Source organism: Filomicrobium sp., from assembly GCF_025698805.1.
GTDB lineage: Bacteria > Pseudomonadota > Alphaproteobacteria > Rhizobiales > Hyphomicrobiaceae > Filomicrobium > Filomicrobium insigne.
Genome location: NZ_JAILWT010000001.1, coordinates 172,813 through 229,271, shown reverse-complemented (window position 1 = coordinate 229,271; position 56,459 = coordinate 172,813). Strand labels below are relative to the sequence as shown.

Below are 56,459 nucleotides of genomic sequence, written 5' to 3'. Positions count from 1 at the left end.
CCCAAGGGATTACTTGGAGAACGCGGTTTCGATTACGCCAACCTCTTTTGCAATCCAAACGCTGGCGTTGCGCTCGCGCCAGGTCGTCTAGAGCTGCAAGTCTGCGTCGTCAGCGCGGCAGCTGGATTAGCCCCCCAACGCTTGCTGCAATGGATATTGGCTTGGGCAGGGCTTTCGGCTGTGTGGTTCCTATTCGACGGCGAGGATCCGAAGCTTCAATTAGCAATCGCTGAACTGGCCGCTGCCAAACTCGACCGCTAACGATCAGCGCTTCGTCCAAACGGCGAGTTCGTAGCCGTCAGGGTCAGTGAAATGAAAACGTTGGCCGCCCGGAAAATCGAAAGCCGGTTTGACGATCCGCCCACCTGCCGCTTCGACGCGATCCTGCATGGCAACGAGATCGTCTCCATAAAGAACGACGAGCGGACCGCCTGGGGTTGGCTTTGTTGCTGTGGTGAACCCGCCGGTCATGCGGCCATCGGAAAATTCACAATAGGTCGGACCGTAGTCGGTGAACGTCCATCCAAACGCATCGCCGTAGAATGTTTTCGAGCGCGCAATGTCGGTGACGCCGAATTCAATGTAGTCGATACGGCTATCGTTATCCGATCGTGTCATAGGTGTGCGCTCCTCATGGATCTGCTTAGCTGACCTTGTCGGCTACCCGCTTGATTGTTTGATACAGAAGCTCGAGATCCTGTGGTCGTGACATGCGGTGCTCGCCATCAGGGACTTCGGTCAGCTCTGCCCATCCGCTTTGGATGAATTCGACGAGCTTACGGGAATGAGCAGCAGGCACGTCGGGGTCGAGCAATCCCTGCAGGATGACGACAGGCCGCCCTGGGTCAAAGGGTTCTCCCTTGAACAGATGATTGCGTCCTTCCTCGATGAACTTCTGCGTGATCGGATAAGGATCACCGTATTCGGAAGGCCGATACGTCACGCCTTTCTCCATGATTTCGCGCTGAGCCTCCGCAGGAAGCTTCTTCCACATCAACTCTTCCGTGAGATCCCAGGCTGGTGCGATAAGAACGATTGCGGCGATACGATCCGCTGCTGCGGGGTCACGACGCATCAGGTCGCGCAGAAGCAAGAGCGCTAAGTGGCCACCCGTCGACGAGCCGATAAGAATCTGGCGACAATGCGTGACTTTGGTGAAGATGTCTCGAGACTCTTCGAGCCAGTCGCCAATGGTGGCTTCGGTGAATTCACCGGACGACGAACCATGGCCTGAGTACTCGAACCGTGTCAGGCCGAAGCCGTTGGCGGGTGCCCACTCCGCGAGTGCCGTCGCCTTCGTGCTCACCATGTCGGACTTGAGACCGATCATCCACACCAGCCCAAGCCCGTCGGCGGAAGGAGGCGGGATTGTCAGATAGGCGATTTTCCGCCGTTTGCTTCCATCACCCACATCGAGGAATTGCGGTTCGCCTGAGCTCATCCTATTGAACGTCCTTAAAGTCTGAATGTCTTGCCGTAACACGAGAAGGCGACCCTTTGGCCGCGACCCGCCCGACCATACTTCAAATCATCCCTGAACTCGACACCGGCGGTGCCGAGCTTTCAACCGTTGAGATTGCCCAGGCAATTGTCGAAGCAGGTGGCCGAGCCTTGGTACTGTCTCAGGGCGGACGCCTCGCCGAAGACCTGGCGCGAGTGGGGGGCGAATTGATGCTGTTTCCCGCAGCCACGAAGAATCCGGTACGCATTGCTCGTAACGGCTATGAGATCGCGCGAATCATAAAACGCGAGAACGTCGATCTGATTCACGCGCGTTCCCGGGCTCCGGCGTGGAGTGCTCTGATCGCGGCGCGCCGAACAGGCATTCCATTCGTGACCACCTATCATGGCGCGTATGGTGAAAAGGGGCGTCTCAAGAAGCTCTACAACTCGGTGATGGCGCGCTCGGATCTGATTATAGCCAATTCGCATTATACGGCGGGGTTGGTTGCGAGCCGCTACCGGACGCCTTCTGAAAAGCTCCGTGTGATTCATCGTGGTGTCGAGGCAGCGCGCTTTGACCCCGCCGCTGTCGCCCCGGAACGCGTAACGGATTTGCGCAAGGCGTGGGGTATTGGCCCGGATGTGCCCGTTATTCTCCAGGCGGCCCGCCTCACGAGCTGGAAGGGTCAGGATGTCGTAATCGAAGCTGTCCGGCGGCTCGCTGATGAAGAGCGCCTGGGCGATGCCGTCATCATCTTGGCCGGGGATCATCAGGGCCGCGCGGCTTATCGGGACGCGCTTCAGGCTCAGATTGCGGCGGCGGGCCTGACTGGGCGTGTCCGTATGGTCGGTCACGTCAGCGATATGCCCGCAGCGCTGGCGACATCTCTTCTGGCGATCGTCGCATCCGTTGAACCGGAAGCTTTCGGGCGGACGGCTACGGAAGCGCAAGTCATGGGATGTCCAGTAATCGCCACCTCCATCGGGGCGCCGCCCGAAACGGTTAAGGGAGGCCCTGACGTATCGCCGGGGCAAGCGACTGGGTGGCTTGTCCCCCCGGGAGATGTTTCCGCCCTTGCTCAGGCAATTGCCGAAGCCCTGGGGTTGAGCCCCGACGCACGGCGGGAAATGGGTGAGCGGGCCCGCGCGCATGTCATCGCATCTTTTTCACTTAAAGCCATGAAACGATTGACGCTGGCTGTTTATGACGAACTGCTGAACAAGGGGATGGTTGATACTTGGTCCGAAACAAGTCGTTCATGAGTTCCCCATCCATGATTTTCAGCGCTTGACTTGGAGACACTTGTTATCGATTCTTCGATCGCTTGTGCTATTGCCGGGTGACGATCGCCTTCATTGGGTTTAAGTGAGCGCCCCAGGCCGTTAATTGGCACAGGAATTTTTTTGAGGCATCCAAGGGAGACCAGCCATCCGCCGCCCACACCGAGCAGCGCCCCAGCGCGAAGATACAGGCCCGAAAATCAACGACGCCATTAGGGTCAGAGAAGTCCGTTTGATTGATGAGAACGGAGAAAATGTCGGGGTGGTAAACCGCCTCGAGGCGCAAGATCGCGCCAATAACGCCGGCCTGGATCTCGTTGAGATTTCTCCGGATGCTCAGCCGCCGGTCTGCAAGATCATGGACTACGGCAAGTTCAAGTTCGAGCAGCAGAAAAAAGCCGCCGAAGCACGCAAAAAGCAGAAGACCGTCGAGATCAAGGAGATCAAGATGCGTCCTGCGATTGATGAGCACGACTACGACGTCAAGATGCGGGCCATCAAACGTTTCTTCGACGACGGCGATAAGGTGAAGGTTACCCTGCGCTTCCGTGGTCGCGAAATGGCGCACCAGCAACTTGGTATGGCTGTACTTCAGCGGGTCAAGGGTGAGCTGGAAGAGATTGCAAAGGTCGAGAGCGAACCACGCCTCGAAGGCCGCCAAATGGTTATGGTTTTGGCGCCGCGCTAACGTCGGGTTTCCGGATCGCGCGCTTTTTGCGCGATAGGAAGAACCCGAACGTTCACGAATTGAACACCGAAACGAGGCCGGCCTTTTGGGCCGGCCTTGCCGCTTCTAGAGTGCTTCCGGAAAGCGGTTTCCCATAGGGAGCACGATCTCAACAAGGACTTAGCGCAACGCGATTGTGTAGTCGCGCAGCACGTTTGCCTGCAGTTCCAATTCGCCCATCCGGCTCTTGAGAACGTCGCCGATACTTATCACGCCGACAAGTTTATCCCCGTCCTGAACAACCGGAACATGTCGGATACGGCGCTGGGTCATAGTCTTGGCAACGCTGGACACGTCATCGTTTGGCGAGCAGGTAATGACGGACTTGGTCATAAGATCGGCGACGGTAAGCTTGTCGATCCTTCCGGCGTTTTCGGCGAGCCCACGCACCACATCCCGCTCGGAAATAATGCCATCTATGGTCCGCCCGCTGCGGCTCACGATCATACAGCCGACGTGCGCATCAAAAAGACGCCTGGCCAAGGATGTAATCGGCTCGGTCGGAGCGATCATTAGGATGCGATATTTTTTGTCCTGCAACAGGTCAGCGACAATCATTTGAGTGCCTTTCGTTGAGGTATTTCCCCCCCACATCGGCTTTCTCAGTCTCACCCCTTTTCCTCTAGAACCAGCCCAGCCTGTTAAGCCGGACCATCCCTCGAGCAGCGATTAAATATTATGGTGACGTCGGTTGCCGCCGTCCAGAGCGCGTTGGCGCTTTTCCGATTTAATCGGAAGATCTTGTTGGAAACGCCCCCGGTGGCTAGATTTATAAACATCTGTGTGTGCGGCGTACGACCGAGCCAGGCAGGCCTGAGCTTAACGTCGTTCATGCCTCCCGCCCCCGAAGCAGTTCGGCACGTGAGGTTCATAGGTAGAGGCCTGCTCTAGAGTTAATGTGTTTCCCGCTCCGGTCGGCTGAGCCGCGATTTGCGCGACAACTGCCGTTTGTCAGGAGGAAACCATGGCTATCTCATTGACTCTTCAGCAATATCTAGACGACAAGCATATCAAGTACGATGTGCTGACCCATGATCGCAAAATGACTTCATCGCAGATTGCAGAAGCGAGCCACGTCCCGGGAGATCGTCTAGCCAAAGCGGTCATTTTAAGCCGAGAAGGTGGTTTTGTGGCTGCTGTCATTCCCGCCTCATGCAAGGTCCGCCTCGATGCTGTGGGAGAACTGATCGACGGGCCCATCTGCCTTTCGACTGAGGATGAAATCGAAGTTCTCTTCCCGGACTGCGATCTTGGAGCTATTCCCGCGGTCGCGCCTGCCTATGGGCTGGATGCCATCGTCGATGAGCGCTTGGGTCAGGTTGACGATGTTTACTTCGAGGGCGGTGACCACTGCAGCTTGATACATCTGTCGGGAGAGCAATTCCGCCAATTGCTGAACCAAGCCCCGCAGGCCAGCATCGCCGAACATGCCTGATACGTGGGCGAGGACATCGATGCATTAACCGTTTTCTGGGCGATGGGTTTATCGGTTCCGTATCCTTCAACGGGATGCGCCGACCCCATTGCCATAACGGTCAACGGCCTGTATAACGCGCGCTTCTGAGCCGCCCGGCGGGGCATGCCGTGGCGGTTCAAAATGCTTTGCAAAAATTAACTCATGGGCTTGTCGTCCAGGCAAAGCGCCCCTCCCAAGACAATCTTGGCCCGTTGGGTCGAGAGCGTGGCCACGCTTTTTGTGTGTGTGCTGTCTACAACGAGGGCCAGCGTCTCCAAAAGGCGCGGGACAGTCCGTGAGTGAACCAGGAGAAGCAAAATGCCCAAGTTGAAGACGAAGTCGAGCGCCAAGAAGCGCTTCAAGTTCACAGGGACTGGCAAGGTCAAAGTTGCCGCCGCCGGTAAGCGCCACGGCATGATCAAGCGTCATGCGAAGTTCATCCGCAATGCGCGTGGAACCATGGTGCTGTGCGAAGCTGACGAAAAAATCGTCAAGAAGTACATGCCGTACAATCGCTGAGCTAGATCTCAGAGATTGCATCCCGAATACTTGAACACTTCTTAGTGGAGCACGACCATGGCACGCGTTAAGCGCGGCGTTACCGCCCACGCCAAACACAAAAAAGTTCTCAATGCAGCCAAAGGCTATCGCGGCCGGCGCAAGAACACGATCCGTATTGCGAAGCAGGCTGTCGAACGCGCCCTGCAGTATCAATATCGCGATCGCAAGAGGAAGAAGCGTACCTTCCGGGCGCTCTGGATCCAGCGTATTAACGCGGCAGTCCGTGAGGCAAGCGCCAACGAGCTGACATACGGTCGATTTATCGACGGCCTGAACAAGGCTGGAATCGAGATCGACCGCAAGGTGTTGGCCGATCTCGCCGTAAAGGACGCGGCAGCCTTCAAGGCGCTGGTAGACCAGGCTTCGGCTGCGGTTGCCAACGCACGAGCTGCCTAAGGCGAGCGACCTGCGATAGTCCGTTAGACTCCGTACCGAGGGTCAAGCCGCATTTTTAGGCTTGGCCGGAGGAGTGGTCGCCGCGACGGAACGCTTCTAAGGAGAGGGCGTCGGTCCGTGGTAAGGCCGCCTCGCCCACCTGATGTTGGCGAATGCGTGGACTAAGGGACATCAGTCATGGCTGAAACCATTGATCTCGAAGAGCTGCAATCGGAGCTCTTGAGCGAAATTGCCGCCGCGAAAGATCTCGGGGCGCTCGAGCAGGTGCGCGTCTCCGCGCTTGGCAAGAGCGGGCGCGTATCCGCCGTGATGAAGCGGTTGGGCTCGCTACCTGCCGAAGAACGCAAGACGTTCGGCGCGGCCGTTAATGCCGTCAAAACGCGCGTGAGCGAGGCTCTGGATAGCCACAAGACGATCCTTGAAAGCGCTGCGTTGGAAGCACGGCTCGCGTCGGAGCAGGCGGACATCACACTTCCTGTCCGCCCCGGTCCGGTCTCGGAAGGGCGCATCCACCCTGTCAGCCATGTTATGGATGAGCTGGCGGAGATCTTCGCCGATATGGGCTTCGCGATCGCCGAAGGTCCTGATATCGAGAGTGATGACTACAACTTCACAAAGCTGAATATTCCGCAGGAGCACCCGGCTCGGCAGGAACACGACACGTTCTATTTCCATCCCGACTCTAACGGCGAGCGTCTGGTGCTGCGCACCCATACGAGCCCGGTCCAGATCCGCACGATGCTGTCGCAAAAACCACCGATCCGGATCATTGCTCCGGGCCGCGTTTATCGTTGCGACAGCGACCAGACACACACACCGATGTTCCACCAGATCGAAGCGCTGGTGATCGACGAGTCGACCCACATGGGGCATCTCAAATGGGTGCTCGAAGAAATGTGCAAAGCCTTCTTCGAGGTCGATGAGGTAAAGATGCGTTTGCGCGCGTCTCACTTCCCGTTCACGGAGCCGTCCGCCGAGATCGATATCGGTGCGGAAGCGATCGGCAAGCCGGGTCAATGGCTTGAAATCGGTGGCTGCGGCATGGTCCATCCCAACGTGCTGGTGAACTGCGGTCTGGATCCGCAACGCTACCAAGGGTTCGCCTTCGGCATGGGCATCGATCGCATGGCGATGCTGAAATACGGCATCCCCGACCTGCGTGCATTCTTCTCAGCGGATCTGCGCTGGCTGCGCCATTATGGATTTTCCATGCTGGACGTACCGACGCTCGCCGGTGGCCTGTCGTCGTGAGACAGGCTCTGGACCACCGATCCGCCACGACACAACAATGTCGTTAGGTTTGGATGATGCCGGCGCTGATAAATATGTCCGCGTCCGTCATCATGGCGATAGCTTTGTCTATCGCCATGATCGTCATGGCGATCCTGACGTGGTTTTTTCACGACACCAAGCATCGCGATCTCGACGATTGGATCCAGTACGGATTCAGCGGCGACACGTTGCGTCACGTGCTCATCTACTACCGGTCGATGGGCATCTCGATGCTCGTCTTCTACATTCTGTTCGTCGTCAGCTGCCTGTTTCTGCAGTCCGATGGAATCGGCCTTTTTGTCGACAGCGACAACAATCCGATTTCGGCAGGTCCGATTGGCGCGGCGCTGTTTGGCCTCGACCTTGTCTTGCGGGGCGGTTTCTTCGACATCATGGAGCACTTCGAGATATCGGTAACACCGATACTCATGGATCGCTCCAACCAATGGTTCGTAATTTATTGCTTCGTTTTCCGAATTTACTACGGCTTGACGCTCATTCGCATCGCGCTGTCCTTCGTATGGATCTGGGCACGGATGCGCCGCGTACGCAGGACACTGTACGGAGAGGTGCGACAGCCGCGGGAAAGATCGAAACGTCATGGCTTTCGGTTGAGGCTGCGCGAGCGCTTGGGCGGCCGGAAAGAAAGCGAAGACAACTGAAAAGTGCTATGACACCAAGTGGTGACTGGGAAAGGCAACCGGCATGAAGTTCACGCTCTCCTGGCTCAAAGATCATCTTGAGACAGACGCATCGCTGGATCAGATTTCCACGACACTCTCGGCAATCGGCCTGGAGGTTGATGGCATTGAGAATCTGGGCGAACAGCTCGGTGCCTTCCGCATTGCCAAGGTGCTTGAAGCAAAGCCGCACCCCGATGCGGATCGCCTGCAAGTGCTGCAAGTTGAAACCGAACCTGGCAAGCCACCTCTTGAGGTCGTTTGCGGCGCGCCCAACGCGCGCGCTGGCATGCTCGGCGTGTTTGCGCCCATCGGAACTTACGTGCCGGGCTCGGGCATTACGTTGGAGAAACGGCCCGTCCGCGGTGTCGTGTCCAATGGCATGATGTGCTCCGCAGCCGAGATGGAGCTATCCGACGATAGCGAAGGCATCATCGAGGTGAGCGAGGAATTCGCGGGTCAAGTCGGAACAGCTTATGTCGCGGCGCTGGGCCTGGACGATCCGGTTATCGAGGTTGGTTTAACGCCGAACCGGCCTGACTGCACCGGCGTTCGCGGGATTGCGCGCGATCTGGCTGCCGCTGGATTAGGCGAGCTCAAGCCTGAGCCCAAGCCTGAGCCCAAGCTGGGGGGCGTCGAGGGTGATTATGATTGCCCCGTCGCAATCGATCTCGAGTTCTCTGAGGCCGACGCAGATGCCTGCCCGGTATTCGCCGGTCGCTACGTGCGCGGCGTCAGCAATGGCCCGTCGCCTCAGTGGCTGCAAAACCGGCTGAAGTCGGTCGGCTTGCGTCCGATCAATGCCTTGGTCGATGTCACCAACTACATCTCATACGATCGCGGTCGGCCATTGCACGTCTACGATGCCGATAAACTGACAGGCGGTGTTCGCGCCCGTCTCGGCCGCGAGGGCGAGAGCTTCCTCGGTCTGGACGGGAAGACCTATGTGGTTGATGACACCATGTGCGTGATTGCCGACGACAAGGGGCCGTTAGGTTTGGGTGGCATTATGGGTGGCGAAGATACCGGCTGCACCGAAGCGACGCAAAACGTGCTGATTGAAAGCGCGTGGTTCGATCCCTTGCGGACAGCCGCGACGGGCCGCAAGACCGGTCTCGTAACAGATGCGCGCTATCGCTTCGAGCGGGGTGTCGACCCCGCGTCCGTCCTGCCCGGCCTCGACCTGGCAACCGACATGATCCTCAAATTGGCAGGCGGTACTCCGTCACGTGCCAACGTGGCAGGAAAGCCGCCGGAACCCGACGTTAAGATTCAGTTCGAGACAGCGCGCGTTGCTAAGTTGACAGGGTTGGAGCTCTCCGATGCTGCGATCAAAGCGATCTTGGATGCGCTAGGCTGCGAGGTCTCGGGCAAGGGCGGCAAGCTGACCGTAAAAGTCCCGTCCTGGCGTCCTGACATCTTCGGTCCCGCAGATCTCGTCGAAGAGGTTGTCCGCATCGCCGGTATCGATACCGTGCCGTCGACACCGCTTCCGCGCATGCACGGCGTTGCTCGCCCGGTATTGACCAGCAACCAGTCTCGCGTCCGCCGCACACGGCGCACGCTCGCTGGCCGTGGGCTCACAGAGGCCATAACCTGGTCCTTCATCACGAAGGAAGAGGCCGAAGCCTTCGGCGGCGGTGATGAAACGCTGACATTGGCCAATCCGATTTCGGTCGAGATGTCGGTCATGCGCCCAAGCTTGCTTCCCGGGTTGCTTGCTGCTGCGCAGCGCAACCGCAATCGCGGCAATCCCGATCTGGCGCTCTTTGAGTTGGGCCAGGCCTATGCCGGACCTAAGCCTGATGAACAGATGCTTATTGCGGCAGGCGTGCGCTCGGGAACGGCACGACTGATCGGCGGAGGACGGCACTGGGACGGCGCGGCAAAGCCAGCTGGTGTGTTCGACGCTAAGGAAGATGTCGCCTCTGTCCTTGCAAACCTCGGGTTGGACGTCACAAAGGTGCAGGTCACGCGGGACGCGCCCGCGTGGTATCACCCTGGCCGTTCAGGTGTATTCCGGTTGGGACCAAAGGTCGTGCTTGCCCACTTCGGTGAGCTTCATCCGGGCCTGCTCAAGGGGCTCGATGTTGAAGCGCCTCTGGCGGCCTTCGAGTTATTCCTCGATCGCCTGCCACCGGAAAAGAAGCGCTCGGGCCTGACGCGTCCGCCCCTGGCGACGGCTGATCTGATGCCCGTACGGCGCGATTTCGCGTTCGTACTTAACGCAGACGTTGCTGCGGGAGATGTGGTACGCGCTGCGCAAGGTGCCGATAAGAAGCTGATAACGAGCGTCAACGTATTCGATGTCTTCGAAGGTGGAAATCTAGCGGCAGAAGGTAAGAAGTCTCTCGCAATCGAGGTGACACTTCAGCCGATGGATGCAACGCTTACGGATAAGGAAATCGAAGTGGTCGCCGAAAAGGTTATCGCGGCGGTCGGAAAGGCAACGGGCGGAGAGATCCGCGGCTAGAGGGGAAGGTATCGATGAACGAGACGGCAATCGCCACCTCCGGTGATCCAACCGAACCTATGATCGTGCCGGGCCCCTCCGACAAGCACCGCATCGTCGTTGTTGGCGGTGGTGCGGGCGGCCTCGAACTCGTCACGGGGTTAGGCCGCAAACTCGGCAAGCGTGGCCGGGCTGACATTACGTTGCTAGATCGTGCGCGAACCCACGTATGGAAACCACTGCTGCACGAGATCGCCGCTGGCAGCATGGACATTTCACGCCACGAACTCGATTACCTCGCGCACGCGCACTGGCACGGCTTCCGCTACCGCTACGGTGAGCTGACCGGCCTCGATCGCGAGAAGAAGCTGGTTTACTGCAGCGCCACGTATGATGAAGACGGCCGCCAGATCACGCCAGCCCGTGGCTTCGGCTACGATACGCTTGTGATCGCCATCGGCTCCGTGTCGAATGACTTCGGAACCGAAGGTGTGGCGGAGCACGCCATCATGCTCGACACCAAGGAGCAGGCGGTGCGCTTTAACCGGCGTCTCGTCAACGCGTGTTTCCGCGCCAACGCGCAGCCGGGCCCCGTTGAGCCGGGCCAGCTCCACGTCGCGATCATCGGCGCTGGCGCTACCGGGACGGAACTTGCTGCCGAGCTTCATCACACTGCGCGTGGTGTCGTCGCCTTTGGCATGGATCGCATTGACCCGGAAAAGGACATCAAGATCACTTTGATCGAGGCGGCACCGCGCATTCTGCCGGCGTTGCCGGAACGCTTATCGTCGGCGACGACGAAGATCCTCGAAAAGCTCGGGGTGGAAGTCCGCGCGAACGCGAGGGTGACCTCCGTTAGCGAAAAAGGCGTGTTGCTGCAGACAGGCGAGTTCATTCCGTCGGCGCTTGTCGTCTGGGCAGCAGGCGTGAAAGGCCCGAACGTGTTGGCAGATCTCGATGGCCTTGAAGTCAGCCGCTCAAACCAACTCGTGGTCAAGCCAACCCTTCAGACGACGCGGGATGACGACATTTTCGTCATTGGCGATGCCGCGTATCTCGTGCCGGAAGGAAAGACAACGCCGATCCCACCGCGCGCGCAGGCGGCGCACCAGGAAGCCTCGCACGTCTTGCGTCAGATCCAGAGGCAAATGAAGGGCGAACCTCTGCGTCCCTTCAAATATCAGGACTTCGGTTCACTAGTCTCTCTAGGTGAATATTCGACCGTCGGCAGCCTGATGGGATTTGTTTCTGGCCGCAGCATGTGGATCGAGGGGTTCTTCGCCAAGGTGATGTATCGCTCGCTATACAAGATGCATCAGTGGGCACTGCACGGCCCCTGGAAGGTCATGCTCGATACGCTGTCGCGCACCATCACACGGCGTACCGAACCCGAGGTGAAACTTCACTGACAACGACAAATGGCCGTTGTCAGTGAATGCGAGCTGCTGATCCCGTGCTTCTTAGGGATCAGTGGTGGTGCGAATGATTGTGGCCGGAGGCGCCAGCCTCAATCTTGACCTCGACCTGAACATCGCCCTGTTTCTCGAACGTGAGGGTCATCGGAAACGATTGGCCCTCTTCGAGTTTTGATTTCAACCCCATGAGCATGACGTGCATGCCGAGCGGTTTGAGTTCGGCTTCGCCATCGGCGGGAACGGGAATGCCGTCCTTAAGCGGCAGCATCTTCGCGACGCCGCCTTCGTCAACGCTTTCATGCAGTTCCGTGCGTTCCGCGATGTCGGCTTTTGCCGATACCAACCGGTCTGCAGCCTTACCCGTGTTCTCGATCTTGAAATACGCTGCGCTGTTTTTGGTTTCACCGATCGACGGTCGCGCCCAAGGATGGTCGATCTTCAACGCGCCGGCCTCGTAGTCATGGGCAACCGCGATACCGGCCAGGGCGGAAGCCGCCAGCGTAGCGATCGCAAGCAATCGGAGTTTTTTCATCGAAGGCTCCTGTTGAAAGTCTCGTGCCCCGTTGCATTGGACCGCAACAACACTGGAGGCACTCGGGCATTCAAGATCCCGCGTGCCTCCAGGTAGAAACGGCGTTCACATCAAGCGGCAAAAGCCAGTTGTGCCTTCTCCATCGCCTGCGCCGGGCGTTCGGTAATATAGAAGTCCCCAAGAACGAGAACGTCCATTTCCGTTCGGAGGTAACAAGAGATGGCTTCTTTCGGCGTGTTCACAATCGGCTCTTGACGATTGAAACTGGTATTTAGAACGACCGGAACGCCCGTCAACTTCGCATACTGTTCAATGAGCGCGTAGTAGCGGGGGTTAGCCGTCCGTTCTACGGTCTGGAGCCGTCCCGTGCCATCGACGTGTGCCGCAGCTGGAATAACATCGACCTTGTTCGGGCGGAGTCGCGGTGCCATCGTCATGAACGGGTCAGCCTGATCGAACTCGAAGTATTCGCTGACCTTCTCGACGAGCACTGCCGGAGCAAATGGCCGGAACGCCTCGCGGTGTTTGATGCGCGCGTTGATCAGATCCTTGATCTTCAGGCTGCGCGCGTCTGACAAGATCGAGCGATTGCCGAGTGCGCGCGGGCCGATTTCTGCGCGCCCCTGGAACCAGCCGACGATCCGGCTGGCGGCGAGATCTTGCGCGACCGTGCGGAGCAAGTCCGACTCGCTGAGGCGCTTATAAGGTAGTCCCGCAGCATTAAGGGCTTCAATGATCTGATCGTCAGTGAACTGGATGCCGAAGAACGGATGGTTCATCGTATACTCCCGGCGATGGCCGAGGGTTTGATGGTGATAGTAGAGCGTGGAACCCAGGCAAACGCCCGAATCCGAAGCGATGGGTGGCACCCAAACGTTTTCATAATCAGTGTCGCGCAGAATCCGAGCATTCGCGACGCAGTTCAAAGCGACACCGCCCGACAACACCAGATTGCGCGACGGATGCCGCCGCGAGAGCTCCCGCACGATGTGGATGATGGCTTCTTCCACGACCGCCTGCAGAGCAAACGCGAGATCGCGGTGATGGTCCGTTAATGGATCTTCGCGACGGCGCGCTGGTCCAAACAAGCCGACGAACTTTTCCGCAAACGGCCGCATGAAGCCATGCGTATCATAGCCGATGTAGTCGCGGTTGATCGCGATCCGCCCACCGTCGAGCAAGCGCACGACATCCCGGAACTTATCGAGATATGTAGGACCGCCACAAGCCGCCAGGGCCATGACTGTGCCTTCTTCGAATACCTTGAAACCGAGATGCTCCGTGACGCACGAATAGAGCATGCCGAGGGAATCGAAGAAATCGTCCTGCCATAGCTTTTCGATACGGTTACCTTTGCCGGCATAGGCGCTGGTCGCGGATTCGTCACCGTAGCCATCCATAATGAGAATGGTGGCTTCTTCGAAAGGCGAAACGAAAAATACGGCAGCGTGAGCGTTATGGTGATTGATCTGCACGAGCCGTGGCAAATTCTGGAAACCGTAGCGCCGTCCGAGCGCTGTTTTGAGCCGGAGCGGCATGTTCGCAGCGCCGAGCGCTGTTGTCTTACGCGCTTCAGGCCAAAGCAGATTGAGGCTATGAGGGAGCTTACGCGTAAGAATGCGTCCGATCGTGCGCCGATAGGAATTCATATTCCACGGAACGGTAATGACGTCGATGTCGGAGAGCTTGAGCCCGTAACCGTCAAACGCTGCAGCCAGGGCCTGTTGCGGGAAGCGCTTGGTGTGTTTCTCTCGATTGAAGCGCTCTTCCTCGTAAACAACGAGAGGCATCCCGTCGCGCAGGATCGCCACGCCGGTATCATGCGTTTCTGTAGTTATTCCGAGTATATGCACACGTAATCATCCCAACTATTATTCAACGCCCCAATCAGCACGTTCCGCGATATGGTTCAGCGAGACGAGCCCTCACATTTCGCCTGCGGATGCGCCGCAAGGCGCCAGCTAGAAGTAACTTGCTGGGAATTCGACTGGCGTACCGGGGGAATGCAAGCCAGCCGCTGCTTAATTGCCTAAACGAAACCTTTTTTCAACCATGCCAATAGGTTTCAGAATTTAGATCTAGCTAAAGATGAGATGAAATATTGCGGGAATAAGGCGTAGACAGTAGGTCTGGAACGACTTTTTCGTTGAAGTCTCAGAACCTGCGCTAAAATGTAGCTCACCAGTTTTCTTGGTCGATATTTGAATAACGGCAGCGGCGAGGGGTTAACGATGATACTTTCGTTTACCCCTCGAAAATGCGGTGCTCAGCCCCCCAATTGTCTCAAAAGATCGATCGTTGGGTAGCTATCGGCGGGCAGGTTGAACTTCAACTGCATTTCTTTCACCGCTGCGCGCGTCTTGGCTCCGAGAATGCCGTCGATTTTACCGACATCATAACCGCGGTCTGTCAGGCTGCTTTGCAGGGCTTTCATTTCCTGACCTGAGAGAGAAGGTATATTGCGATCCTGCCCTTTCATTGGATCCGCGCCGCCAATGCGCGTCGCCAAATAGGCCGCGGTCGTGGCGTAGTTGAGCGATTGGTTCCACTCTAGGTAGATATCGAAATTATTATACGCGAGGAAAGCTGGTCCGGTCCGCCCCATCGGGAGCAGGAGCGAAGCAGGCAGATTGTCGTTGGGCAGCGCTTTTCCGTTTGCCAGCTTCACGCCCCAGCCAGCCCACTTTGATCTAGGATGCTTAATAACAAGATCAGCCTCTTGCCACGGCAGATCACGAGCAACGACGACCTCCTGCAGCCAGGGCTCATTAGGTCGCCAGCCGAGATGCTTCATGTACGCTGCCGTCGATCCGATGATGTCCGCATCACTCTTGAACAAGTTGGCATGTCCGTCGCCATCGAAATCGACGGCGTGATTGAGGTAGTGCGTCGGAAGAAACTGCGTCTGACCGAGTTCGCCCGCCCAAGACCCGATCATCTCACCGGGATCCAGATCACCACGGTCGATGATCTTCAGGGCGGAGAGCAACTCCGCGCGGAAAAGTTCGTGCCGTCGGCAGTCATAAGCCAGCGTCGCGAGCGCCTGTAGGACTGGATAATCACCCATGCCCACGCCAAAATCGCTCTCCAGCGCCCAGAATGCGGTGATTACTTCCGCTGGTACGCCGTAGGTAGCTTCCGCGCGTTCGAATGTTTTTCGGTTCGCGGCGATCTTTTTCCGACCGGCTTGTAATCTGTGGTTTGTTGCGAGCTTCTTGGAGAAATCATTGAAAGATTGAGAGAAGAACCCTTGCCGGCGGTCGCGCTTGATAATGCGTTCATCAAGGGACACACCATCCAGAGCCCGCGAAATCGTGCGTTGGGAAACGCCGTTCTGTGCGGCTTCTTGTCGAAATTCTTTCATCCAAGACGAGAAGCTGCCCCGGTTTGTGCAACTTGCCTCCAGCGACCCGACCGGCAGGGCCGCGGCACACAGCAACCCCAAAGCAACTCCGGCCAACGAACGCTGATATCGCATATGAACTCTCCCCGTCTATATGATTGCAAAATGTGGGCGGCGGCACCTCGCCTGATCGCTCAAGATCAGTCAAGTCCACCGAGTGCCTACACGTGCGAGCACGTGGGCCTTCGTGTAGGCAGGTAACCTCGTTTTTGGGTATTAATCGGGCAGGTCGGTAAGCTGCCCCGAGGCGGGGAACGATCAAAAGCATCCGCCTTCATGGGCGGATGCAAAGATCACTCGGACAAGAAACCGGCAGTCACTCAGCGGTTGCGTTTGTCAGAGGCGCCGCCGGTCCACATCGACATCGCGGAAGCCATATTCCGCTGCCACATTTCGGCAGCCTGCATCCACATCTGAAACGGAGCCATCGCCATACCTTCGAACCCACCGGTTCCTGGCATGTTGCCGAAGCCCAAGCCCGACGTGCCGGCGTTCATAGCGCCAGCCTGCATCCGTTGAAGTTGCTCCATGAAATCTGTAGGGGTCGGCATGGCAGCTGTCGGAGAATTAAGCTGCTCCGACCAAGCCTCCATCACCTGATCCATCATCTGGAGCTGCATTTGAGATGCGTTTTGCATCTGCATGCGAGTTGTTTCGATAACGTTGTCCGGCCAGCCCATCGCCCGTGTCGCTTGGGCCATTTGATCGAACACCTTTGTCGAATAACGCTCGTTGGCCGCCGCCATATCATCGCGCCATTGCGCAAGGGCATCGAATGCAGCCTTTGCCGCTTCCCGGGCCTCCTCAGTCAGAGCATGGTTCTTGGATTTAGATGAGCTTGCCATGTGGGGCTCCTTGGCTCGGCCAGAAAACTCTGGGGGATGAGTTCTCTCCGCCGGAAATCAGTCTAAGAAACGAACCAAACCGTAGCGTGCCAGAGGTAGAAACGCGAGCCCCAACTGTCGGGGTCACCCGCAAACTTGCACGTTCTGAAAGATTTCAGGCCTTCAGATCTGCCTCCGGCCACCAATATTAACCATTCGGTAGACCGCATCTCGCGTTCGACAAGGGCAAGAGGCACGGAAAAAAATGGATATGTGGCCTTGGATGCGGCTTCCAATCTGCTTGGCACCGCCACGAAGCCGGTGCTAATGAGCCGCCATGACAGATACATCGTTGATCCGAAACTTCTCGATCATCGCTCACATTGACCACGGCAAGTCCACGTTGTCCGATCGGCTGATTCAGTTGACCGGCGGCCTGACCACGCGCGAGATGAAAGAGCAAATTCTCGACTCGATGGACATCGAGCGTGAACGCGGCATCACAATCAAGGCTCAAACAGTGCGCCTTGATTACAAGCATACCGACGGCAAAACCTATCAGTTGAACCTGATGGACACGCCAGGCCACGTGGACTTCGCTTACGAGGTCTCGCGTTCATTGGCGGCCTGCGAAGGCGCTATTCTGGTCGTCGATGCATCTCAAGGTGTTGAGGCACAAACGCTTGCCAACGTTTATACCGCGCTCGACAACGACCTTGAGATTCTGCCTGTCCTCAACAAGGTCGACCTGCCTGCAGCCGACGTCGATCGGGTTAAGGAGCAGATCGAGGATGTGATTGGACTGGACGCCTCTGATGCGATCCCCATCTCCGCCAAGACCGGTGTGAATGTCGAGGCCGTGCTAGCGGCGGTTGTCGAACGCTTGCCGGCTCCTGAAGGCGATGCGACGAAGCCTCTGAAGGCGATGCTGGTTGACAGCTGGTACGATGCTTATCTCGGCGTCATCGTGTTGGTCCGCGTCATTGAAGGCACGATGAAGAAGGGACAGAAGATCCGTCTAATGTCGACGGGCGCCGTGCATCCGATCGAGCGTGTCGGCGTCTTCCGACCGAAGCAGGAAATGTTAGACCAGCTCGGTCCGGGCGAGATCGGCTTCTTCACCGCAGCGATCAAGGAGGTCGCGGATACCCGAGTTGGTGACACGATCACCGACGACAAACGCCCGTGCGCCGAGCCATTGCCTGGCTTCAAGCCGGCGCAGCCGGTGGTGTTTTGTGGTCTGTTTCCAGTTGACGCTGCTGATTTTGAAGATCTGCGCGACGCCATGGGGCGCCTGCGCCTTAACGATGCCAGCTTCTCATTCGAGGCGGAAAGTTCCGCGGCATTGGGGTTTGGGTTCCGTTGCGGTTTTCTCGGCTTGCTCCACCTGGAGATCATTACCGAGCGATTGGAACGAGAGTTTAACCTCGATCTCATCACCACAGCTCCGTCCGTTGTCTATCAGATCCATATGACCGACGGGACCATGATCGAGATGCATAATCCAGCGGACATGCCGGACCCCGTCCGCATCGACCGGTTGGAGGAGCCCTGGATCAGCGCCACCATCATGGTGCCGGACGAGTACCTCGGTTCGGTTTTGAAACTTTGCCAGGACCGGCGAGGCCGCCAGAAGAACCTGACATATGCCGGCTCGCGGGCCATGCTGGTATACGAACTGCCACTGAACGAGGTCGTTTTCGATTTCTATGATCGCTTAAAGTCTGTCAGCAAGGGGTATGCGTCGTTTGACTATCAAATGATCGGCTATGAAGAGGGCGACCTCGTCAAAATGTCGATCCTGGTCAACGCCGAGCCGGTCGACGCGCTTTCGATTATCGTCCATCGCTCACGGGCCGAGAGCCGCGGCCGCGTCATGTGCGAAAAGCTTAAGGATCTCATTCCGCCACATATGTTCCAGATCCCCGTGCAGGCGGCGATTGGCGGCAGGATTATCGCGAGAGAAACGATCCGCGCTTTGCGCAAAGACGTTATTGCCAAATGTTATGGCGGCGACATCACGCGCAAGCGCAAGCTCCTTGAGAAGCAAAAGGCCGGTAAGAAGAAAATGCGCCAGTTCGGCAAAGTCGAGATTCCGCAGGAAGCTTTCATTGCCGCTCTAAAGATGGACGAAAACTGACGCCGTGAGCATCCGTGTCTAGAAACGGCTAAATGCTCAAAATATCTGAATATAAAACAACCTCGGTATCGTCAGGCAGATACCGAGGTTCATAAGGCAGATGTTCGCGCTAAGATCTCAGTGGTGAACCATTGTCGCTGTATCGAGCCCGTAAAGGGACGCGCGCAGATCGAATTCAATGAGTTTCGCCTGCTTCAGCGAACCGGCGAGCATGTGCACATGGACTTCATTAGCCCCGAGAAGAGCGCCCCTCTGGCGAATTTCCGCGAGGTTGAGAGATGGTGCGTGGTGGGTGGCAAGACCAACGCCAAGCACCGTGCGCTGCCCGCTAATCTCGTCGCGCTTTACGAGCAAGTAGTTTGTCTTCGGAAGTTCTGGGCATTCGATCAGGGAATAGATCGAATGAACATACCGGCTGCCTGAGGCGCCGCGCCAGAAATAGAAATTTTCGCAATGGGCGACAGGTTGGGGAGCAACCTTCGCGGGGCGCGAGCGACGTCCAGCGCGTTTTGCGCGGACTTCAGCCAGCTCGATAATGCGCGCACTCATTACAATACATCCTCGGACCACGCGGTCACAACGACACCAAGGGTAGCGCAACAATAACAAGTTTAGTTTGATTATCGCGCTGAAATAAGGCTAGTGCCTACTCTTTTCAACAATCGGTAAACATCACGTTATCTGCGCAAACCAAATAGCTTGTTCTTAGCGTAACTTGCACGAAAAAACTCCATGGACGGACTTGTCGATGCCATCCGGCGAGAATTTTGCTTGTGCCGATTTCCCGCAACAAGTGTACGAGTGTCAAACCAGCGACCGGGTAAACCGGTTCCACGTAAGATGAAAAAGAATTGTTAAAGAATTCGGGTGTTTGAGCTGTTGTGTTACTGCACTCAATCACAACGGGAAAAGCCGCACCGCTGACATTCCCAGCAACCTTCCAAGCGGACGTATTGGGCCGAGCCGCACCGCGGGCATTGAGCGGGAGTTTGTTGGGCTGAGAAGCCGGAGGGGGCATCGCCCATCTCCGAGCGCGACGTTAGTGTCGCCTTATCAGTGCCCGTTGGACCTTCTGACCCGGCATTCATCAACTGAGCCAGCCCCAGCGAATGTTGCTCCTGATCGCCCGGCATAAAGTCGATACGGCGCATGTGTTCCTCTATGATCTCGCCAATAGCTGCGATGAGGCTAGGCACGTAGCGCCCGCCGATCCAGCGGCCGCCCTGGGGATCGAAGATGGCGGTAAGTTCTTCCGCCACAAAAGATACGTCGCCACCTCTCCGGAAAACAGCACTGATCATCCGGGTCAGTGCCACCATCCAGGCGTAGTGTTCCAGGTTTTTCGAATTGATGAAGATCTCGAACGGCCGACGGCGCCCATCTCGAACGATGTCGTTGATCGTCACATAGAGCGCGTGGTCGCTGCCCGGCCATTTCAACTTATAAGTATAGCCCTGAAGCGCTGGCTCGCGTTCGAGGGGTTTGGCCATGTAATGGACTGCGGCGGCCTTGACCGGGGCCTGTGGTGCCCCGGTCGTGGCAATCGACCCGCTGACTTCGGTCTCGGTTGGTGCTGGCGGTGACTGTTCCACGCTGCGGCTCAAAACGGCACCACGCAATGCGCTGGGCCGGTATGTCGTGCAGCCCTTAAGCCCCAGCTCATAGGCTATCGAATAAACATCGCTGAAGGCTTCGAACGTCATCTCCGCGGGGCAATTGATGGTTTTTGAGATAGAGCTGTCGACATGGCGCTGGATGGCAGCCTGCATTTCCAGATGTGTTCTCGGAGTCAACTGGTCGGCACGTACGAAATAGTCCGGAAGCCCTACATCCTCGCCGAATTGGCGCCGGAAGACAGCGTGGGCGTAGTCTTCGATGGTTTCGCTGCGGGTCCCGCCATGCCGGTCAAGCACATTGCGCTGGTAGATAAAATCGAACACCGGCTCGATGCCGCTCGAAACGTTCCCAGCGAGCAATGAAATCGTACCGGTTGGTGCCACCGATGTCAGGCAGCCATTCCGTAGGCCGTGAGCTTCAATCCCGCGTTTGATATCGTCAGGGAGCCCGATGATGTTGGGGCTTTGTAGGAGCGCCTTCGCATCGCAAAGTGGAAACGATCCGCGTTCTCGGGCCAAATTAACGCTCGTGCGATAGGCCGTAACCTCGATGGTCCGCAGCCAGCTTTCGGCCAGTTTCAGGGCGCGCGTACTGCCGTAGGTCTCTCGGCACATGATCAGCGCGTCGGCAAGCCCAGTAACGCCAAGGCCCATGCGCCGCTTCGCCTTCGCCTCCTGCTTTTGGGCGGTCAGGGGATAGCGGGTAACATCGATCATGTTGTCGAGGAAGCGCACCGCGACAGCAACGCGTTCTTGCAGACTATCGATGTCGAGATGGGCGTCTGCCGTGAACGGATCGCGGATGAACTGCGTCAGGTTCAAAGAGCCAAGCAGGCATGCGCCGAATGGCGGCAGCGGCTGCTCACCGCAAGGGTTCGTCGCCCGGATCGTCTCGCAATAGGAAAGGTTGTTCCGTGCGTTGACGCGATCAATGAAAATGACGCCCGGTTCGGCTTGAGTGTACGTGGCGCGCATAATGCGCTGCCACAGGTCCCGCGCCGGTAGGCGTCGGTAAACCTTCCCGTCAAAAACCAGATCCCACTCTGCATCGTCAGCGACAGCCTGCATGAGTTTGTCACTGACCAGAACCGACAAATTGAAGTTTGTCAGGCGCCCAGCTGTGGACTTTGCTTCGATAAAGTCTTCGATGTCGGGGTGATCATCACGCAGCGTTGCCATCATTGCGCCGCGACGGGCCCCAGCTGACATGATCGTCCGGCACATGGCGTCCCAGACTTCCATAAAACTCACCGGACCTGAGGCGTCTGCGCCGATGCTTTTGACAAGCGCCCCCTTGGGTCGGAGCGTTGAGAAATCGACGCCGATGCCGCCACCCATTTGCATGGTGAGCGCACCATCTCTGACGCTATCAAAGATGCCCCTGAGATCGTCGGGCACCGTGCCCATGACAAAGCAGTTGAAAAGCGTGACCTCGCGTTGCGATCCTGCACCCGCGAGGATGCGTCCAGCTGGCAGAAAGCCGAAGTCGGCGAGCGCCTCAAAGTAGCGCTTCTCCCAGCGTTGGCGCTGCTGCGCACCGCCCTTTTCGACGGACGCTGCCGCGCGAGCTACCCGCGCAAAGGTATCGGCGAGCGATTTGTCGACCGCTGCGCCGTCCGCATCCATCAGACGGTATTTGCCGTTCCAGATCGCTTCGGCGATTGCTGCAAAAAAACCCGGTGTCTTGGCGTGAGGCATCGGTTTTTACTGTCGGTCCAACTCATATAGCGTGCGACCGAAACAGCCGCGCGAGAACTCCCGTTAAAATAAGGTCGCTCTGTACGCGCGTCAATAAATGTTCTCTAAATATTCTTATTTTGTTTCTGCTGTGGTTGGATTTGGGATAGGCGGTGGCGTAGCGCTTTCAGCCGCTTCAGCCATCAGCCGCTCCGATGCTGTTTCAATGTCGGAGATAAGCCGTTGACGAAACTCGGAGCGTGGGAGGCCCGGCGGAATAGGGTCTAAAATCTCCACAATGATTGTGCCGGGATACCGGATCATAGAGCGGCGGGGCCAGTACAGGCCGGAGTTGAGCGCCAAGGGAACACAAGGAAGGTCCAGGCCGTCGTAAAGTGCCAGAGCCCCCGGCTTGTAGTCAGGCGCAGCTCCCGGTGCGCGACGTGTTCCTTCGGGAAAAATAACGATCTCCCGCCCCTCTTCGGCGCGGGCTTTGGCATCCCGGATCATCTGGCGTAATGCCGCCGGGCCGCGCTCGCGCTGTATGAGGACGTGTTCGAACTTGCGGGAAAACCACCCGTAAAGTGGGATATTGCCGAGTTCCGCCTTCATTACCATCGCGGGGTCGCGAAACAATGGGATCAGCGCGAAGGTATCCCACGCAGATTGATGCTTGGCGCAAACAAGGACAGGCCCGGACGGCAGGCGTTCGAGCCCCCGCACTTCGAGCTTGGTTCCGACAATCACCCGCATCCACCAGAGGGAAGCGCGCGCATGCGCTTTCAGGCCCATCATCGCCCATCGGCGCGGGCCGAAGAGCAGCGGTGAGCCCAGAATGAGGAACACAGCAGTGTTCAGGTAGAACACCCCGGTAAACAGGATCGATCGGAACATGAGAGAACCGGTTTAGATTTTGGCGGGAGTTTCAGGCTGGCTCTGAGCGACAGAGCCATCCTCCCATCCTGAAAGGACACGTGTAACCGCAAGGCGCATCGCGGCCGGGATTAATTTGACGTATTCGGAAAGCAGGACGCGCGCGGTACGCGGGTTAAGCCACCACTCGTTCTGCTGCAAGCTTTTCGGCATGACTCGGTGCGCCAGCAACGTGACATTCGGAAGTTCGCGCGACAACTCAAGCAGGCTGCGTGGCATGTGATAGCTGGCTGTCACTATGATCAGCGAAGTGTATCCGCGCGCGCGCGTCCAGCCTGCAGTTTCTTCGGCGTTGCCCTTGGTATTGAGCGCCTCGTAGCCAAGATCGACGCAACAGTCGAGTTCCTCCTCGGTCAGCCCGCTCAGTCGGCCGATGTCGCGGCTGCCCGTCTTCGGATTGACGCCGGTGATCAGCAGACGGCCGGCCCGGCCTTGGCGCAATAGCTTCGCCGCTTCGCGAATGCGGGATTCACCGCCAGTCAGCACCACGATGGCATCGGCCTTTTGATTGTCTGGCTCCGGGTCGCGCATCACGATGCTGGCAAACAACACGAAGCCGAACACGACGAGCCCCGCGCTCATCGCAAACAACCCGATTAGCCATTTCAACCCGCGGGTCATTCTGTCAGGCCACCTGCAAATCGAAAGCGCCCAGTGATGATGCCAAACAACAATCGGGCCCGGTCGTCTGAAGACCCGGGTCCATTCGGTTCATTGACTTCGCTCTTGGGCGTCGCCCCTTATCCCCCGAAACGTGCCGAGCCTGCAACCGCCCCGTCCCGCCACGCTTCTGAGTGCCAGAATACGAAGCTGGCAGTGTTGCGGCAAGCACGCGCGCTCCGGCGTTACTAATCGTTGCGGCTGTTGAGAATGCGATAGACCCCGAAACGTGACGTCAGCATGCAAAGCGCGGCAATCACGACGATGACGATGCCTAACAGAACGTAACCAGCAGCATCGAGCGTGCCGGTGCCGATCAGCCGGTTGAGTTCCACCATGGTCATGGAGCCGCCGCCCAAGAGCAGCGTCACGATGGGCATCAGCAAAAACACGAGCATGGCGCACCCGGCGCCAACGACGCCGGCACGAATGCCCAGACGAAGGAAGTGCTTTTCAAACTCACGCGCGATAAAGCCGTCGGTAGCGCCAACAAAGTGAAGAACTTCGACAATCTCCCTGTTTGAAGCCATGGCGCTGCGCGTTGCTGAGACAATGATCGCTGTCGTGGCGGCGGCAACAAGAAGCAGGATGGCGATCCCGCCAAGAGCCAGAGAGCGAGTCACCGTCCGGATCTGTGTCTGCCACTGGCGATGGTCGTCGAGTGTGACGCCTGTGAACCGCGTCTGGAGTTCGCGCGATAGGGCTTCAAAGTTGGGTGGAGCGCCGCGATTCAGTTCGACAGCGATGAGCCTTGGCACGGGCAGGGATTCCAGTGCGTCGGACTTTCCAAGCCAGGGCTCAAGCAAATGTGTTGCGTTATCAAGGCTCAATACCGTGGCGGCTGCGATACCCTGCTGAGCACGTAGATAAGCAGCCACGTCATCCACGACCTTGTTGATGTCGCTGCCCTCGCGGGGCTCTACCTGAACGGTAACTTCGCTGGCGACATCACGCAGCCATGCATCCGCAGATTGATTGATCATGTAAACGGCACCTGCTGTCAGGCACGCAAGGAAGCACATGATCGTAATAACGAGATTGAGTGAGCTACCCGTCACCGACCCGGCGGGTACGACAGCACCCTGGCCGCCGTTCTTATCGATCCGGATACTGCGCGACGGACCGCCGGACGGTTCGCGGCGTCGCTGCGGTATGAGGCGTGGCCGCGCCGTCCGTGTGGGCGGACCTGTCACGACATCATCCAGCGCGTCAGCGTCCGAGAACCGCTGACGAGCCGGTCGGCCTCCTGTGGTGTCAAACGATCCTGACATGACCGTCGTGCAATTCCAATCTTGGCGCCTTGAACTGGCGCATGAGTTGATGGTCGTGCGTTGCAATCACGACCGATGTCCCAAGCCGGTTGAGTTCGATAAAAAGCCGCAGAAGCCGGCGGGCCATCTGCGGGTCGACGTTACCCGTCGGTTCGTCGGCCAGAAGCAGTTCCGGCTTGCCGATGACGGCGCGGGCAATAGCGGCACGCTGCTTTTCACCGCCCGACAGAATCGAGGGATAGGCATGCATGCGATCGCCGAGCCCGACCCATTGCAAAAGATCCGTCACGTCCTCGCGATAATCGTCGATCCGTTTGCCGACGACGCGCAAAGGAAGTGCGATATTTTCCCAGGTGGTCAAGTGATCGAGCAGACGAAAATCCTGAAACACGATGCCGATGCGGCGCCGATGTTGCGCGCGCTTGGCTGTCGTAATCTTACTGACATCCTGGCCGAAAAGATGAATTTGACCCCGCGTCGGATGGATGGACATGAACAGGAGCCGCAATAGGGAAGACTTCCCGGCGCCGGAAGGACCAGTGAGGAAGTGGAACGAACCTGGACGCAGGTGAAAATTGACGTCCGTCAGGATGTCAGGTCCACGATCATAGCGCAAAGCAACATTGTTCAGTCGGATCACGTGCTGTGCTCAGTCAGTTCTGCAAGAAGGTTGCATGCATTGAAAAGGCTTGGCGCAAGGCGCGCCAGACTAGGCTAGCGTTCAATCAAGGAGGAATGTGGCCACCTCGTGTACGCAAGTGTTAATGTGGGCCCCCATTGTGTACGCAATTGCGTGACTATCATATTCCGTCGATACCTAGAGACTGGATAGAAGCGAACCGCAGGTCTGTGCAACAGCCCAGACCACAGTTTCTGAAGACAAGGCAACGAGAAAATGAGCCAACCCACGTCCGCGACCAAAAACCAGACGGCCACTAATCTCGAGGTTGTCTTCACCTCTGACCAAATTGCAACCCGCCTTCAGTCGCTTGCGGTGGAAATTGCCGCGCGCAAGCTTGAAAATCTAATCGTCGTCGCGGTTTTGAAAGGCAGTTTCGTTTTTGCGGCTGACCTGATCCGCGCTTTAAACGCCGTCGGCATTGAGCCGGAAGTCGATTTCATAACCCTGTCGAGCTATCGCAAGAGCAAGGTTTCATCGGGCACCGTTGACATCCTGCGTGACGTAGAATTGGACGTTCGCGGACGCAATGTTCTGATTGTCGACGACGTCCTGGATTCCGGTCGCACGCTGGCGTTCGCGAAAGACCTGATGAGTGCGCGCGCCGCGCGCAATATTCTGACCTGTGTTCTGTTGGAAAAGCTCATTCCCAGGGCCGTGCAACTCGAGGTCGATTTTCGCGCTTTCCAGTGTCCCAACGAATTTGTCGTCGGCTACGGTATGGATCTAGCGCATCGCTACCGTGAACTTCCCTATGTCGCCAGGATGGCAGGTGGATGAAGCTGGCGCGCGCCCTGGTGCCCTATCCCATATGGTAAATATTAGCGTCCTGAGGTGTCCGAAGATGCAGATCCTGTTGGCCGACGACGACACCGCGACGCTAAATTTTTTAAAGCACGCGCTTCAGGGTGATGGCCACGATGTATCGGTAGCTGAGGATGGCAACGTAGCGCTCGAACAACTTACAACGCCCGGTGCGACCTTCGCATTGCTGATCGCGGATGTTGATATGCCTGGCTTGGACGGGATCACATTATGCCAGCGTGCTGCTACTATCGCAGCCGATATGCCGATCCTCTTGATGTCGGCGCATCACGCAGAATTGGAACGCGTTAACGGATTGAGCAACGCACGTTACGAGTTTTTACTCAAACCGTTTGCGCTTGAGGATATGCGTGCTGCCGTCCAGCGGCTCTTAAGCTGATAGATTGAGCCGCGCAAAGCCAAACCCGCTCCCGGCCCATCCATTTCTAGCCGCCGGTCACGCTCATATGTCGTGATACGGCTGGGCGTTTTGTGCGCCGGTCGATAATGAAATCATGCCCCTTCGGTTTGCGCGCGATGGCTTCGTCGATAGCTGCGCTGAGGACGTCATTGTCATCGCTGGCCCGTAGCGGCGCGCGAAGATCTGCCGCGTCGTCCTGTCCTAAGCACATATAGAGCGTGCCCGTGCAGGTCAGACGTACGCGGTTGCAGCTTTCGCAAAAATTGTGCGTCATCGGAGTGATAAAACCGAGCCGCCCACCGGTTTCCTCGACAGCGACGTAGCGAGCCGGGCCGCCAGTCTTGTAGGGGATGTCATGCATCGTCCAGCGGTCCATGAGCTGAGCGCGTACGAGTGAAAGCGGCAAGTATTGGTCCGTGCGATCGCCTTCGATATCGCCCATTGGCATCGTTTCGATGAGCGTGAGGTCGGCACCACGGCCATGCGCGAACCGCATCAGATCGTCGATCTCTTCGTCGTTGACGCCTTTCAGGGCGACCGCATTGATCTTGATCTTGATCCCGGCGCGTTCCGCGGCGGTGATACCTTTCAAGACCGTTTCTAAGTCCCCCCAGCGGGTGATGGCCTTGAACTTGTCCGGGCTCAGCGTATCGAGTGAAACGTTGATCCGGCGCACGCCGCAGTCATAAAGCTCAGTCGCGAATTTAGCGAGCTGGCTACCGTTGGTTGTCAGGGTCAATTCTTCGAGGTCGCCTGCGTCCAGATGGCGTGACAAAGCTCGAAACAACCACATGATGTTCTTACGGACCAAGGGTTCGCCACCTGTGATCCGAAGCTTGCGGACACCCTTCGATACAAATGCGGAGCACAGCCGGTCGAGTTCTTCGAGCGTCAGCAAATCCTTCTTCGGCAAAAACGTCATATGCTCCGACATGCAATAGACACATCGGAAGTCGCAACGGTCTGTAACCGAGACGCGCAAGTAGGAGACGTGACGACCGAAGGGGTCGATCATCGGCGCAGTTTTTTCAAGCGCGGGCACATGCTGATTGTGACTTTCGGCAGCCATCTTGAGATATTTCTTCCCCTACTTGCCGATCCGGCGCATGATTTTGATCCTAGATTGAACGCATCCAGCGAGCACGATCGGCGATCCAATTGGCCGTTTGCTATATGGTCAGCGCAGAATGTCAGAAGCAGGGTCTGCGCACCGTTTAGGCGACCGTACCTCAGCCTATCGGTGCACGCCGCAAGTGCAAGCCTCAGCATGAATGCGCTGCAGCAATGTGAAAATGCAAATTTGCGCGTTCAATTGATAAATTTACCAGACCTTAGAATACGACGTAAAAAACAGCAAACAGAGCATAATTTATGCATGCTGTGATGCGAGATAGCTTTGAAAAATCAGTGCTTTGGTTCCTGGCATACCAATGAATCTGCCTTGCAGATCGGCATATTTCGTCGCAGTCTGAAGCGGAATTGTTCACACACCTAATGCAGGCGCAAGGGAGGGGTCGCGTTGGTCGCGAAACCGCTGCCCAGGGATAGGCAACAAGATTTCGCAGACAGATCCGAGGAGGACCTGCGAGCCGATCTGTACCGGCTCATATGTGCATACTTGACGCAAACAGTCAAGAAATCAGAACTTCAGCACGCAGCACAACTGACTGGCGACGAGAGCCCATTAGGTCAGGCAATATCAAAGTTTGCTAAGGCGGCTGCTGCGACGGATGAAGTCGCCGCCGATGACGACTTCCACGACTTGTTTATCGGTCTTGGTCGCGGCGTACTGGTTCCATTCGCCTCCTACTATTTGACCGGCTTTCTACATGAAAAGCCACTTGCCAGACTGCGTCTGGATATGGCTGCGCTCGGCATCGAGCGCGATCCGTCGGTCAAGGAGCCGGAGGACCATATCGCGAGTGTCCTCGAAATTATGGCAGGTCTCGTCGACGGATCGCTCGTAGGTCCAGTCGACTTGGAGCGCCAGCGGAAATTCTTCGAAACGCATGTGGCGTCTTGGGCACCATATTTCTTCAAGGATCTCTCTGAGACAGATCAGTCTTCGTTCTATGCCGCCCTGGGCCGCATAGGCGTCGAGTTTATGGAGATTGAAAAACGCGCGTTTGAGTACGTCTAACGCGCTTTTTCCTAAGGCCGAAGCTGACCAGTGTCTCTGCAGCTTCAACCCTGATGCCTCTGGGCGTCGAGAGGCACGCAATGCACGAAGGAGGCCCGGTTGTCGGACCGGGCAAAAGGAGGAGCGGACGATGCAAAATGACAAGAAGGCCGCGGCAGCCGACCGGCGTAGTTTTCTTAAACTTGCCGGCGCGAGCGTGGTCGGTGGTGGCGCGGCAGCAGTGGCTGCGGCAAGTCCAGCACTGGCAGCTGAGGTCGAGGCTGAACCAAAGCCCGGCCAGACCTACCGTGAGAGCGAACACGTAAAGCGCTACTACGAACTCGCAAAATTCATGTGATGAATTGAGCTCGGGAGCACGCGTCGCGCGAACCCTATCGCGAACGCGCGGGCTTCCGCTCATGGGAGAAGAGATATGCTCAGGAAAAAGGTTTCCGGTGTAACGCCTCGCCAAGGTATGACGGCGGTGCTGCGTGATGCCGTTCCCGGTGGCGCGATCGACCGTCGGTCCTTCCTCCGCAATTCTGGACTTGCCGTTGGGGGCGTTGCGGCCGCGACTTCGTTTGTCGGAGGGCGCGTTCAGCGCGCGCACGCGGCTGCTCCAAAAGCAGCCGGCAAACTTGAAACGCGTAAATCTGTTTGCACCCACTGCTCGGTGGGCTGCACGGTAATTGCTGAAGTCTCAAATGGTGTTTGGATCGGGCAGGAGCCCGGTTGGGACAGCCCGTTCAACCTCGGCTCGCACTGTGCCAAGGGCGCGTCCGTGCGTGAGCACGCGCATGGCGAGCGCCGTCTCAAATATCCGATGAAGATGGAAGGCGGTAAGTGGAAGCGCATCACCTGGGATCAAGCGATCAACGAGATCGGTGACCAGATGATGAAGGTCCGCGAAGAGTCTGGACCTGACTCGGTTTACTGGCTGGGCTCGGCGAAACATTCTAACGAGCAAGCCTACCTGATGCGCAAGTTCGCGGCCTATTGGGGCACGAACAACATCGACCACCAGGCGCGCATCTGTCACTCAACCACGGTCGCGGGTGTTGCGAACACCTGGGGCTATGGCGCGATGACAAATTCCTACAACGATATGCTGAACTCGAAGGCGATGTTCTTCATCGGCAGCAACCCCGCCGAAGCGCATCCCGTTTCGTTGCAGCATATCTTGAAGGCGAAGGAGCAGAACAACGCGCCGCTGATCGTCTGCGATCCGCGCTTCACACGCACGGCAGCCCACGCCACCGAATATGTCAGGTTCCGCCCCGGTACGGACGTCGCTCTGATCTGGGGTATCCTGTATCATATCTTCGAAAATGGCTGGGAAGATAAGGAGTACATCCGCAAACGCGTCTGGGGCATGGATTCCGTTCGCGAAGAAGTGAAGAAGTGGACCCCGGAAGAAACCGAAAAGGTGACCGGCGTTCCCGGCTCGCAGTTGCATCGCGTCGCGCGGACACTCGCCACAAACAAACCCGGCACGTTGGTTTGGTGCATGGGCGGAACGCAGCACACGAACGGTAACGACAATACGCGTGCTTACTGCATCCTGCAGCTCGCACTCGGGAACATCGGCGTGGAAGGCGGCGGTGCCAACATCTTCCGCGGCCACGACAACGTTCAGGGCGCCACAGACTTCGGCGTGCTGATGGATAGTTTGCCGGGCTACTACGGTCTGGCGACGGGTTCCTGGAAGCACTGGGCACGGGTCTGGGACACAGACTACGACTACCTGCTGTCGCGCTTCAAAGATAAGGAGATGATGGAGGCCAAAGGCATCCCCGTCAGCCGTTGGTTCGACGGTGTGCTGGAGGACAAGGCCAATATCGATCAGCCCGACAACGTGCGCGCGATGGTCTTCTGGGGGCATGCACCCAACTCGCAGACTCGCGGACCGGACATGAAGAAAGCGATGGAGAAGCTCGATCTTCTCGTCGTCATTGATCCGTATCCGACGGCCACGGCGGTTATGCAGGATCGGACCGACAACACATACTTGCTTCCGGCGGCGACACAGTTTGAGACGTCCGGTTCCGTGACCGCGTCCAACCGGTCGTTGCAGTGGCGTGAGAAGGTCTTCGAGCCACTCTTCGAAGCCAAGGTCGATCACGAGATCATGTATCTCTTCGCCAAGAAGTTTGGTTTCGACAAAGAGATGTTCAAGAACATCAAGGTCGAAAAGAACGAACCGAGTGTCGAAGACACGACGCTCGAGTTCAACAAAGGCATGTGGACGATCGGCTACACGGGACAGAGCCCCGACCGCCTGAAGCTGCACATGGCCAACCAGCACACCTTCGACAAACGAACGTTGAAGGCCAATGGTGGCCCATGCGACGGCGATTACTACGGTCTGCCATGGCCATGCTGGGGCACCGCCGAGCTGAAGCATCCTGGCACGCCGGTGCTCTATGACACCTCGAAGCCGGTTGCCGAAGGTGGCCTCTGCTTCCGCGCCCGGTTCGGTGTTGCTGCGCCAGAGAAGTGGGCGAAGGGGAACCCCGACGCCGACAACTTGCTCGCAGTCGAATCCTACCCCGAAGGCTCGGAGATCAAGGATGGGTATCCGGAGATTACCTATGCCATGATCGACAAGCTCGGCTGGGCAGGTGACCTGACGGCAGAGGAAAGAGCTGCCATCGAGAAGGTCGCAGGAAGCAGCGATCCGGCAGCCATGGGTAAGGTCAACTGGAAGGTGGATATGTCCGGCGGCCTCCAACGCGTTGCCATCAAGCACGGCCTGGCGCCGTTCGGTAACGCCAAGGCTCGTACGGTGGTTTGGACGTTCCCGGATCCGGTTCCGCTACATCGCGAGCCGCTGTATTCGCCGAACCCCGATCTGGTCGCCGCCTATCCGACGTTCACCGACCGGAAACTGCACCGTCTGCCGACACTCTTCGAGACGGTCCAGAAGAAGGCGGTCGAACAGAAGACTTACGAGAACTACCCGATCATCCTTACCTCGGGACGCTTGGTCGAATACGAGGGCGGCGGCGAAGAAACCCGCTCGAACCCGTGGTTGGCCGAGCTACAGCAAAACATGTTCGTCGAAATCAATCCCAAGGACGCCAATAACCTAGGGATCAAGGACGGCGAGACTGTTTGGGTTGAGGGACCGGAAAAGGGCAAGGTCAAGGTTATGGCTTTGGTCACCGAAAGGGTCGGGTCTGGCGTCGCCTTCATGCCTTTCCACTTTGCGGGTCACTTCCAAGGAAAAGACCTCAGATCGAAATATCCCGAGGGCGCGGATCCCTACGTCCTAGGTGAAGCGAGCAACACCGCACAAACCTACGGCTACGACGCCGTCACGCAGATGCAGGAATCAAAGACCACGCTCTGCAAGATTTGGAGGGCCTGATCCATGGCACGTATGAAGTTTCTCTGCGACGCTGAACGCTGCATCGAGTGCAACGCTTGCGTCACCGCTTGTAAGAACGAGCACGAAGTGCCGTGGGGCGTAAACCGTCGGCGTGTCGTCACAATCAACGACGGCAAACCGGGTGAGCGGTCGATTTCGGTCGCGTGCATGCACTGCTCTGATGCACCGTGCATGGCCGTCTGCCCCGTCGACTGCTTCTACCAGACCGACGAAGGCGTCGTTCTGCATAACAAGGACCTGTGCATCGGCTGCGGCTATTGCTTCTACGCGTGCCCGTTCGGTGCGCCCCAATATCCTCAGGCGTCTAACTTCGGATCACGCGGCAAGATGGACAAGTGCACGTTCTGCGCAGGTGGGCCTGAGAAGGCGAATTCGGACATCGAGTTCAAGAAGTACGGCCGCAACCGTCTCGCCGAAGGCAAGCTGCCGCTCTGCGCAGAGATGTGTTCGACCAAAGCGCTGCTCGCAGGTGATGGCGATATCGTCTCCGATATTTATCGCGAACGTGTCGTGGCCCGCGGGTTCGGTTCCGGCGCCTGGGGTTGGGGTAAGGCTTATCCTGGTCCTCAAGGATAGGTCGTGCCCATCCGACAGCATCGAAGTAACGATCGGGGCGGCTTATGCCGCCCCGTTTCGTGCCCGAAACCAGAAACATTACGGGATCATACTTTTTGATCTGGCCGCCCGCGCACACAACTATGGAAATTCCTGAACGCTTGCGCGATCATGAAGCAGAGCGATCTATGGAAAGCCCAATATCGCTCGCAGCCGATCGGTATGACCCATCATGAACGACATTGAGCGTGGGGGAATTCGGCAATGAAGTCGGCGACGTATTTGGCACCATTTATTGCGGCAGGGCTCGCGCTGTCGCTAACTGCGTGCCGCGAGGCGGAGCAGAACCGCCCCCTCATGCACACGCCTGGCGTTTATGCCGGCAAGAAGGATGAGAAGCTGAGCAAGCAGCAGGTCGAAGAACTGCGGGCACGTGCTCAGAACCTACGGGGAAATTGAGGGGTGTGAAGGAGCGCAGGCCAACAGCCGGCTGCGAGAACAAGAATAATTCAGCGGCTGCGCAGCTTGGTCTGAGGAATAGGTGGAGAAGGCTCTAGGGAGACAGCCATGGCTGAGTTGAAAAATAACGGGGAGCGTGGGGCTGAGCGTTGGGCATTGTGGAATGCGCTGATCGCTCTGCTGGCACTATTCATCGTGGCCGCGCAACCGGCTTTTGCCCAATCCTCCTCGGGCAATCCCAACGTGCGCCCGCCGGCCGGAGCAGTAAACGGTGGCGCCACAGCTCCTATGGTCGTTCCTGAAAAAGGTGGAAGCTACGACATCGAGCTTTGGACGAAACTACGCCAGGGCGTTCAGGGTCAGGTCTCGATCATGGACAAGAAGGCCGGCGTGCTGGTCGATTCCTCTGGCGAAACTTGGCGTGCCGTACGTAATGGCCCGTTGCCCACTTATGGTGCCTACGCGATGGCCGGAATCCTGGGCCTTCTGGCGCTGTTTTTCCTCATCCGTGGCCGTATCCGTATCGAACATGGCAAGTCGGGTGCCACGATCGAGCGCTTCAACTATCTCGAGCGTACAGGCCATTGGCTTCTAGCGACGTCATTTGTCATTCTGGCGTTGACCGGCCTGAACGTGCTGTACGGGCGCTACGTACTGATCCCTGTCATGGGTAAAGAAGCGTTCGCAAGCATGTCGATCGTCGCCAAGTGGTTGCACAACTATGTCGCCTTCGCCTTCATGGCCGGCCTCCTAATCACGTTCGTCCTCTGGTTGCGCCATAACTTCCCAAGCAAGGAAGACTTCATTTGGCTGGCCAAGGGCGGCGGTATGTTCTCGCGCGGCGTGCATCCACCGGCCCGCAAGTTCAATGCAGGTCAGAAAATTCTCTTCTGGCTCATCATGTTGAGCGGCATATCAATTACGCTTTCGGGCCTCTCGTTGATGTTCCCGTTCGACATGCCGATGTTCTCAAAGACGTTTGCGGCTTTGAACATGATCGGCTTCGATTTGCCGACGCAGTTGACCGCTAATGAGGAGCAGCAATTGGCCTCGTTGTGGCACGCGATCATGGCGCTGTTCCTGATCTGCGTGATCTTCGCCCACATCTATATCGGAACGCTTGGCATGGAGGGTGCGTTCGATGCCATGGGAACCGGACAGGTGGATACAAATTGGGCCAAGGAGCACCACAGCGTTTGGGCGGAAGAGGAACTGGCAGCCGGAAAAGCGCACCGTCCGTCAGGTCAGCCAGTACCCGCCGAGTAGCCGGCTATGAGGCACAATAGCCTGCAAGCGCGCGTCCTGCGCAGCAAACGGCTGGCCATTTGGTCGGCCGTTTGGATGCTGGTGGCGCTGGGAACGTTGGCAGGACCGGCCGTCGCAACGGGCGGGGCCGCCGACTCTCCCGCGACAGGTACATCCTCCGCGAAGGCTATGCAGGCTCCGGCTCCAAAAGGGTTGCCAGATGCATCGGAACGCCGATCCGCGCATGGCAATCTGGTCGGACATGGCGGTCCCGTCAAAGCCATAAGCGTCGACCGAGCGCATGAACGCGTCCTGACGGGTAGCTTCGACTACGCGATGATGCTGTGGGATGTCTCCGGCGAGAAGGTTGACGAGGGACGGCGGTTCGACGAACACGACGGTGCCGTCAATGCCGTTGCCTTCGTAGGAGAAGAGGGCAAAAAGGCGCTCGCTGCGGGCGACGACGGTGTGCTCGTCCTGTGGGACCTCGAAAACGGTAAGGCGTTGCATCGCTTTTCCGGTCACAAGGGAAAAATCGTGGGGCTTGCGGTCTCGCCGGGTGGCCGCTGGGCGGCGACGGCGAGTTGGGACCATACGGCCCGGCTTTGGGATCTGGAGCGGCTCGTGCCCGGCCCCGTGCTCGAGGGGCATCGCGGGCCAGTCAACGATGTCGAATTCTCCGCGAACGGCGCAGACGTCTATACGGCTGGCTATGATGGCGAGATCCGCCTTTTCAAGGTCACGGACGGCGCGTACCAGCGTCCCATCTACAGGCTGGGCTGGGGGATCAATGTTCTCGCGCGTCTTCCCGGCACTGAGAATCTGGCCTTTGGCGGTCTGAACGGCACCGCTGGCGTCGTATCGGCGCGCACAGGTGAAGTCGTTGCAGAATTAAAGAGCTCCGAACGCCCGATCCTGTCTCTTGCTGCGACAGACAAGCCCGGCCTTTTGGCGACGGGGGGCGCTGACGGCACTGTCCGGGTCTATCGCTCAGCGGATTTTACGTTGATCGAGGAATATCAAAATCCCTACGGTCCAATCTGGGCCATGGATTTCGCGTCCGATGGAAAGAGAATATATCTGGGCGGTCTGGATGATTTTGTGACGGCTTGGCAGATCACGCCGCGTCAACCCTTCGAGCCCATCGACAGTCCCTATCCGCGGCGGTTTCAGTTTAGCGAAGCCAGCGACGATCCTCTTGCCCGCGGCCGTATTCAATTCGCGCGGAAATGCAGCGTCTGCCACACGCTGAAACCTGATGGCAAAAATCGCGCTGGTCCAACGCTCTACGGAATATTTGGGAGAAAGATAGCAGCGCTCCCGGGATACCCGTACTCGGAGCCCTTGAAGGACCTCGACATCATCTGGACCGAGGAAACCGTCTCCAAGCTTTTTGAACTCGGACCGGATGTCTTCACGCCGGGCTCAAAAATGCCGCTGCAGAAGATGACCGACCCTGAACAGCGCGATGATCTAATTTCATATCTTAAAGAAGCGACCCGCCCCGGCGGATCGGATAAGCTTGACGAGAAAAATAGCGATCCAAAGAAGCCGAGTGCGCCAGCAAACGAATTGGGAGTAGACAAGCCATGAAGGCATTTCTTTCGAGCCTCGTTATCCTTGCTGTCATTACAGCTGCGGCCGCAGTGACGTTGAACTACACACGCGTCTCCTCATCGGATGCCTACGCGGATCGCAACGTTCGTTTGTGAGGCTGATTATCTTGATGGTGCGCGGACCGGACAAATGCCTGACCCCGCGTATCGTCACTGCGCAGCAGGCCATCGAGATGATGTCAAAGACATCATACGCGAGAAAGCCCGTCGTTCCCGCGTGCCGATAAGGCGCAGTGTCTCAATCATGCAAATGAGAGACAAGTCCCGATCTCTACGTATAAGAGGATGTGAAATGGACGAAGAAAAGTTCAACCTATCGATGCGCAAGTTCCTCAAGCAGGTTGGCGTAACGTCACAACATGAGATCGAAGCGCTCGTTCGCGAGCGCGGATTGACAAGTGGCAAGTTGAAGGTTCGTGTTGTTTTGACTTCGGAGAATACCGATCTCAATCACGTTGTTGAGGGTGAGATCGATCTAGGCTGATCGATGGCCTTATCCGGAGCACGTCCCACCGCGCGAGAAGAGACATGCATTTGCCGGATCCAGAATTTCCCCCGATCTTGACGGGCCATGCCATCAAGGCACCGGCCGAAGCATTCGAGACAGCCTGCCGTCGCGCCGCTAGTGGCGAGCTTGGCGCGGCGGACATCGTTTGGGCGAGAAGTACGCAACGGGCCGAAATGGCTTTAATTTTGGAGCCAGAGGTTTCGCGCCGTGTGGCATTACAGATCAAGCCGCTGTTTTTTTCGGCCATTGCAGACAGCCTCGGCACACTGATGCCGCCGAAGACTGCAGTCCACCTGCGCTGGCCCAATAGCATCCTGCTCAACGGTGCATTTGTCGGACAAGTGAAATTCGCGCTCGCGCAATCTGGTCCGGATGATGTTCCCGATTGGCTGGTCGTCGGCGCGAGCATTCAGGTCGCAAGCCCACACATAGACCGTGAACCAGGAGAAGCAGAGCAACTGACATCAGTCTTTGATGAAGGGGGTGGGGATGTCGACCGTACCCAGATTCTGCGTTCCCTGAGTGCGCATATGCTTTCGTGGTTGCAGGTTTGGCAGGATGACGGTTTCAAAGCTGTCGCGGGTCCGTTCATCGGCCGCGTCGAGGGCTATGAACACGAAGCCGCTTTTAGTATTGGCGGCCGGCTGGTTCGCGGGCGCGCATTAGGTATGTCAGATGAGATGCAATTGCTTGTTCGGCTCGCTGACGGCAAGACAATAGCGCTTGAAAGCGAAGCGGGCGCACCGGCAGCTGGGATGGATTTAACAGGATGAGCGGCCACAAACTGCTGCGTACCATCAACTTCGACATGAGTGATGCGCACGTGTTCGAAAAAGCCGCCGAACCGGATGAATGGGCGATCTCGGGAGCGTTTGAGTTCGCTGATCTCGACAAGAGTGCGATTGCCGGGAAGCTTCGCCAGGCTTTCGCGAATGGCTTCCTCGGTCTGACAAGTTTTGGCCGTTCCACATTCGCGGTCGTAGCCCAGGCGCAAAGCTCGGACTATGATGAAGCTGAGTATCGGCTCGCGCAGCATTTCGTTACCCGATACGGTGCGCCCGACATCGAAGCGGCGCTTCCAGCGGCACGCGGAGAACTGTTTTTCATAACCGACCTCGTACAGGATGCGCCGATAAACACGGTATTCACTGTGCGTCGCGTTCTGGATGCCGACGGAGCCATAAAAGAAGAGTTCCGCACCATTCGCCCGCCGACGGACAAACCTTTGCACGCCCGTGTCTGGAAAGTTGAGCCTGATGAAACGTGATTTTTGGAAATCAGCCGGAATGCACCTGCTGAACGTAGGTGAAGAAGGCTGGTTGGAAGTCACACCAGATTTCATTCGGGCCTATCTGACGCGCCCCGAGATTCATCCGATTCATGAAAGCTGCGCCGAGGAGGTCAAGCTCCACGACGAGCTTATGGAAGATCCCTTCCTGGTCGTTTCCGATGCGCGTCTTGCGACTCTCGCCGATCGTGATGCAGCGGAGAACTATGCTGTCGTTCTCGCTTATCGTGACCTGCTGAAGAGTGCGCGCACGATCGAGGGGGCTTACCTCGCGTTGATGCGCCATCCCACGCCGGTCGTCCCGCCCGTCTTCGTCGATCAGATGGTGCATCTCATTCTGCGCAATATCTTGAAGGATGTGCGTGATCCGATCCGACTGCGTGCTGCGGAGATTTTTTTCCGCGAACAATCAGTCTCGACTGACGATGGCCGTTTAATGCTGGCCGATGAAGAGATCGTCGACATGCATGCGCGCACTGGCACGGACACGGGTCTCGGGCAGCTTTTGGCTGAAACGGGCACTCAGATGAAGAGTGTCACGCTCGACGTTCTGAGCGAGGACAATAAGGACATCTACTGGGGCCGATCCGACCGTTTCGATACCGTTGTCGATTTTCGCTTTGAACAGCCAGCGTTGGATGCGTTCGCCCGTGTGATCGAAGGGTGGTTGAACCACCTTGTCCGTATCGAAGTCACAGTCGAACCGCGTCCGCGTATCGAGGATAGCGATTGGCGTTGGCATATCGGCCTAGACCGCGAGGCTACGGAGATTCTCAATGCGCTCTATGAGGGAAATGCGCCTCCGGCCGACAGTATGACACGCCTGATCGGTTTGTTCCGGATGAAAATACCGGACGAGCGCTTGGTTATCGAGCGCGTGAAGGGGCGACCCATTTATCTGGCATTGGCTCAGACCGCTCAAGATCGGGTCAAGATGAAGCCGCAGAATCTGATCACGAATTTACCCCTTCTCACCTCCGTCTGATCTTCGACGTAAGAAATCTCTGATCAAGGGATCGGGGAGAGGTCCCAGTTGGTGCTGCTCACTGAGACCTCTACCCGTTGGACGCCGGCTCGGGGGGGGGGAGGGGGAGAGAAGGCCGACGTCGTTTCTCATGTTTCCTGTGTTGGGCTTCGCCTCACCATGCATTGCCGACGAGCCGCGTTTGCGGCAGGTTGTTTCCGCGCTCCGGATCGATTGCGGCAATAACGCCAGCGATCAGCAGCAACCCAGCAGACAAGATAAGCAGTTTGGAAGCCATCTGACTTGTCTCCGAGGCGATTTCTCATCTTGCCTTAAATGCACACGTCAAGCGCCAATGGAAAGGCCCTCTCACGGCCTGTTGAGCGGACGTGAGAGGGCGTGCAATTGAGCCGTATCTGATGAGGCCCGCGGGGCTAATTAAGGAAGTCTTCTGGCGCTTTGCCGGTCCGTGCCGCCTCAGCCTCGGCTGATAGATAATCGTCCGTTGTGCGAACTCGTGGCCGTTCACCTCCGGCAAACGGATCATTCCCGGAGTTGGCGAGGGTTTCGATGCGGCACGTATCGCACATCTGGATGAGGTCAAGTTGCCCAGCATCGCGGAACATCGAGTGCCCTTTCAAGCGCTCGACAACCCGCTCAACAGAAGAACGGGCGCCGAAGGGGGTTCCGCAGCGAATGCAATTGAACGGTTCCTCGAATTTGACCACCGTCGGGGTTAGGGCTTGCGGCGAGAAGTCATAACGCGGCTCGAGTGAAATGACCTTTTCCGGGCATGTGGCAACGCAGACGCCGCATTGCACGCACGCAGCTTCGGTGAAGCTGAGTTCCGGACGTTCCGGATTATCACCGAGGGCATTGGCGGGGCATGCACCCACGCACGACAGACAGAGCGTACAGCCGCTAACATCCACCACGATGCGGCCATATGGAGCGCCTTCTGGAAGCGCCACGAGCTGGGTTGGTGTCGGTGCCCTTTCGTGAAGCTTGGTGAGCGCGATGCGGGCGACTTCGCGTTTGCTACCGAGTGCCGAGAAAGCATTCCGCGTCATCGCGGTAAGCTCGGTCTGGTCATGCAAGCCATTCTCGAGCGAGTCGGGATCATGCTCGTCGATCATAACGATACGGTCGCCCTCGTAGCCGAGTGCCGAAACAATCGTGCGAGCCAGCTGGCACTGCGCACGGAGTGTTTCCAATTCCTCTGGATGCTCAGGTGAACAAAGAATGGCGACCTGATCGGCGCCGAGCGCCAACGCAGCCGCAATCGTATCGTGTCCGATCATGAGTGTGGAATTGACACGAACCGGTATTACATTGGCCGGCAAGCCACGACCGAAGCGGGCTATGGCGCCAATCAATTCAGTCCCGTGTTTCTCATCATGAAACATGATCCTGGGATGTGTTCCCCCGGCGCCGATATAGGTGTCGAGAATGATCCCAAGGCGGTTCACGAGATCACCGCGCCGTGGAACCGCGTAGCTCGCGGCACCGGTCGGACACGCAGCCGCACAGTTGCCACAGCCGCCACATACGGCTGGATCGATCAAAACGCTGTCACCGTTCGGAGAAATTGCTCCCAGTGGGCAGACGTCCAAGCAATTGGAGCAGCCGACCTTGCCGGAGCGGGCATGCGCACAGATACTGGCGTCGTACGCAATGTAGCGCGGCTTTTCAAAATCGCCGACCAGATCCGAAATTTCAAACATCGCGCGTGCGACAGCACCTGGGTTGTTCGGATCTGCACTGATGTAGCCGTCGCGGCGTCCGTGACCTGTAAAGAGTGGGTGCCCTCCGGATATGTCTAGGATCAGATCACACTTTGCGGAAGCTCCGTCTCGCGGCATCGCAAACTCAAGCGAGCCACGCGAAGACGGCAGCACCGGCGCATAACCATCGACGACCACTTCAAAACGGCCCAACGCACCTCGTGCCGCCCGGATCTTGCCCTTGTAAATCGGTTGGGCAACGACGTTCGGTGGTATCGCATCATCAGCATCGCTCAAGAGAACGGTAACCGATAGCCGGCCTTCGAGACTGGCAGCCGTATCAAGTGCCGCCTGTCCGGAACCGTAAACGAGGCACATACCCTTGGATTCAAGGGTGAGCGTTGTCGCCGGCTCTGGTTCGTAGCTGGCATCGGCAAGTAGCGCTGCCATTTTCGGCATGACAGAACTTTTTGCTTCCGACCACCCAGCCGTTTCCCGAATATTTATAAATCGCAATTCCGCTTCGGATTCCTGTTCGGATGCGATTTCGAGAAAAAGGGGTGCTTCCTGCGTGCATGCAACATGGAGGGGGTGGCCACTGGCGAGACCGGATTCGAATGCGGAAATTCCGGAGCGGCACAGTTCCTGGTGAACCACTATTTTATCCGAGAACCCCAAAGCCTTGCTCAAGCCTGCCGCATCGATGTCCATCGAGCGCTGGCAGTTGCAGACCAGCAGCTTGGAATCGTTGGTTTTTTGCGTCATATGGGGGCACCGCCGTATGTTATGTGGCAAGGAGCAGCAATTATGACCTTAACTGCTGTAAAGTGCACTTGCGGAAGGTTCAATTGGCAATATACAATTTCTTTTGTCTAGGAGCGTAGGGAGCTGTCGAATAAATGAGCCTTGCGGTCTCCATTCCCCTAGGGGTTGTGATCGCGCGAGAGCGCATTTCGCATCCATGGCAGGAATATCGTTGGCGCCCGATCAGCGTATTTCTCGACGCGCCGTCAATTGACGATTGGCGCGAGCTTCGTCGTACGGATGATGTGGTGCATTACCACGCTGCGACCCTTCCACTTGAATTACATCGGAAGGAAACGACCGCCTACTGCGTAAACCTGGCCAACGGCGAACCGTCTGTGTACGTGGTGACGCGGGAAGATCCAGAATCCGGAAGCGAACACCCGCTGGACGTTCACTTGGTCACGGCCTCGCCTTTCGAGGCGCAACCGCATGCGAGCATGGGGCTCGATTCCGTAGACTGCGTGGCGATGCCGGAGCGGTTGGTCTTCATCATCCGGGATTTCATTGATAAGCACCACGTTGAAGAGACGTTCAAGAAACGTCGACGTGAGCCGCACCTTGAGCCGGAAAAGCATCTCTTTGGACAAGAGCCGATATTCGCTTTGAGCGAGCGGCGTGCCATGATGGGCAAGGTGAATGGTGCAAAGGGTGCCAAGCAAGGAAAGACGGAAAACGAATGAGCCAGGAACGGATCGAGGGCTTTCTCGGACGCTGGTCACGATTAAAGCAGGCGGACAGGACCGGCGAAGCTCAGGTAGATGCTGATATCTCTGAGGCCGAGGCCGGACGTAAATCCCCTGCTTCCGAAATTGACCAGCAGACTTCAGCTGCCCCCTCAGAGGGTGAGGTCCGCGGGGAAGCAGAGGCACAAAAGCCGGAAGTCCGGGACTTCTCGAAATTCGATTTCGACTCGCTCGGCTACGATTCCGACTACGAGCAATTCATGGAAGCCGACGTCCCGGATGACGTTCGCAATACCGCGCTTCGCAAATTGTGGGTCTCCAACCCTGTCCTCGCGAATATGGATGGTCTTGATGACTACTGCGAGGACTATACTGATGCCGCCGTTTGTCTGCCAAAGGGGATGATGAAGACGGCTTATCGGTTTGGCCGAGGGTTCCTCTCGGACGAAGAGGTGGCGGAGTGGGAGGCGTTGGGCAAGCCTGTCGAAGAGACGGAAGTTACAGCGGTTGATCCCGAGGCTAAGCAAGGGGCAGAGGAAGCAGTCGCCTCAAAAACCTCCCAGGACGACTGGTCTGATACAGCGGCCACATCAGGGGCGGCTTGCGCAGCGGCGTTGAAGGCGGAAGAAGCGGAAGCTGAGGCCGCTGACGAGACTGCGGACACCGAAAGCACCGCGTTACCTCCGTCGCAAAAATCGTAATCGTGCCTACGCGGTACGAAGGAAGGTCACTCTGGCTTTGCTGCGAGGTTTGGATCGGCCAGATTCTGCCGTAGCATTTCGGCGTACTGCTTCACCATGGTCTGGACAAATTCCTCATGGTTCTCGACTTCGAGGACCGTATTAGCGACGAAGGCGTTATAACGCGCGGCTGCATAGAGGAACGCATTGTGCAGGTCAGTAGCCTTGACGCGCGCATTTTCACGGTTGGCGAGATCGATGAACTTGTCGGCGACCTTGAGAAAAGCGGCGCTGTCGAGATGACCGGCTTTACGTGCAGCGCGACGCTCTTTGCGATTCATATTGTCTTCGTCCATCACGCTTCCTCCGCGGCTGGCCATCTATACGGCTTTCTTACGGTGATGGCTTGGGCTCGTTGTTTTGTTCGCAAACGGTATCGTACACGTTCTTCGGGCCGTTATCTCCAACCGATGATGCGAACTCCTGGAGGGCCGCCTTCGCAGCGGCGACCTGAGTAAATTCGCGACCGCGAAGCACACAGGTCGTATAGCCGCCAAGAAGCGCAGCCGCCTGCAATCCGTCTGACGGTACGACAACGGGTTGGTCGTTGACCTGCGTTTCGCGCGTCTTGACCCAGACATCGGCCGGGGCCGCGCCTTCCGCCGTATCATTTTCTGCGGAACTGGGCGTCAGCGGAGCCACGGTCAGGATATTCTCTAGATTGAGCCCAACGGGATAAGCCTGGCCGCCGAGCGCTTCATCCGGCATCCCGGCGGGGACAAAGAACAGCACATTTTTCGCCGCAGCGCTGGCTGCTCCACCGAAGCGATCCCATCCATCCTGTTTCTGCGGAAATGTCCCGACAACGGCAACGGTTGCCGGCGTGCGCGCGATGAACATTACGGCCTTCGCCAGAGAGTCTGGCTCGTTTCGCGTTACGCGCACAACGATGAGGCGCGCCTTATCATCGGTCGCTAGGATCAGCTTCGCGAGTCGGGTCCCATCGTCGGTACGGTCGGAGGGAGCTGCAAAGGGTTTGAGATCGTTGTCGACGAAGTCCCACGCGATGGGTTCGCCCTCGCCATCGCGTGCCAAACGTGAAGCGATCGCAGGATCGGTATAATCGACGCCGGTAGAGATTAGCGCAATTGCAGGTCCTCCGGGATCAAGCGCTGCGGGCGCTGCAGGATTCTGAGCCAGCGCCGATCCGCAGGCAAATGTAACAACCGAGAAGATGGAAGCGGCGAGAGATCTCAGAGAAATATGCCCGTTCATTCAGGGTCCTGCATCTGCGCTCCGGCGGAGCTTTCGCTGTTGGCCTGCCTCGGCAGTGGGCCGAGTATCCGTTCAATCAAGTCGGCAATCGCTTCGATATCGTCGAGATCAAAGACGGGCAACCCCTTGCCATCGATCGCATGATCGGTAGCGATCCCGATAACGAGCGGATCATCGTCGGCGAGGGGCTTCGTTGTCAGGGATTTGACACGCCGCGCTTCGATCTTTGCGATAGGAGCTGATTTGTAGCCTTCGACAATGATGAGGTCGGCTGGCTCCAGAGCCGCGATGATTTCCTCGAAGTTGGGCTCCGGCGCGCCGCGGAGTTCTGTCACCATGGCCCAGCGTCGCCCAGAAACAACGGCAACTTGCGAGGCACCGGCACGACGGTGACGCGCCGAATCCGTTTCTCCATTGTCGACATCGAATGCGTGATGCGCGTGTTTAACTGTCGCCAGCTTTAGACCGCGCTTCACGAATTCCTCGACGAGACGAACGGTCAAGGTTGTCTTCCCCGACTTCTTCCAGCCGACAATTCCGATGATCGGTGTTCCGTTTGGTGCGCGCAGCATGGCGTGGTGGTCATCTTGAATTCGCACGATGCGTCTCAGAGCTCACCCAAAATCAAGCGGGCTTCGTCTAGTTCATCGGGCGTGTTGGCGTTGAAGAATGGATCGATTTCGCGTTCTCCAATGCGGAAATATGCAAAATCTACAATGACCGTACCATGTTGATCCGTCCAGTGCAGCACCTTGCGGACGCCGTCCCGGAGCGACTGTTCGAGATCATCAGCCAGTGCAACCGGCCAGAGACCAATGACGGGGTGCAGGTTTCCACCTGAGGCGGCTAGAGCAATGGCGGCATCAGGATCATCTCGCAGTTTCGCTGCGAGCTGGGTAACCAAGTCGGCGGGTATGAGTGGCGCATCGGTCGAAGCGGTGACGATGTATCCGTCGCCACCGACGTTGGCCGCAGCCCAACGCATCCCCGCGAGGACGCCGGCCAAAGGCCCGACATGTCCTTCGATTGTGTCGGCGAATACGGGAAGGTTAAAGGCGTCGAAACGGCCGGGATCGCCGTTGGCGTTAATGACGACGCGGTCAACCTGACCCTCAAGACGCGCCAGGACGTGGGCGAGCATCGGCTTGCCCGCCAACTCCAGCAAACCCTTGTCACCGCCCCCCATGCGTCGGGACTGGCCGCCAGCAAGCAGCACGCCCGTCACTGATTGTGTAATACCAGCGTATTTTACCGCGCTTTGCGCAGGTTCGTTCAATCCAAACCCTCCAACCCAGATTCGAGCGCCATTTCCAGCGCGGCCGGCCCGGCTCGCTTGGCGACGCTCTCGGGTACGATCCACGCGCGCCAGTCGGTGGTGCCGACCGTATGCCCGCAGACTAGTTCGCCTCGGATCAGATCGCACGTTTTGTCGGCTCGGATCAATTGGGTTTCCCGACGATCGTGACGCAGGACCCGCAGATCGACTGGTTGCAGGATCGCCTCAGCAGTTTCCAAATCAATATCCCGGAAAATGCACGATGGTGAAGAACGGCACGAAACGCCCCGTTTGACGAGCGCCACGGTCGGGCCAAAGGCGGCATGCCGAGAGAGCTTTTCGGCGGGCAAATCCGATCCACGGCTCAAGAAACAATGCTCATGCAAGCAGAGCATTGGATCAGCCGTTTTGCTGAGACGTCGCCAGCCTCTTTTGCCAACATCCATGATCAGCAAGATGGTGACATGCTGCTCGGCGCGCGCGGTTGGCTTAGACGGTTTGGTTTCCATTCTGATTGCGGCAGGTGTCACCGTCACCGGCTTGGCCCTGGCCGGTACCGACTGAACGGTAGGCCCGCCGAGAGCGCTGTACTTGTGTCGCGCCTCTCGAAGCCGCTCTGCTAACTCTTGCGCCTCGCGGTCGCTGCTATGATTGGCGTGGATTGGCTCGCGTGCGGCCAGTTCAGCTTCTGCCTCTTTTGCTGTTGCCTCGGCTGCCCATCGCGCAGCTTCGCGGATCCGACGGTCCGCTTCCGCCTGTGCGGCGCGCTTCGTTTCACGGGTAGCTTTCTCCAGAGCGACGCGGGCAACTTCGTCAGCCTTGGCTTTCGCCTCAGTCTCCGCACGCGCTTTGGCTTGGGCGACTTCCTTTGCGCGGCGCGCAGCCTCGACTTCTGCGGCGCGCTTCTGTTCACGCGCAGCTTTCTCCAGAGCGACGCGGGCAACTTCGTCAGCCTTGGCTTTCGCCTCAGCCTCCGCACGCGCTTTGGCTTGGGCGATTTCCTTTGCGCGGCGCGCAGCCTCGACTTCTGCGGCGCGCTTCTGTTCACGCGCGGCTTTCTCCTGAGCGACACGGGCGACTTCGTCAGCCTTGGCCTTAGCCTGTGCTTCCGCGCGTGCTTTGGCCTGAGCGCCTTCTTCAGCTGCCGCCCGCCGGGTCGCTTCCGATTCTTCGCGCGCCCGCTCTAGTAACTCCTGCTCGTACAGGCGGCGGCTTTCAGTCTCTTCTGCTTGGCGTTGGGCGTTCGCGCGCGCACGGGCCTCATCAGCTTTCTTTTTGAGTTCCGCCATCGTGCGCTGAAGCTCTTTTTGTTTCGCGTGCTCCTCATTGGATGCGGTGTCTTCTGCGAACTTGTTGGCGATGGTGTGTGCTGCATCCTCGGCCTGTACCGGGAACCCGAATGTCAGAGCAGCACTCACACATGCGGCCAGCGCCGCTCCATTGAAAATTCGCTCAGCAATAAACGACATCGTTTTAAAACCAATCCTGCATGTCCGGCATCTCTCACCCAGCAAGCCTGACAGCCTCCTGAACTCCGACGCAATAATTCCGGAGCTCAACACCTCGGCCATGGCCTAGCCTGGATGACGGTGAAAATAGGCCTCGATTTCGGCATTATCACGATCTCTGATTGAACGGCGCCTGAACAAGTTCACTTGTATCGGCGCGCAGCAAGAACGGCTTCGAGACCTGTCCGATAATTGGGGTAGGAGAGATGGATACCCAGATCATTCTTGACCCGGCCGTTGCGCACGCGTTTGCGCTCGTCATAGAAACTCCGCGCCATTGGCGAAAGCTCTGCGTCTTCAAAGGGAACTTCCGGTGGCGGTTGTACGCCCAGCAATTCTGCAGCGTAGGCGACGACGTCTTGTGGTGGCCCCGGTTCGTCATCGGCGACGTTGTAGACGACGTGACTGCCAGCGCCAGTCATTCCGGCTTTAACAATTGTGGCGATATCACCGACATGGATCCGGTTGAAGACCTGATCCTTCTTGATGATACGCCGGGCCTTGCCTGCCTCAATCTGGTCGATTGCACTGCGACCGGGACCGTAGATCCCGGCGAGTCGGAAAATCTGCAAACGCCAGGGTTTGGCGCGTGCGAACTTTTCCCAGGCATGTTCGGCTTCGACCCGCAGTTTTGATCTACGCGACAACGGTGCCGGGGGCGTCGTTTCATCGACCCAATCACCGTCATGATTGCCATAGACGCCGATGGTCGAGAGATACCCGATCCATTCGAGATGTTTGAACCGCGCGATGTCCTCAGCGTGATGATGGAGGATGCCGTCCCCGGTCTCACCGGGCGGAATTGAAATGAGGAGATGCGTGACGTCGCTAAATGCACCTGCTGGCTCTGCGCGCAGAACGTCTCCACCCCGCTCAGCATCGAAGATCTCACCGTGCCAGCCGCGTGCTATCAGTGCGGCCACCTTTTCGGCACTTCGCGCCGTCCCGCTGATCTTCCAGCCTTCGCGCGCCATCTCGTGGGCAAGCGTGCTGGCCGAAAAACCCATGCCAAGACAGACGAGGTGTTTCATGCGGATTGTGCCTCCCACTCGTTTCGGACATCAGGATCAGCTTCTCGCGGCAAATACGCTTTGCGTAGATCGGCAAAGTGATCGGGATCTGCAAGCTGAGACAAAGCCCAGACGGCCATCGCACGCACGAGTTCTGATTCGTCTTTTAAGCGTTCCTCGACAAGCGGGATCATCGTCCGGTCTTGGGAATTGCCGGCTGCGATAAGGGCGTTGCGCACGATCCGGTCACGCCCCGTCCGTTTTACAGGCGTGCCCGCAAACCTCTCGCGAAATGCGCGGTCATCAATCGCGATCAATTCCGCAATGGGTGGATTGTCTGTTTCAACGCGCGCGGCGAACTTTGCCTCCCGTGCGGCCGAGGCGAATTTATTCCATGGGCATACCGCCAAGCAGTCGTCGCATCCGTAGACGCGGTTGCCCATCGGCTTGCGAAACTCAACTGGGATATGCGCCTTCGACTCGATGCTTAAGTAGGCAAGGCATCGCCGCGCGTCGAGTTGGTAGGGAGCTGGAAAGGCTGCTGTCGGACACACATCGAGGCAGCGTTGGCAGCGTCCGCAATTGTCGCGACCAGCCGTGTCGGGGGGGAGCTCCGCAGCTGTTAAAATCGCCCCTAGAAAAAGCCACGAGCCATGTTCGCGCGATACGAGATTGGTGTGTTTGCCTTGCCAGCCAATACCGCCAGCCGCAGCCAAAGGCTTCTCCATGAGCGGCGCAGTGTCGACAAAGACTTTCACGTCTTCCCCGCTGCGCGAGGCCAGATAGCCCGCGAGTTGTTTCAAGCGCCCCTTAAGGACATCGTGGTAGTCACGGCCCTTGGCATAAACTGAGATAAGTCCGCGGGATGTCTGGGAGAGCGCCTCCATAGGATTTGTGTCGGGCGCATAGCTCATGGCCACAGCAATGACGGAGCGTGCGTTGGGCATGAGGGCTTTGGGGTCGCGGCGACGTTCAAGCGTCGTTTCCATCCATGCCATGTCGCCGTGGTGTCCCGCCGCAACATAGGTCTCAAGTCGCGCTCCGGCGAGAGCGATAGCGTCGGGACGGCTTACGCCGAACGCGTCGAAACCAAGCTCACGTGCTCGCTTGCTAACCGCCTCCTTCAGAGCGACCGCTTCGGCAGGCGCAACGTCAGTTTGCTTAGAAATCGAGGTCTGTGTAGTGCGCGGGGGGAGCAGCGCCGGGGACGCGGTCGCTGAGGATCGCTCGAAATGCCGGTCGCGATTTGACACGCGCATACCACTCCTTGGCTTGCGGAAACTCGTCCCAAGCGACTTCACCGAGGTAGTCGACGGAGGACAAATGCGCAGCTGCGGCTATGTCGGCAAACGACAAATCTTCGCCGGCAAGCCAGCGCCGCCCGTGGGCGAGATAGCTGATATAACTTAGATGATAACGCAGATTACCGCGAATTGCCCGCACGATATCGGCGTCGGGTCCTGATGACGGGTTACCTTTAAGGCGCGCATAGACCTTCTCAAAGAGGAGCTCTTTGGTTACCTCGCGATTGAACTTCCCATGGAACCAGTCGACAAGCCGCCGGACTTCGGCGCGTTCTTCACGGTTGCCGGGAAAGAGGGGAACTTCGAGCCCATCTACAGGATGCCGCTTCAGTTCTTCTGCGATGTACTCTGAAATCGCATACGTGCCGCACAACACCGGGCCTGCATCGATTTCCAATACGGGAAGCTCGCCGGCCGGGTTTAGCTGTAACAGATCATCGCTTACATCCCACGGCTGTTCTTCCACGACCTCAACTTGGAGGCCGAGTTCCGCCAGCGTAATACGAATGGAACGGGACAACGGGCAAAGCCTGAAGTGCCAGAGCCTATGCATAGTGTTCGCCTACATCTCGCCGTGGCAGGAAATTCACAGAGCTTCTCCTCCGCGTCGGTTCGCTTCCTTCAAATTCTGGAGCCTTGATTGCATCAAGGACAAGCAGTTGGCGGTACCGCATCTCGCGAACGAATGCCAGTGTGGCCAAGGTGCGGCAGCCTAGAAAGCTTCCTGTTCATCTCTCTGCCATTTGTCTTGCAGAAGCCGCCCAGCTCGTGGTCATTGCCCTGAAGACGACGAAAGATCCCCACATTCTTCCCTGCTGGAGTTCCGATCCGTACGGATGTGCTCTTAAGGGCCCGGCTCCAAGAGCATCTTTGTAAGGTGAATAGCCAGCGGATGGGCACCCCATCAGCAGAGACCTCTTCGGCGCCATAACTGGAGTTCGTGATCATGTCCACATGGCAAGTGGTCCTGCTCGGGTTGATCGAGGGGCTGACCGAATTCATTCCGGTCTCATCCACGGGACACATTCTGCTTGTCGGGCATTTCATTGGCTTTGATTCACCGGGCAAAACCTTTGAAGTGCTCATTCAACTTGGCGCAATCCTGGCCATCCTCAGCGTTTACTTCGCGCGCATTCTGCAAATTCTCTATGACTTGCCGCGCGATCGGAAAACACAGCGCTTTGTATTGGGTATCCTGATTGCTTTTCTGCCCGCCGCTGTGATCGGGGCCTCAGCGCATTCAATCATCAAAGGCGTTCTGTTTGAGAGCCCGATGCTGATCTGCGTGATGCTGATTATTGGTGGAATAATTCTTTTGTACGTCGATCGGTTGGATCTGGAGCCGCGCTATCACGACGTCATGGACTTTCCACCGTCACTGGCCTTGAAAATCGGCTTGTTCCAATGCCTGGCCATGGTCCCCGGCGTATCGCGGTCCGGAGCGACGATCGTCGGAGCTCTTTTAATGGGCACGGACAAGCGATCAGCTGCCGAATTTTCGTTCTTCCTTGCCATGCCAACGATGGCAGGCGCCTTTGCCTACGACCTCTATAAGAATTGGTCTGTCATCGACACCGCAGATGTAACGAGCATCGCAATAGGTTTCGTGACGGCGTTCATCTCGGCCGTCTTCGTTGTGCGATATCTCTTGGCTTTTGTAAGCCGCCATGGCTATGCGCTGTTTGGGTGGTGGCGGCTGATTGTGGGCGGCCTGGGCCTCGGCGCTCTTCTCGTACTCGGTTAAAAGGCTGGCCACCAAAAAGGCGACAAATCTCAGGTTTGTCGCCTATGTCTCCGCGCCATCCTCTTGGCTGCGGACGAAGTCTTAAGCCTAGACTTTCTTTCAGGCTGCGTGTGACGCGGCCGGTGTCGTCAGGATTTCGCGGATGGCGGCTGCATCTTTGGCGTGCCGCAGGCGCTCCAGCATGGTGGGTTCGCGCACAAGCCGAGAAATGCGAGCCAGGGCCTTCAAATGATCTCCGCTGGCATGCTCCGGGGCCAGCAGCAAGAAGATGAGGTCGACGGGCTCGTCGTCATGAGAATCGAAGGGGATTGGCTCGGGGAGCCGAGCGAATAACGCCACGATCTCATTGAGCGCCCGGAATTTGACGTGCGGGATTGCGATTCCGCGGCCGAGGCCGGTGGAGCCTAAACGTTCACGCTGCAACAGCGTGTCAAAAATGTCCCGTGCCTCAAGGCCGGTCACATCTGCGGCGCGTGCAGCAAGCTCTTGCAAAGCCTGCTTTTTACTCTTTGCCGCCAAATCAGGAATAATCCCGTTCGGCGCGAGTAGATCACCCAGATCCATGGTTCTATCCCACCGTGTCATATGACGTCCGTTGAACCTTTAAGCACAAATCGTGCCGCTCTAAGGCCAAAGGCTGTTAACTCACTGGTTTATACACTCCGACAACTTATCGGAGAGCGTGTCCGGTCCCGTTTAAGGACTGTTTCGATGAGTCCGTACTTGGGTCGACCCAGCCGACATTTCCATCGGGACGTCGGTAAACAACATTCAGTTGGCCATTTCCCGCATTTCGGAAAATGAAGAAGGGACTTTCAGCGAGGTCCAAATGCATAACGGCGTCACTCACTGTTAACTCTCGTATGCCGCGCTGGTTTTCCGCGATGATAACCGGGTGATCGGCGTCCACAGCCGAAATGGCTTCTTCGTCGGTAACCTGCAGTACGTAATCTCGCGCCATGACTTCAGCTGGCAACGCACCGTTGCCATCATTCCGACGCTGATGATGATCTTTCAAGCGACGTTTGTAGCGCCGTACGCGCTTATCCAAACGATCCACGGCCATGTCTGCGCTGGCATAAGCATCTGCCCCGGTTCCATGGGCTTCAACAATCAAACCTGTGCGCAAGCGTATCGAGCAATCCGTCCGAAAGTGGCTTTTTTCCTTCTCCAGACGAACATGCCCAGAAAACTCAGGTCCTATATACTTGTCCAAAACGGACGCTATCTTATCGTAGATATAGGTCTGGAATGCATCCCCTGCATCGACGTTTTTGCCGGTGACTTGCAGTATCATTCTGTCGCCTTCGACTTTTCTTTAGACAACCCCAGCCGTTCGGCCGAAGACATCTGCCATTCGGTTCGAAGTTATGAACTGACCAATATCCCCTAACGTCTTCCCCAGGTCTACTCTGATTTAAGCAGAACAGAAGTGACGGTAGAGCCACCATCAAAACGTGTCAATGTGGAGGACGGTTCGCTTTTTTGCAATGCAACATTAAAAGAAAATTGCTTTTGATTAATCCGATCTAGGCGGTCCTAGAAAGATACAAAATATCAATACCGTATTGAAAAATATGAATATATTCTGGAATTCGCGACGTCACGTCGCACGTGCGGTAACTCCGCTCAGCCTTTTTTCACGCCGCCGTTGCACCGACGAAGGGATTCGCATCGCTTCCCGGTATTTGGCGACGGTGCGCCGGGCGATGTCGATGCCGTCACTGCGCAGCAGATCCACGATTTTATCGTCAGATAAGATCAGGTTTGACGTTTCGCCATCGATCAATTGCTTGATCCGGAAGCGAACGGCTTCGGACGAATGTGCCTCTCCGTCGTCGGCAGCTGAGATGGAGGAGGTAAAGAAATACTTGAGCTCGAAGATGCCGCGTGACGTCGCCATATACTTGTTGGACGTAACGCGCGACACCGTCGATTCATGCATCGAGATCGCTTCAGCGACGGTTTTGAGATTGAGGGGGCGCAGATATTGAACACCGTAGGTGAAAAAGCCGTCCTGCTGGCGGACGATCTCCTGTGCCACCTTGAGAATGGTGCGAGCGCGCTGATCCAAGCTCTTCACAAGCCAGTTTGCCGTTTGTAGGCAGTCGCTGAGATATTCCTTGTCATCACCCGTAGAGGCCGCTTTTGCGACCCGCGCATAGTAACTTCTATTGACGAGCACACGCGGGAGGGTGTCGGAGTTGAGCTCAACAAGCCAGCTCCCGTCGGCTGCCGATCGAACGAGCACATCTGGAACGACAGGTTGAACCTGGACAGACCCAAACATGAGACCGGGTTTTGGATTTAACCCCTTGATCTCAGTTATCATATCCGTGAGTTCGTCCATATCGACGCCCACGACGCGCTTGAGCTTGGCAAAATCGTGCGTTGCCACTAGCCCAAGGTTATCGAGCAAGGCGGCGATCTGAGGATCGTAGCGGTTGAGCTCTTTAAGCTGCAGCTCCAGACACTCACCGAGTGAACGCGCAAAAACACCGGGAGGATCGAATTTCTGCAACGCCTCGAGAACCTCTTCGACCATAGATTCGGGCGCGCCAAGTTTTTCGGACAACTCATCGAGATCCGCGTTGAGGTACCCGGCATCATCGACAAGGTCGATGAGATATTGGCCAATGATCCGATGCGCTGGCTCGGTAAGTGCGAGCGGCAACTGCTGGCTGAGATGGTCTTTCAGTGAAATACTGCTGGAGACGAACGCTTCAATGTTGGCATCGTCATCCGACATGCTACCTGGCCCACGACCTTTGAGCCCGGCCCAACCGGAACCGAACATGTCCTGACTGACGTCGGCTACTGAGGCGTCCGGATAAACGTTGTCGAGGTCGGTGTCGAACGTCCCATCAGGGTCGGAGCGAGGTTTATCGAGGTCGAGCCAATCGTCGTCGAGACTGGCGCCGTTAACCTGATCGCCATCACTCCCGGGGCTTTCACCGTTCGCGTCCCCAGAATCGCCCTCTTCGCGCTCAAGCAGCGGATTGCGCTCCAGTTCGCCGTCAACATACTGTTCGAGTTCAAGATTAGACAGCTGCAAGAGCTTAATGGCCTGCTGCAGCTGGGGTGTCATCACCAGCTGCTGGCCTTGTCTCAGCTCTAATTTGGCCGTCAGCGCCATGCCCTAACCTTCGAATGCGTTCCGAGGTTGGGTATACTCAACGCCCATTAACGAACATATCCCCGAGATAATGGCGACGGACGTCTTCGTTCGTTATGATTTCTTGAGGGTTACCCTCTGTCAGAACTTGACCCTCGTGAATGACATAAGCTCGCTCGACGAGGCTTAAAGTTTCACGAACGTTATGATCCGTGATGAGAACGCCGATACCGCGCTGCGTCAAGTGCCGCACCAATTCCTGAATGTCGCTGACCGCCTTCGGGTCCACACCAGCAAACGGCTCGTCGAGTAGCATGAACGACGGTCGCGAGGCTAGTGCTCTGGCGATTTCGCAGCGCCGGCGTTCACCACCTGACAGGGCGACGGAGGGCGATTTCCGCAAGCGGGTAATGTTGAATTCGTCGAGAAGCTGATCGAGCTGTTCATGGCGTTTCTTCCGGTTCGGCTCGACGATTTCCAGAACGGCCATAATGTTGTCTTCAACAGACAGCCCACGGAAGATCGATGCTTCCTGGGGCAAATAGCCGATGCCGAGACGTGCACGCCGGTACATCGGCAGGCGTGTAACATCCTTCCCGTCGATAGTTATTTGACCGGAGTCTGCCGGGACGAGGCCGGTGATCATGTAGAAGACGGTCGTCTTACCCGCACCGTTCGGGCCTAGCAGGCCGATGGATTCTCCACGTCGAACATTGAGGCTGACACCCTTAACGACGGGTCGCTTTTTATAGGTTTTTTTGACGTCAGTTACCGTCAGCCAGCCAGATGCACCGACGATAGGGGCAGGATAGTGCTCAGCGCTGTTAGCACGCGCACCGCGGACGGCGCCGTTTCGGTGATCGCGCATGTTTGCACGATCCGCCCGCGAGTGCGGCGGAGGGGCATCGTTCCCCGTGCGCGATCCAAATGGCAAAAACCTAACCAACGCTCATCCTCATTCCCAAGGCTGTGCTTCCCGCTAGCCCACCAGTATTTTTGACTCATATCGAATGCAGCCGATTGGTCGCTTCGACAAGTCACAACGTTTTCGCACCCACGACGATGACGCGTCGAGAGTGCTAATTGCCTGGAGCAGTCGTCGCGCCCCAGCTGCTTGACGACGGGCTCGAGCCACTCTCGCGTTTTGAGGTGCCGCCGTTTTTGCCGGATTGTTTGAACTGAGTTGGATAAAATACGGCGCTGGGTCTTCCGCCGCGCGCTCCAACCCCGCCGGGAATCGGGACTGACGCCGCGGATCCACCATCGGGCTTCATTGTGGAGGCCCACCCCGCGCCTGCAGCTTCCGGTGCAGTCTCGATAATGCTATTGCCGCTCGTCATATCGATCTTCAAGCGGGTACCGCGAACAATATTCTTCCCCTGGGTGAGAACCACATCGCCACCGAGTGTCACGCTGTTCCCAGCCACGTCGAACTCGGCCCAGTCTCCCGTCGCGCTCTGTCCGCCCGACGAAGCAACGAGCACTTTGCCTCGCGCGGATATCCTTGTGAGTTGAGTGTTCGATCCTTGGTCGCCGCCGGTCTTGTCGTTCGAGGCTGGGTCGAGCAGGCCGCCGTTCCCCGAGTAGTGCGCGATCAGTTTCGCAGTTCGGATTGAAAAGCCACCTTGGACGGCGTGCACGTTGCCGCGAAACTCCGCCGTCTTTACGGCATCGTTGACGGTCAGTTCATCGGCCTCCAGAGCGATTGGTGCGTCCGGGTCGGTCTTGAAGGTGACGGCAGTGAGGCCGGAAACCGCGTTCTTTTCAGCCTCCGGTGCTGCGGCTGCTTTTGGTTTCGCCGGGTCCGCCTGCCGTTGGAGCTTGGCAAAGATGCGGCCGTCTTTCGTGCCAGCCGTTTGAGCAGGGCTCGTCAGATGACTTGTGCCGTGCTTCCGGTCGATCAAAAGCCGTTCGCCTTTGATCTGATTTTCGCCCTGGGTGACAATAACATTGCCGGTAAGCAGAGCCGTATCGTTTTGCGCATTGATCTGGGCCGCATCGCTGCGTGCGCTGCGCGTGAGACCGGACACCATTTCGACGTTGCCTGTCAGCAAAGCGACCTCATTGATCGCGTCCACATCCAGACGCTCCGCCGTAATCCTTTCGCTGTCGCCGCGTGTGATGACAATCGGTGTTTCAGACACCATTCGGGTGACTTGCGCCGAGGTCGCAGCATCGCTGGCAGACGGAGCCGAGCCGCTGTCTGCGTCGTTGCTTTGATAGAAGACGTCGAGCCGCTGACTGTGCAGGGCCTGGTCGCCCTGCACGGCTTGAACGTCTCCAACGAAGCTCGCAGTGTTCTTGAGATCCTCGACCCTCAGTATGTTTGACGTGATATCTACGGGACCGTTGGAGCTTCCTATCAGAGCGGAGGAGCCTTCCTTCTGAGGAGAGGCGGCTTTCTCTTCGCCCGGTTGCGGCGTGAGGCGTGTCTTGACGTTGTCGACAAACGTGACCTTGCGCTTCTTCTGCCAAATCATGAGACGGTCCGCAGAAATCTCACCTTGGCGAACGTTCACAACGGAGCGCTCTTTGCTGAGAATGA

57 protein-coding genes (2 of these 57 only partly in view) are annotated in these 56,459 nt (G+C 57.5%); 28 read left to right on the top strand and 29 right to left on the bottom strand.

The genetic code is table 11. From position 1 onward, the window contains the following. Positions 1 to 261, top strand: the final stretch of a protein-coding gene (locus tag K5845_RS01025; protein WP_502814118.1) for an aminoglycoside phosphotransferase family protein. It extends 534 nt beyond the left edge of the window; 261 of the gene's 795 nt are visible here — the last part of the coding sequence; the start codon falls outside the window, past its left edge; the stop codon is at positions 259 to 261. Between the two features lie 3 nt (positions 262 to 264). On the opposite strand, the gene K5845_RS01020 is transcribed toward K5845_RS01025, so the two are convergent. Next, the gene (locus K5845_RS01020) at positions 265 to 618 is read right to left on the bottom strand and encodes a VOC family protein (RefSeq protein ID WP_046477669.1); all 354 of its coding nucleotides are present in this window, start codon (positions 616 to 618) and stop codon (positions 265 to 267) included. Positions 619 to 643: 25 nt separating this feature from the next. After that, positions 644 to 1,441, bottom strand: coding sequence for an alpha/beta hydrolase (locus K5845_RS01015; protein WP_287958051.1), 798 nt, complete (start codon positions 1,439 to 1,441; stop codon positions 644 to 646). 56 nt (positions 1,442 to 1,497) lie between these two features. Between K5845_RS01015 and K5845_RS01010 the strand changes: the two genes are divergently transcribed. Both K5845_RS01010 and infC read left to right on the top strand, forming a co-directional pair. After that, positions 1,498 to 2,706, top strand: coding sequence for a glycosyltransferase family 4 protein (locus K5845_RS01010; protein ID WP_287958049.1), 1,209 nt, complete (start codon positions 1,498 to 1,500; stop codon positions 2,704 to 2,706). A gap of 166 nt (positions 2,707 to 2,872) precedes the next feature. After that, complete coding sequence (gene infC / locus K5845_RS01005) at positions 2,873 to 3,412, top strand: translation initiation factor IF-3 (RefSeq protein ID WP_046477675.1); 540 nt, start codon at positions 2,873 to 2,875, stop codon at positions 3,410 to 3,412. 159 nt (positions 3,413 to 3,571) lie between these two features. On the opposite strand, the gene K5845_RS01000 is transcribed toward infC, so the two are convergent. Next, positions 3,572 to 4,009 carry a CBS domain-containing protein gene (locus K5845_RS01000; protein WP_046477677.1) on the bottom strand — a complete coding sequence of 146 codons (438 nt, stop codon included), beginning with the start codon at positions 4,007 to 4,009 and terminating at the stop codon, positions 3,572 to 3,574. A 406-nt stretch (positions 4,010 to 4,415) separates the two neighbouring features. Here K5845_RS01000 and K5845_RS00995 point away from each other — a divergent pair, with 406 nt between their 5' ends. The 7 genes from K5845_RS00995 to K5845_RS00965 all read left to right on the top strand — a co-directional run bounded on the left by K5845_RS00995 (position 4,416) and on the right by K5845_RS00965 (position 11,677). Next, positions 4,416 to 4,886, top strand: a complete 471-nt coding sequence (locus K5845_RS00995; protein WP_046477679.1) for an aminoacyl-tRNA deacylase — start codon at positions 4,416 to 4,418, stop codon at positions 4,884 to 4,886. 339 nt (positions 4,887 to 5,225) lie between these two features. Then, positions 5,226 to 5,426, top strand: a complete 201-nt coding sequence (gene rpmI, locus K5845_RS00990; protein WP_046477681.1) for a 50S ribosomal protein L35 — start codon at positions 5,226 to 5,228, stop codon at positions 5,424 to 5,426. A 57-nt stretch (positions 5,427 to 5,483) separates the two neighbouring features. Next, the gene (rplT, locus tag K5845_RS00985) at positions 5,484 to 5,864 is read left to right on the top strand and encodes a 50S ribosomal protein L20 (RefSeq protein ID WP_046477682.1); all 381 of its coding nucleotides are present in this window, start codon (positions 5,484 to 5,486) and stop codon (positions 5,862 to 5,864) included. A gap of 177 nt (positions 5,865 to 6,041) precedes the next feature. Next, entirely contained in the window at positions 6,042 to 7,115 is a 1,074-nt protein-coding gene (gene pheS, locus K5845_RS00980; RefSeq protein WP_046477684.1) for a phenylalanine--tRNA ligase subunit alpha, read from the top strand. Positions 7,116 to 7,189: 74 nt separating this feature from the next. Further along, complete coding sequence (locus tag K5845_RS00975; protein WP_139165281.1) at positions 7,190 to 7,798, top strand: hypothetical protein; 609 nt, start codon at positions 7,190 to 7,192, stop codon at positions 7,796 to 7,798. Between the two features lie 43 nt (positions 7,799 to 7,841). Continuing rightward, on the top strand, positions 7,842 to 10,289 hold the full coding sequence (pheT, locus tag K5845_RS00970; RefSeq protein WP_287958045.1) for a phenylalanine--tRNA ligase subunit beta: 2,448 nt from the start codon (positions 7,842 to 7,844) through the stop codon (positions 10,287 to 10,289). A 59-nt stretch (positions 10,290 to 10,348) separates the two neighbouring features. Then, entirely contained in the window at positions 10,349 to 11,677 is a 1,329-nt protein-coding gene (locus K5845_RS00965) for an NAD(P)/FAD-dependent oxidoreductase (RefSeq protein WP_046480109.1), read from the top strand. Positions 11,678 to 11,735: 58 nt separating this feature from the next. On the opposite strand, the gene K5845_RS00960 is transcribed toward K5845_RS00965, so the two are convergent. The 4 genes from K5845_RS00960 to K5845_RS00945 form a co-directional block, all read right to left on the bottom strand. Continuing rightward, positions 11,736 to 12,215, bottom strand: a complete 480-nt coding sequence (locus tag K5845_RS00960; protein ID WP_046477690.1) for a copper chaperone PCu(A)C — start codon at positions 12,213 to 12,215, stop codon at positions 11,736 to 11,738. A gap of 110 nt (positions 12,216 to 12,325) precedes the next feature. Then, a complete protein-coding gene (locus K5845_RS00955) occupies positions 12,326 to 14,068 on the bottom strand; it encodes a carbamoyltransferase family protein (protein WP_046477692.1) in 1,743 nt (580 codons plus the stop codon). 413 nt (positions 14,069 to 14,481) lie between these two features. Continuing rightward, the gene (locus tag K5845_RS00950; RefSeq protein WP_287958042.1) at positions 14,482 to 15,693 is read right to left on the bottom strand and encodes a lytic murein transglycosylase; all 1,212 of its coding nucleotides are present in this window, start codon (positions 15,691 to 15,693) and stop codon (positions 14,482 to 14,484) included. A gap of 245 nt (positions 15,694 to 15,938) precedes the next feature. Then, positions 15,939 to 16,463, bottom strand: coding sequence for a hypothetical protein (locus K5845_RS00945; protein WP_046477696.1), 525 nt, complete (start codon positions 16,461 to 16,463; stop codon positions 15,939 to 15,941). Between the two features lie 316 nt (positions 16,464 to 16,779). On the opposite strand from K5845_RS00945, the gene lepA reads away from it, so the two are divergent. Beyond that, positions 16,780 to 18,582, top strand: a complete 1,803-nt coding sequence (lepA, locus tag K5845_RS00940) for a translation elongation factor 4 (protein ID WP_046477698.1) — start codon at positions 16,780 to 16,782, stop codon at positions 18,580 to 18,582. Between the two features lie 117 nt (positions 18,583 to 18,699). Here lepA and K5845_RS00935 read toward each other — a convergent pair whose 3' ends face one another. From K5845_RS00935 to ftsE, 6 genes are all read right to left on the bottom strand, one after another. Beyond that, positions 18,700 to 19,131, bottom strand: a complete 432-nt coding sequence (locus tag K5845_RS00935) for a hypothetical protein (RefSeq protein WP_046477700.1) — start codon at positions 19,129 to 19,131, stop codon at positions 18,700 to 18,702. Between the two features lie 344 nt (positions 19,132 to 19,475). Continuing rightward, a complete protein-coding gene (locus K5845_RS00930) occupies positions 19,476 to 21,896 on the bottom strand; it encodes an adenosylcobalamin-dependent ribonucleoside-diphosphate reductase (RefSeq protein WP_287958041.1) in 2,421 nt (806 codons plus the stop codon). 114 nt (positions 21,897 to 22,010) lie between these two features. After that, positions 22,011 to 22,769: a lysophospholipid acyltransferase family protein gene (locus tag K5845_RS00925; protein WP_287958039.1), complete on the bottom strand. Its 759-nt coding sequence runs from the start codon at positions 22,767 to 22,769 to the stop codon at positions 22,011 to 22,013. A 12-nt stretch (positions 22,770 to 22,781) separates the two neighbouring features. Then, positions 22,782 to 23,429 (bottom strand): YdcF family protein, encoded by a 648-nt coding sequence (locus tag K5845_RS00920; RefSeq protein ID WP_046477710.1) that lies wholly within the window; start codon positions 23,427 to 23,429, stop codon positions 22,782 to 22,784. Positions 23,430 to 23,656: 227 nt separating this feature from the next. Next, positions 23,657 to 24,739, bottom strand: a complete 1,083-nt coding sequence (locus K5845_RS00915; RefSeq protein WP_090226482.1) for a cell division protein FtsX — start codon at positions 24,737 to 24,739, stop codon at positions 23,657 to 23,659. After that, positions 24,723 to 25,379, bottom strand: coding sequence for a cell division ATP-binding protein FtsE (gene ftsE, locus K5845_RS00910; protein ID WP_046477713.1), 657 nt, complete (start codon positions 25,377 to 25,379; stop codon positions 24,723 to 24,725). Before ftsE ends, K5845_RS00915 begins: the two co-directional genes overlap by 17 nt. A 255-nt stretch (positions 25,380 to 25,634) precedes the next feature. Here ftsE and hpt point away from each other — a divergent pair, with 255 nt between their 5' ends. Continuing rightward, entirely contained in the window at positions 25,635 to 26,198 is a 564-nt protein-coding gene (hpt, locus tag K5845_RS00905; protein WP_046477715.1) for a hypoxanthine phosphoribosyltransferase, read from the top strand. A gap of 64 nt (positions 26,199 to 26,262) precedes the next feature. Then, positions 26,263 to 26,622 (top strand): response regulator, encoded by a 360-nt coding sequence (locus tag K5845_RS00900; protein ID WP_287958035.1) that lies wholly within the window; start codon positions 26,263 to 26,265, stop codon positions 26,620 to 26,622. Between the two features lie 46 nt (positions 26,623 to 26,668). On the opposite strand, the gene moaA is transcribed toward K5845_RS00900, so the two are convergent. After that, positions 26,669 to 27,712: a GTP 3',8-cyclase MoaA gene (gene moaA, locus K5845_RS00895; protein WP_046477718.1), complete on the bottom strand. Its 1,044-nt coding sequence runs from the start codon at positions 27,710 to 27,712 to the stop codon at positions 26,669 to 26,671. Between the two features lie 549 nt (positions 27,713 to 28,261). Here moaA and K5845_RS00890 point away from each other — a divergent pair. From K5845_RS00890 to K5845_RS00835, 12 genes are all read left to right on the top strand, one after another. Further along, positions 28,262 to 28,783 carry a TorD/DmsD family molecular chaperone gene (locus tag K5845_RS00890; protein ID WP_197540893.1) on the top strand — a complete coding sequence of 174 codons (522 nt, stop codon included), beginning with the start codon at positions 28,262 to 28,264 and terminating at the stop codon, positions 28,781 to 28,783. Between the two features lie 130 nt (positions 28,784 to 28,913). Beyond that, complete coding sequence (locus K5845_RS00885; RefSeq protein ID WP_046477721.1) at positions 28,914 to 29,120, top strand: twin-arginine translocation signal domain-containing protein; 207 nt, start codon at positions 28,914 to 28,916, stop codon at positions 29,118 to 29,120. Between the two features lie 75 nt (positions 29,121 to 29,195). Next, a complete protein-coding gene (locus K5845_RS00880; protein ID WP_502814115.1) occupies positions 29,196 to 32,132 on the top strand; it encodes a formate dehydrogenase subunit alpha in 2,937 nt (978 codons plus the stop codon). A gap of 3 nt (positions 32,133 to 32,135) precedes the next feature. Beyond that, positions 32,136 to 32,729, top strand: a complete 594-nt coding sequence (gene fdh3B, locus K5845_RS00875) for a formate dehydrogenase FDH3 subunit beta (protein ID WP_046477725.1) — start codon at positions 32,136 to 32,138, stop codon at positions 32,727 to 32,729. Positions 32,730 to 32,972: 243 nt separating this feature from the next. After that, on the top strand, positions 32,973 to 33,167 hold the full coding sequence (locus K5845_RS00870; protein ID WP_046477728.1) for a hypothetical protein: 195 nt from the start codon (positions 32,973 to 32,975) through the stop codon (positions 33,165 to 33,167). 108 nt (positions 33,168 to 33,275) lie between these two features. Beyond that, complete coding sequence (locus K5845_RS00865) at positions 33,276 to 34,433, top strand: formate dehydrogenase subunit gamma (RefSeq protein WP_287958032.1); 1,158 nt, start codon at positions 33,276 to 33,278, stop codon at positions 34,431 to 34,433. Positions 34,434 to 34,439: 6 nt separating this feature from the next. After that, on the top strand, positions 34,440 to 36,005 hold the full coding sequence (locus tag K5845_RS00860) for a c-type cytochrome (protein ID WP_287958031.1): 1,566 nt from the start codon (positions 34,440 to 34,442) through the stop codon (positions 36,003 to 36,005). After that, positions 36,002 to 36,124 (top strand): hypothetical protein, encoded by a 123-nt coding sequence (locus K5845_RS00855; RefSeq protein ID WP_280136728.1) that lies wholly within the window; start codon positions 36,002 to 36,004, stop codon positions 36,122 to 36,124. The genes K5845_RS00860 and K5845_RS00855 overlap by 4 nt, the downstream gene beginning before the upstream one ends. Positions 36,125 to 36,320: 196 nt before the next feature. Continuing rightward, complete coding sequence (locus tag K5845_RS00850) at positions 36,321 to 36,512, top strand: DUF6494 family protein (protein WP_046477733.1); 192 nt, start codon at positions 36,321 to 36,323, stop codon at positions 36,510 to 36,512. Between the two features lie 44 nt (positions 36,513 to 36,556). Then, the gene (locus tag K5845_RS00845) at positions 36,557 to 37,309 is read left to right on the top strand and encodes a biotin/lipoate--protein ligase family protein (RefSeq protein WP_046477735.1); all 753 of its coding nucleotides are present in this window, start codon (positions 36,557 to 36,559) and stop codon (positions 37,307 to 37,309) included. Then, a complete protein-coding gene (locus tag K5845_RS00840; RefSeq protein WP_046477737.1) occupies positions 37,306 to 37,803 on the top strand; it encodes a DUF6505 family protein in 498 nt (165 codons plus the stop codon). The genes K5845_RS00845 and K5845_RS00840 overlap by 4 nt, the downstream gene beginning before the upstream one ends. Beyond that, complete coding sequence (locus K5845_RS00835) at positions 37,793 to 38,809, top strand: DUF6352 family protein (protein WP_287958030.1); 1,017 nt, start codon at positions 37,793 to 37,795, stop codon at positions 38,807 to 38,809. Before K5845_RS00840 ends, K5845_RS00835 begins: the two co-directional genes overlap by 11 nt. A 154-nt stretch (positions 38,810 to 38,963) precedes the next feature. Here the strand turns inward: K5845_RS00835 and K5845_RS00830 are convergent, their stop codons facing one another. After that, the gene (locus K5845_RS00830) at positions 38,964 to 39,086 is read right to left on the bottom strand and encodes a hypothetical protein (protein WP_280136729.1); all 123 of its coding nucleotides are present in this window, start codon (positions 39,084 to 39,086) and stop codon (positions 38,964 to 38,966) included. A gap of 136 nt (positions 39,087 to 39,222) precedes the next feature. Beyond that, positions 39,223 to 41,277 carry a 4Fe-4S dicluster domain-containing protein gene (locus tag K5845_RS00825; RefSeq protein WP_287958029.1) on the bottom strand — a complete coding sequence of 685 codons (2,055 nt, stop codon included), beginning with the start codon at positions 41,275 to 41,277 and terminating at the stop codon, positions 39,223 to 39,225. Positions 41,278 to 41,411: 134 nt separating this feature from the next. Between K5845_RS00825 and K5845_RS00820 the strand changes: the two genes are divergently transcribed. Together K5845_RS00820 and K5845_RS00815 are read left to right on the top strand one after the other, a co-directional pair. Further along, positions 41,412 to 41,999: a DUF3305 domain-containing protein gene (locus K5845_RS00820; RefSeq protein ID WP_052743771.1), complete on the top strand. Its 588-nt coding sequence runs from the start codon at positions 41,412 to 41,414 to the stop codon at positions 41,997 to 41,999. Beyond that, positions 41,996 to 42,703, top strand: coding sequence for a DUF3306 domain-containing protein (locus K5845_RS00815; RefSeq protein ID WP_052743772.1), 708 nt, complete (start codon positions 41,996 to 41,998; stop codon positions 42,701 to 42,703). Before K5845_RS00820 ends, K5845_RS00815 begins: the two co-directional genes overlap by 4 nt. A gap of 26 nt (positions 42,704 to 42,729) precedes the next feature. Here the strand turns inward: K5845_RS00815 and K5845_RS00810 are convergent, their stop codons facing one another. From K5845_RS00810 to K5845_RS00775, 8 genes are all read right to left on the bottom strand, one after another. Continuing rightward, on the bottom strand, positions 42,730 to 43,038 hold the full coding sequence (locus tag K5845_RS00810) for a DUF3144 domain-containing protein (protein ID WP_052743773.1): 309 nt from the start codon (positions 43,036 to 43,038) through the stop codon (positions 42,730 to 42,732). 37 nt (positions 43,039 to 43,075) lie between these two features. Beyond that, positions 43,076 to 43,957 (bottom strand): S8/S53 family peptidase, encoded by an 882-nt coding sequence (locus K5845_RS00805; protein WP_046477743.1) that lies wholly within the window; start codon positions 43,955 to 43,957, stop codon positions 43,076 to 43,078. Then, on the bottom strand, positions 43,954 to 44,529 hold the full coding sequence (gene mobB, locus K5845_RS00800; protein ID WP_046477744.1) for a molybdopterin-guanine dinucleotide biosynthesis protein B: 576 nt from the start codon (positions 44,527 to 44,529) through the stop codon (positions 43,954 to 43,956). Before mobB ends, K5845_RS00805 begins: the two co-directional genes overlap by 4 nt. A gap of 35 nt (positions 44,530 to 44,564) precedes the next feature. After that, a complete protein-coding gene (mobA, locus tag K5845_RS00795; protein ID WP_244465035.1) occupies positions 44,565 to 45,233 on the bottom strand; it encodes a molybdenum cofactor guanylyltransferase MobA in 669 nt (222 codons plus the stop codon). Continuing rightward, entirely contained in the window at positions 45,230 to 46,702 is a 1,473-nt protein-coding gene (locus K5845_RS00790) for a hypothetical protein (RefSeq protein WP_287958027.1), read from the bottom strand. Before K5845_RS00790 ends, mobA begins: the two co-directional genes overlap by 4 nt. Before the next feature lie 182 nt (positions 46,703 to 46,884). Further along, positions 46,885 to 47,772 carry an SDR family oxidoreductase gene (locus tag K5845_RS00785; RefSeq protein ID WP_046477746.1) on the bottom strand — a complete coding sequence of 296 codons (888 nt, stop codon included), beginning with the start codon at positions 47,770 to 47,772 and terminating at the stop codon, positions 46,885 to 46,887. Continuing rightward, positions 47,769 to 48,920 carry a tRNA epoxyqueuosine(34) reductase QueG gene (gene queG, locus K5845_RS00780; RefSeq protein WP_076605387.1) on the bottom strand — a complete coding sequence of 384 codons (1,152 nt, stop codon included), beginning with the start codon at positions 48,918 to 48,920 and terminating at the stop codon, positions 47,769 to 47,771. Before queG ends, K5845_RS00785 begins: the two co-directional genes overlap by 4 nt. Then, positions 48,913 to 49,608: a glutathione S-transferase family protein gene (locus K5845_RS00775; RefSeq protein WP_046477749.1), complete on the bottom strand. Its 696-nt coding sequence runs from the start codon at positions 49,606 to 49,608 to the stop codon at positions 48,913 to 48,915. Before K5845_RS00775 ends, queG begins: the two co-directional genes overlap by 8 nt. A gap of 393 nt (positions 49,609 to 50,001) precedes the next feature. On the opposite strand from K5845_RS00775, the gene K5845_RS00770 reads away from it, so the two are divergent. Beyond that, a complete protein-coding gene (locus K5845_RS00770; RefSeq protein WP_046477750.1) occupies positions 50,002 to 50,799 on the top strand; it encodes an undecaprenyl-diphosphate phosphatase in 798 nt (265 codons plus the stop codon). A 99-nt stretch (positions 50,800 to 50,898) separates the two neighbouring features. Here the strand turns inward: K5845_RS00770 and ptsN are convergent, their stop codons facing one another. The 5 genes from ptsN to lptC all read right to left on the bottom strand — a co-directional run. After that, complete coding sequence (ptsN, locus tag K5845_RS00765; protein ID WP_046477753.1) at positions 50,899 to 51,363, bottom strand: PTS IIA-like nitrogen regulatory protein PtsN; 465 nt, start codon at positions 51,361 to 51,363, stop codon at positions 50,899 to 50,901. Between the two features lie 106 nt (positions 51,364 to 51,469). After that, a complete protein-coding gene (gene hpf, locus K5845_RS00760; protein WP_046477755.1) occupies positions 51,470 to 52,096 on the bottom strand; it encodes a ribosome hibernation-promoting factor, HPF/YfiA family in 627 nt (208 codons plus the stop codon). A gap of 306 nt (positions 52,097 to 52,402) precedes the next feature. Next, positions 52,403 to 53,935, bottom strand: a complete 1,533-nt coding sequence (gene rpoN, locus K5845_RS00755; RefSeq protein WP_287958023.1) for an RNA polymerase factor sigma-54 — start codon at positions 53,933 to 53,935, stop codon at positions 52,403 to 52,405. A 37-nt stretch (positions 53,936 to 53,972) separates the two neighbouring features. Then, positions 53,973 to 54,782 (bottom strand): LPS export ABC transporter ATP-binding protein, encoded by an 810-nt coding sequence (lptB, locus tag K5845_RS00750; protein ID WP_090227354.1) that lies wholly within the window; start codon positions 54,780 to 54,782, stop codon positions 53,973 to 53,975. Positions 54,783 to 54,993: 211 nt separating this feature from the next. Beyond that, positions 54,994 to 56,459 carry the 3' portion of an LPS export ABC transporter periplasmic protein LptC gene (lptC, locus tag K5845_RS00745; protein ID WP_082101063.1) on the bottom strand. 544 nt of this gene lie beyond the right edge of the window, so only the last 1,466 of its 2,010 coding nucleotides appear in the window; its start codon lies off the right edge, out of view; the stop codon is at positions 54,994 to 54,996.

Bases quoted from the DNA above. Each gene is read 5' to 3' on its own strand.
- K5845_RS00880 (WP_502814115.1), top strand. From the start codon at position 29,196: ATGCTCAGGAAAAAGGTTTCCGGTGTAACGCCTCGCCAAGGTATGACG.
- K5845_RS00870 (WP_046477728.1), top strand. From the start codon at position 32,973: ATGAAGTCGGCGACGTATTTGGCACCATTTATTGCGGCAGGGCTCGCG.
- K5845_RS00860 (WP_287958031.1), top strand. From the start codon at position 34,440: ATGAGGCACAATAGCCTGCAAGCGCGCGTCCTGCGCAGCAAACGGCTG.
- K5845_RS00835 (WP_287958030.1), top strand. From the start codon at position 37,793: ATGAAACGTGATTTTTGGAAATCAGCCGGAATGCACCTGCTGAACGTA.
- K5845_RS00805 (WP_046477743.1), bottom strand. From the start codon at position 43,957: ATGAACGGGCATATTTCTCTGAGATCTCTCGCCGCTTCCATCTTCTCG.
- K5845_RS00775 (WP_046477749.1), bottom strand. From the start codon at position 49,608: ATGCATAGGCTCTGGCACTTCAGGCTTTGCCCGTTGTCCCGTTCCATT.
- K5845_RS00865 (WP_287958032.1), top strand. From the start codon at position 33,276: ATGGCTGAGTTGAAAAATAACGGGGAGCGTGGGGCTGAGCGTTGGGCA.
- K5845_RS00810 (WP_052743773.1), bottom strand. From the start codon at position 43,038: ATGGACGAAGACAATATGAATCGCAAAGAGCGTCGCGCTGCACGTAAA.
- K5845_RS00975 (WP_139165281.1), top strand. From the start codon at position 7,190: ATGTCCGCGTCCGTCATCATGGCGATAGCTTTGTCTATCGCCATGATC.
- pheT (WP_287958045.1), top strand. From the start codon at position 7,842: ATGAAGTTCACGCTCTCCTGGCTCAAAGATCATCTTGAGACAGACGCA.
- hpt (WP_046477715.1), top strand. From the start codon at position 25,635: ATGAGCCAACCCACGTCCGCGACCAAAAACCAGACGGCCACTAATCTC.
- K5845_RS00815 (WP_052743772.1), top strand. From the start codon at position 41,996: ATGAGCCAGGAACGGATCGAGGGCTTTCTCGGACGCTGGTCACGATTA.
- K5845_RS00920 (WP_046477710.1), bottom strand. From the start codon at position 23,429: ATGACCCGCGGGTTGAAATGGCTAATCGGGTTGTTTGCGATGAGCGCG.
- K5845_RS00935 (WP_046477700.1), bottom strand. From the start codon at position 19,131: ATGAGTGCGCGCATTATCGAGCTGGCTGAAGTCCGCGCAAAACGCGCT.
- K5845_RS00845 (WP_046477735.1), top strand. From the start codon at position 36,557: ATGCATTTGCCGGATCCAGAATTTCCCCCGATCTTGACGGGCCATGCC.
- K5845_RS00790 (WP_287958027.1), bottom strand. From the start codon at position 46,702: ATGTCGTTTATTGCTGAGCGAATTTTCAATGGAGCGGCGCTGGCCGCA.
- K5845_RS00925 (WP_287958039.1), bottom strand. From the start codon at position 22,769: ATGTTCCGATCGATCCTGTTTACCGGGGTGTTCTACCTGAACACTGCT.
- K5845_RS00965 (WP_046480109.1), top strand. From the start codon at position 10,349: ATGATCGTGCCGGGCCCCTCCGACAAGCACCGCATCGTCGTTGTTGGC.
- rpmI (WP_046477681.1), top strand. From the start codon at position 5,226: ATGCCCAAGTTGAAGACGAAGTCGAGCGCCAAGAAGCGCTTCAAGTTC.
- rpoN (WP_287958023.1), bottom strand. From the start codon at position 53,935: ATGGCGCTGACGGCCAAATTAGAGCTGAGACAAGGCCAGCAGCTGGTG.
- mobB (WP_046477744.1), bottom strand. From the start codon at position 44,529: ATGCTGCGCGCACCAAACGGAACACCGATCATCGGAATTGTCGGCTGG.
- lptB (WP_090227354.1), bottom strand. From the start codon at position 54,782: ATGCGCGATCACCGAAACGGCGCCGTCCGCGGTGCGCGTGCTAACAGC.
- K5845_RS00770 (WP_046477750.1), top strand. From the start codon at position 50,002: ATGTCCACATGGCAAGTGGTCCTGCTCGGGTTGATCGAGGGGCTGACC.
- K5845_RS00785 (WP_046477746.1), bottom strand. From the start codon at position 47,772: ATGAAACACCTCGTCTGTCTTGGCATGGGTTTTTCGGCCAGCACGCTT.
- rplT (WP_046477682.1), top strand. From the start codon at position 5,484: ATGGCACGCGTTAAGCGCGGCGTTACCGCCCACGCCAAACACAAAAAA.
- K5845_RS01015 (WP_287958051.1), bottom strand. From the start codon at position 1,441: ATGAGCTCAGGCGAACCGCAATTCCTCGATGTGGGTGATGGAAGCAAA.
- K5845_RS00855 (WP_280136728.1), top strand. From the start codon at position 36,002: ATGAAGGCATTTCTTTCGAGCCTCGTTATCCTTGCTGTCATTACAGCT.
- lepA (WP_046477698.1), top strand. From the start codon at position 16,780: ATGACAGATACATCGTTGATCCGAAACTTCTCGATCATCGCTCACATT.
- K5845_RS00915 (WP_090226482.1), bottom strand. From the start codon at position 24,739: ATGTCAGGATCGTTTGACACCACAGGAGGCCGACCGGCTCGTCAGCGG.
- moaA (WP_046477718.1), bottom strand. From the start codon at position 27,712: ATGGCTGCCGAAAGTCACAATCAGCATGTGCCCGCGCTTGAAAAAACT.
- pheS (WP_046477684.1), top strand. From the start codon at position 6,042: ATGGCTGAAACCATTGATCTCGAAGAGCTGCAATCGGAGCTCTTGAGC.
- K5845_RS00945 (WP_046477696.1), bottom strand. From the start codon at position 16,463: ATGGCAAGCTCATCTAAATCCAAGAACCATGCTCTGACTGAGGAGGCC.
- K5845_RS00840 (WP_046477737.1), top strand. From the start codon at position 37,306: ATGAGCGGCCACAAACTGCTGCGTACCATCAACTTCGACATGAGTGAT.
- K5845_RS00995 (WP_046477679.1), top strand. From the start codon at position 4,416: ATGGCTATCTCATTGACTCTTCAGCAATATCTAGACGACAAGCATATC.
- K5845_RS00950 (WP_287958042.1), bottom strand. From the start codon at position 15,693: ATGCGATATCAGCGTTCGTTGGCCGGAGTTGCTTTGGGGTTGCTGTGT.
- hpf (WP_046477755.1), bottom strand. From the start codon at position 52,096: ATGATACTGCAAGTCACCGGCAAAAACGTCGATGCAGGGGATGCATTC.
- fdh3B (WP_046477725.1), top strand. From the start codon at position 32,136: ATGGCACGTATGAAGTTTCTCTGCGACGCTGAACGCTGCATCGAGTGC.
- K5845_RS00825 (WP_287958029.1), bottom strand. From the start codon at position 41,277: ATGACGCAAAAAACCAACGATTCCAAGCTGCTGGTCTGCAACTGCCAG.
- K5845_RS00885 (WP_046477721.1), top strand. From the start codon at position 28,914: ATGCAAAATGACAAGAAGGCCGCGGCAGCCGACCGGCGTAGTTTTCTT.
- K5845_RS00820 (WP_052743771.1), top strand. From the start codon at position 41,412: ATGAGCCTTGCGGTCTCCATTCCCCTAGGGGTTGTGATCGCGCGAGAG.
- K5845_RS01000 (WP_046477677.1), bottom strand. From the start codon at position 4,009: ATGATTGTCGCTGACCTGTTGCAGGACAAAAAATATCGCATCCTAATG.
- ptsN (WP_046477753.1), bottom strand. From the start codon at position 51,363: ATGGATCTGGGTGATCTACTCGCGCCGAACGGGATTATTCCTGATTTG.
- K5845_RS00850 (WP_046477733.1), top strand. From the start codon at position 36,321: ATGGACGAAGAAAAGTTCAACCTATCGATGCGCAAGTTCCTCAAGCAG.
- K5845_RS00960 (WP_046477690.1), bottom strand. From the start codon at position 12,215: ATGAAAAAACTCCGATTGCTTGCGATCGCTACGCTGGCGGCTTCCGCC.
- K5845_RS00830 (WP_280136729.1), bottom strand. From the start codon at position 39,086: ATGGCTTCCAAACTGCTTATCTTGTCTGCTGGGTTGCTGCTGATCGCT.
- K5845_RS00930 (WP_287958041.1), bottom strand. From the start codon at position 21,896: ATGCCTCACGCCAAGACACCGGGTTTTTTTGCAGCAATCGCCGAAGCG.
- K5845_RS01020 (WP_046477669.1), bottom strand. From the start codon at position 618: ATGACACGATCGGATAACGATAGCCGTATCGACTACATTGAATTCGGC.
- K5845_RS00900 (WP_287958035.1), top strand. From the start codon at position 26,263: ATGCAGATCCTGTTGGCCGACGACGACACCGCGACGCTAAATTTTTTA.